Origin of the sequence: Furfurilactobacillus milii (genome assembly GCF_009864005.1) — a bacterium.
Classification (GTDB): domain Bacteria; phylum Bacillota; class Bacilli; order Lactobacillales; family Lactobacillaceae; genus Furfurilactobacillus; species Furfurilactobacillus rossiae_B.
In genome coordinates, this window is record NZ_WEZQ01000001.1 from 57,672 (window position 1) to 115,342 (window position 57,671).

General features: G+C 44.6%; 47 protein-coding genes (2 of these 47 cut by a window edge). 18 read left to right on the forward strand and 29 right to left on the reverse strand.

The annotated features are described in order from the left end of the window. The 5 genes from GB993_RS00325 to GB993_RS00345 all read right to left on the reverse strand — a co-directional run. A protein-coding gene (locus tag GB993_RS00325; RefSeq protein ID WP_161002612.1) for a glycosyltransferase crosses the window boundary here: on the reverse strand, positions 1-1,005 show its 5' portion. The gene continues 576 nt to the left of window position 1, outside the view; 1,005 of the gene's 1,581 nt are visible here — the first part of the coding sequence; it begins with the start codon at positions 1,003-1,005; its stop codon lies beyond the left edge, outside the window. A gap of 140 nt (positions 1,006-1,145) precedes the next feature. After that, a complete protein-coding gene (locus GB993_RS00330; RefSeq protein ID WP_161002814.1) occupies positions 1,146-11,804 on the reverse strand; it encodes a KxYKxGKxW signal peptide domain-containing protein in 10,659 nt (3,552 codons plus the stop codon). 421 nt (positions 11,805-12,225) lie between these two features. Then, positions 12,226-12,879 carry an MIP/aquaporin family protein gene (locus GB993_RS00335; protein WP_017261135.1) on the reverse strand — a complete coding sequence of 218 codons (654 nt, stop codon included), beginning with the start codon at positions 12,877-12,879 and terminating at the stop codon, positions 12,226-12,228. A gap of 232 nt (positions 12,880-13,111) precedes the next feature. Beyond that, positions 13,112-13,447, reverse strand: a complete 336-nt coding sequence (locus GB993_RS00340) for a hypothetical protein (protein WP_017261136.1) — start codon at positions 13,445-13,447, stop codon at positions 13,112-13,114. Between the two features lie 82 nt (positions 13,448-13,529). Next, positions 13,530-13,751, reverse strand: a complete 222-nt coding sequence (locus tag GB993_RS00345) for a hypothetical protein (protein ID WP_161002613.1) — start codon at positions 13,749-13,751, stop codon at positions 13,530-13,532. 223 nt (positions 13,752-13,974) lie between these two features. On the opposite strand from GB993_RS00345, the gene GB993_RS00350 reads away from it, so the two are divergent. Further along, on the forward strand, positions 13,975-15,096 hold the full coding sequence (locus tag GB993_RS00350; RefSeq protein ID WP_161002614.1) for a baeRF6 domain-containing protein: 1,122 nt from the start codon (positions 13,975-13,977) through the stop codon (positions 15,094-15,096). A 138-nt stretch (positions 15,097-15,234) separates the two neighbouring features. Then, positions 15,235-15,903: a YdeI/OmpD-associated family protein gene (locus tag GB993_RS00355; RefSeq protein ID WP_161002615.1), complete on the forward strand. Its 669-nt coding sequence runs from the start codon at positions 15,235-15,237 to the stop codon at positions 15,901-15,903. Between the two features lie 300 nt (positions 15,904-16,203). On the opposite strand, the gene GB993_RS00360 is transcribed toward GB993_RS00355, so the two are convergent. The 3 genes from GB993_RS00360 to purH are packed head-to-tail and all read right to left on the reverse strand — an operon-like array spanning position 16,204 to position 19,406. Then, on the reverse strand, positions 16,204-16,749 hold the full coding sequence (locus tag GB993_RS00360; RefSeq protein WP_161002616.1) for a phosphoribosyltransferase family protein: 546 nt from the start codon (positions 16,747-16,749) through the stop codon (positions 16,204-16,206). Between the two features lie 2 nt (positions 16,750-16,751). Beyond that, positions 16,752-17,828, reverse strand: coding sequence for an NCS2 family permease (locus tag GB993_RS00365; protein ID WP_161002617.1), 1,077 nt, complete (start codon positions 17,826-17,828; stop codon positions 16,752-16,754). A gap of 57 nt (positions 17,829-17,885) precedes the next feature. After that, entirely contained in the window at positions 17,886-19,406 is a 1,521-nt protein-coding gene (gene purH / locus GB993_RS00370; protein WP_161002618.1) for a bifunctional phosphoribosylaminoimidazolecarboxamide formyltransferase/IMP cyclohydrolase, read from the reverse strand. A gap of 312 nt (positions 19,407-19,718) precedes the next feature. Between purH and GB993_RS00375 the strand changes: the two genes are divergently transcribed. The 3 genes from GB993_RS00375 to GB993_RS00385 all read left to right on the forward strand — a co-directional run bounded on the left by GB993_RS00375 (position 19,719) and on the right by GB993_RS00385 (position 21,993). Then, positions 19,719-20,513, forward strand: coding sequence for an SDR family NAD(P)-dependent oxidoreductase (locus tag GB993_RS00375; protein ID WP_161002619.1), 795 nt, complete (start codon positions 19,719-19,721; stop codon positions 20,511-20,513). Positions 20,514-20,593: 80 nt separating this feature from the next. Next, the gene (locus tag GB993_RS00380) at positions 20,594-20,908 is read left to right on the forward strand and encodes a hypothetical protein (RefSeq protein WP_161002620.1); all 315 of its coding nucleotides are present in this window, start codon (positions 20,594-20,596) and stop codon (positions 20,906-20,908) included. Positions 20,909-21,120: 212 nt separating this feature from the next. Continuing rightward, a complete protein-coding gene (locus GB993_RS00385; RefSeq protein WP_161002621.1) occupies positions 21,121-21,993 on the forward strand; it encodes a helix-turn-helix transcriptional regulator in 873 nt (290 codons plus the stop codon). A gap of 109 nt (positions 21,994-22,102) precedes the next feature. Here GB993_RS00385 and GB993_RS00390 read toward each other — a convergent pair whose 3' ends face one another. Continuing rightward, on the reverse strand, positions 22,103-22,258 hold the full coding sequence (locus tag GB993_RS00390) for a hypothetical protein (protein ID WP_161002622.1): 156 nt from the start codon (positions 22,256-22,258) through the stop codon (positions 22,103-22,105). 264 nt (positions 22,259-22,522) lie between these two features. On the opposite strand from GB993_RS00390, the gene GB993_RS00395 reads away from it, so the two are divergent. Continuing rightward, the gene (locus GB993_RS00395; protein ID WP_161002623.1) at positions 22,523-23,299 is read left to right on the forward strand and encodes a zinc-binding dehydrogenase; all 777 of its coding nucleotides are present in this window, start codon (positions 22,523-22,525) and stop codon (positions 23,297-23,299) included. A gap of 53 nt (positions 23,300-23,352) precedes the next feature. Here the strand turns inward: GB993_RS00395 and GB993_RS00400 are convergent, their stop codons facing one another. The 15 genes from GB993_RS00400 to dnaA form a co-directional block, all read right to left on the reverse strand. Beyond that, complete coding sequence (locus tag GB993_RS00400) at positions 23,353-24,732, reverse strand: DHA2 family efflux MFS transporter permease subunit (protein ID WP_161002624.1); 1,380 nt, start codon at positions 24,730-24,732, stop codon at positions 23,353-23,355. A 162-nt stretch (positions 24,733-24,894) separates the two neighbouring features. Further along, positions 24,895-26,088 (reverse strand): MDR family MFS transporter, encoded by a 1,194-nt coding sequence (locus GB993_RS00405; protein WP_161002625.1) that lies wholly within the window; start codon positions 26,086-26,088, stop codon positions 24,895-24,897. 103 nt (positions 26,089-26,191) lie between these two features. Next, a complete protein-coding gene (dnaB, locus tag GB993_RS00410; RefSeq protein WP_161002008.1) occupies positions 26,192-27,574 on the reverse strand; it encodes a replicative DNA helicase in 1,383 nt (460 codons plus the stop codon). Positions 27,575-27,654: 80 nt separating this feature from the next. Further along, positions 27,655-28,107 (reverse strand): 50S ribosomal protein L9, encoded by a 453-nt coding sequence (gene rplI, locus GB993_RS00415; RefSeq protein WP_017262418.1) that lies wholly within the window; start codon positions 28,105-28,107, stop codon positions 27,655-27,657. Positions 28,108-28,112: 5 nt separating this feature from the next. After that, a complete protein-coding gene (locus tag GB993_RS00420; RefSeq protein ID WP_161002626.1) occupies positions 28,113-30,140 on the reverse strand; it encodes a DHH family phosphoesterase in 2,028 nt (675 codons plus the stop codon). A 185-nt stretch (positions 30,141-30,325) separates the two neighbouring features. Continuing rightward, on the reverse strand, positions 30,326-30,568 hold the full coding sequence (gene rpsR / locus GB993_RS00425) for a 30S ribosomal protein S18 (RefSeq protein ID WP_017262420.1): 243 nt from the start codon (positions 30,566-30,568) through the stop codon (positions 30,326-30,328). A 25-nt stretch (positions 30,569-30,593) separates the two neighbouring features. After that, positions 30,594-31,136: a single-stranded DNA-binding protein gene (gene ssb / locus GB993_RS00430; protein WP_161002010.1), complete on the reverse strand. Its 543-nt coding sequence runs from the start codon at positions 31,134-31,136 to the stop codon at positions 30,594-30,596. 36 nt (positions 31,137-31,172) lie between these two features. Then, the gene (rpsF, locus tag GB993_RS00435) at positions 31,173-31,472 is read right to left on the reverse strand and encodes a 30S ribosomal protein S6 (protein WP_017262422.1); all 300 of its coding nucleotides are present in this window, start codon (positions 31,470-31,472) and stop codon (positions 31,173-31,175) included. Positions 31,473-31,779: 307 nt separating this feature from the next. Then, the gene (locus GB993_RS00440; protein WP_161002627.1) at positions 31,780-32,109 is read right to left on the reverse strand and encodes a heavy metal-binding domain-containing protein; all 330 of its coding nucleotides are present in this window, start codon (positions 32,107-32,109) and stop codon (positions 31,780-31,782) included. Positions 32,110-32,246: 137 nt separating this feature from the next. Continuing rightward, complete coding sequence (gene gyrA / locus GB993_RS00445) at positions 32,247-34,889, reverse strand: DNA gyrase subunit A (RefSeq protein WP_161002628.1); 2,643 nt, start codon at positions 34,887-34,889, stop codon at positions 32,247-32,249. Positions 34,890-34,952: 63 nt separating this feature from the next. Beyond that, a complete protein-coding gene (gene gyrB / locus GB993_RS00450) occupies positions 34,953-36,983 on the reverse strand; it encodes a DNA topoisomerase (ATP-hydrolyzing) subunit B (protein ID WP_162853997.1) in 2,031 nt (676 codons plus the stop codon). A gap of 86 nt (positions 36,984-37,069) precedes the next feature. Next, the gene (gene recF, locus GB993_RS00455) at positions 37,070-38,254 is read right to left on the reverse strand and encodes a DNA replication/repair protein RecF (protein WP_161002629.1); all 1,185 of its coding nucleotides are present in this window, start codon (positions 38,252-38,254) and stop codon (positions 37,070-37,072) included. Further along, positions 38,255-38,503 carry a S4 domain-containing protein YaaA gene (gene yaaA, locus GB993_RS00460; protein ID WP_347877332.1) on the reverse strand — a complete coding sequence of 83 codons (249 nt, stop codon included), beginning with the start codon at positions 38,501-38,503 and terminating at the stop codon, positions 38,255-38,257. It lies immediately after the preceding gene. Positions 38,504-38,867: 364 nt separating this feature from the next. Next, positions 38,868-40,007, reverse strand: a complete 1,140-nt coding sequence (gene dnaN, locus GB993_RS00465) for a DNA polymerase III subunit beta (RefSeq protein ID WP_161002631.1) — start codon at positions 40,005-40,007, stop codon at positions 38,868-38,870. Between the two features lie 228 nt (positions 40,008-40,235). Then, positions 40,236-41,570: a chromosomal replication initiator protein DnaA gene (gene dnaA, locus GB993_RS00470; RefSeq protein WP_161002632.1), complete on the reverse strand. Its 1,335-nt coding sequence runs from the start codon at positions 41,568-41,570 to the stop codon at positions 40,236-40,238. A gap of 615 nt (positions 41,571-42,185) precedes the next feature. On the opposite strand from dnaA, the gene rpmH reads away from it, so the two are divergent. From rpmH to yidC, 3 genes are all read left to right on the forward strand, one after another. Further along, on the forward strand, positions 42,186-42,320 hold the full coding sequence (gene rpmH / locus GB993_RS00475; RefSeq protein WP_011668979.1) for a 50S ribosomal protein L34: 135 nt from the start codon (positions 42,186-42,188) through the stop codon (positions 42,318-42,320). A 110-nt stretch (positions 42,321-42,430) separates the two neighbouring features. Beyond that, positions 42,431-42,775, forward strand: coding sequence for a ribonuclease P protein component (rnpA, locus tag GB993_RS00480; protein WP_017262430.1), 345 nt, complete (start codon positions 42,431-42,433; stop codon positions 42,773-42,775). 42 nt (positions 42,776-42,817) lie between these two features. After that, a complete protein-coding gene (gene yidC / locus GB993_RS00485; RefSeq protein WP_431188871.1) occupies positions 42,818-43,699 on the forward strand; it encodes a membrane protein insertase YidC in 882 nt (293 codons plus the stop codon). A gap of 111 nt (positions 43,700-43,810) precedes the next feature. On the opposite strand, the gene GB993_RS00490 is transcribed toward yidC, so the two are convergent. After that, positions 43,811-44,281 carry a helix-turn-helix domain-containing protein gene (locus GB993_RS00490; RefSeq protein ID WP_161002633.1) on the reverse strand — a complete coding sequence of 157 codons (471 nt, stop codon included), beginning with the start codon at positions 44,279-44,281 and terminating at the stop codon, positions 43,811-43,813. Between the two features lie 314 nt (positions 44,282-44,595). Here GB993_RS00490 and GB993_RS00495 point away from each other — a divergent pair, with 314 nt between their 5' ends. The 6 genes from GB993_RS00495 (at position 44,596) to mnmG (ending at position 51,722) form a co-directional block, all read left to right on the forward strand. Beyond that, positions 44,596-45,489 (forward strand): TMEM175 family protein, encoded by an 894-nt coding sequence (locus tag GB993_RS00495; RefSeq protein WP_161002634.1) that lies wholly within the window; start codon positions 44,596-44,598, stop codon positions 45,487-45,489. Between the two features lie 6 nt (positions 45,490-45,495). After that, positions 45,496-45,795, forward strand: coding sequence for a hypothetical protein (locus tag GB993_RS00500; RefSeq protein ID WP_161002635.1), 300 nt, complete (start codon positions 45,496-45,498; stop codon positions 45,793-45,795). Continuing rightward, positions 45,779-46,996 carry a bifunctional phosphopantothenoylcysteine decarboxylase/phosphopantothenate--cysteine ligase CoaBC gene (coaBC, locus tag GB993_RS00505; protein WP_161002636.1) on the forward strand — a complete coding sequence of 406 codons (1,218 nt, stop codon included), beginning with the start codon at positions 45,779-45,781 and terminating at the stop codon, positions 46,994-46,996. The genes GB993_RS00500 and coaBC overlap by 17 nt, the downstream gene beginning before the upstream one ends. 116 nt (positions 46,997-47,112) lie before the next feature. After that, complete coding sequence (jag, locus tag GB993_RS12985) at positions 47,113-48,171, forward strand: RNA-binding cell elongation regulator Jag/EloR (protein ID WP_161002637.1); 1,059 nt, start codon at positions 47,113-47,115, stop codon at positions 48,169-48,171. 165 nt (positions 48,172-48,336) lie between these two features. Then, positions 48,337-49,728: a tRNA uridine-5-carboxymethylaminomethyl(34) synthesis GTPase MnmE gene (gene mnmE / locus GB993_RS00515; RefSeq protein WP_161002638.1), complete on the forward strand. Its 1,392-nt coding sequence runs from the start codon at positions 48,337-48,339 to the stop codon at positions 49,726-49,728. A gap of 77 nt (positions 49,729-49,805) precedes the next feature. Further along, complete coding sequence (gene mnmG, locus GB993_RS00520) at positions 49,806-51,722, forward strand: tRNA uridine-5-carboxymethylaminomethyl(34) synthesis enzyme MnmG (RefSeq protein ID WP_161002639.1); 1,917 nt, start codon at positions 49,806-49,808, stop codon at positions 51,720-51,722. Positions 51,723-51,899: 177 nt separating this feature from the next. Here mnmG and GB993_RS00525 read toward each other — a convergent pair whose 3' ends face one another. The 4 genes from GB993_RS00525 to GB993_RS00540 are packed head-to-tail and all read right to left on the reverse strand — an operon-like array spanning position 51,900 to position 55,352. Next, positions 51,900-52,772, reverse strand: a complete 873-nt coding sequence (locus tag GB993_RS00525) for a 1-acyl-sn-glycerol-3-phosphate acyltransferase (RefSeq protein WP_161002640.1) — start codon at positions 52,770-52,772, stop codon at positions 51,900-51,902. Beyond that, the gene (locus GB993_RS00530) at positions 52,769-53,728 is read right to left on the reverse strand and encodes a glycosyltransferase family 8 protein (RefSeq protein ID WP_161002641.1); all 960 of its coding nucleotides are present in this window, start codon (positions 53,726-53,728) and stop codon (positions 52,769-52,771) included. The genes GB993_RS00525 and GB993_RS00530 overlap by 4 nt, the downstream gene beginning before the upstream one ends. A gap of 17 nt (positions 53,729-53,745) precedes the next feature. After that, positions 53,746-54,570 (reverse strand): glycosyltransferase, encoded by an 825-nt coding sequence (locus GB993_RS00535; protein ID WP_161002817.1) that lies wholly within the window; start codon positions 54,568-54,570, stop codon positions 53,746-53,748. After that, positions 54,570-55,352 carry a lysophospholipid acyltransferase family protein gene (locus GB993_RS00540; RefSeq protein WP_347877333.1) on the reverse strand — a complete coding sequence of 261 codons (783 nt, stop codon included), beginning with the start codon at positions 55,350-55,352 and terminating at the stop codon, positions 54,570-54,572. The genes GB993_RS00535 and GB993_RS00540 overlap by 1 nt, the downstream gene beginning before the upstream one ends. Positions 55,353-55,661: 309 nt before the next feature. On the opposite strand from GB993_RS00540, the gene wecB reads away from it, so the two are divergent. The 3 genes from wecB to GB993_RS13115 all read left to right on the forward strand — a co-directional run. Then, positions 55,662-56,780, forward strand: coding sequence for a non-hydrolyzing UDP-N-acetylglucosamine 2-epimerase (gene wecB, locus GB993_RS00545; protein WP_161002642.1), 1,119 nt, complete (start codon positions 55,662-55,664; stop codon positions 56,778-56,780). Positions 56,781-56,868: 88 nt separating this feature from the next. Then, positions 56,869-57,447, forward strand: a complete 579-nt coding sequence (locus GB993_RS00550; RefSeq protein WP_161002643.1) for a TetR/AcrR family transcriptional regulator — start codon at positions 56,869-56,871, stop codon at positions 57,445-57,447. 121 nt (positions 57,448-57,568) lie between these two features. Then, positions 57,569-57,671, forward strand: the 5' end (the start) of a protein-coding gene (locus GB993_RS13115) for an MMPL family transporter (protein WP_284142819.1). The gene runs 1,052 nt beyond the window's last position; only the first 103 of its 1,155 coding nucleotides appear in the window; it begins with the start codon at positions 57,569-57,571; its stop codon lies off the right edge, out of view.

Genomic DNA, 57,671 nt, shown 5'->3' on the forward strand with positions numbered 1-57,671 from the left:
CACCATGATGATTTGTCCTGGCGTCCGGTCCGACCATTTAACGTGAGGCGCATTTAGAACATCGTTGTCCACAATCCCAACTGGCAACTCGAAGACTGGTGTTTGATCGCCCCAACGATTAATAAAGTCCGTCCGTTGTTGTGGCGTTGGTGCCGCCACACCTTGCCACTGGTCCAAATTCTTAATTGCATACTCGTAGTTATAGTTCAGAGTCGCCGTCATGATCTTTTCAGGATCATTCAAATGATTTGAGTGAAGGTGCATCATCTTAAAGGCCCGTGTCCGCATGTTAAGCACAGACCAAGCCAATTCAAACGTCCGGTCAACAACAAATACGTTATTTTCACCGTTACGTTTGTTTAATTCATCAAGGAAGAAGCGCATCATCGCCTGCTCACCATTAAATGAGTAGTTCGTCCCGTGCCAATTCATGATCCGATACAGCGAGTTATCGTACTTACCTTCCTGATTTTTCATATGGAATGTTTGGTAAACCACTTTACCATCAGGATTAAAGACCTGCTCAGCATTAACCACGCCGTCTGCGTCATGCCACTGTTCTAGCGCCTTGAAACCACGAGAATCCCAGTATTCACTCTTTACCAGTTTGCCGTAACGATCAAACGTCCAAACTGTTTCAACTTCCTTATACTCAGGAGCGCGCATTTTAATTCGCTGAATAATTCGTTCAGAATTACGCACCATAAACCCGTGCTCATCTTGATCATTAACCAGCACTTGTAAATTTGGTTTCACGTGTAAATCGGCCAGTGTAAAAGACGTCTTTTTAAGGTCTTCTGTACCCTCGAAGAAGTCAAACAGATTGACCATGTCGCTATCCGCCAATCCAGCATGAGCCAACGTGTCGTGTAGCGTCAGTGAAAAGAAGCGCGTGACGATTTTTGCTGGTTCGCCGTGATCTTTAAACATCCCCAGCCGTTTCATTTCCGCGTGTTCAATTCCTGATTTTTTTTCGTTAAAACTTGCGTTGATAAAGTAATACATCCCATTACCTCACTTATCTGCACACCTATTTTTTAATCATACCAGAAGCTCACAAAAATAGGGCTCAGCATAATTGCTAAGTCCTATTTTAACGTACCTTGAGCCTGATGAACGACCTTTTCACGAGCTTAATACCTTTTTTAATGCCGTTTTCGCTCGCCAAGTCCTAATAGTGTGACTAAACCAAGTAAAGCAAGACTAATCACCCCTGTTAAACGGAGGTTAGCGTCACCCTGTTCACCCATTTTAGGTAGTTTTTTGTTGTTAGTCGTTGAATTCACCCCGACATCTTTGAACCGCATTGGTTTAATCACGGCAGATGGAATCAGTCGATGTTGTTGAACAGCCTGCTTGGCAAATGCACCGGGGCGCGTTGAAACCATCGTCAGACCGTTGTTTTTCCCAGTCTGTGAAGCCGATGATGCCTGTTGGTCAATGATTGGGGTCGAAACACCGTTCCCGTTGGGGTCATTGTTCGCTTGTAACAATAAATCCGCTTGATGCTGCAACTGTTGAGCTTGCTCTAATGCAACTTGAGCTAGTTGTGCATAATGTTGGGCTAATGCGACATCATTATGCGCGGCTGCCTCAGCAGCTAACTGGGCATCGCGTTGGGCTTCATCCCTAGCTAATTGAGCAGCATTGGCCAGATTTTGACCAGCTGGTGTCAAGCTGCCCGCGTGAGCCGTTTGAGCTGCTTGGCTTGCTGCATTGGCAGCTTCGTTGGCCGCAACGCTGGCATTTTGCGCGTCTGTATTAACCGCCTGTTGAATCGCTGTCGCCATCTGTTGGGCGACTGCCTCAGCTGACTGAACCACTTGGGCGGCAGATGTTGCTACCTGTTCGGCACTAGCAGCTGCACTCGCAAATTGGCTGGCAGCACTAGCATCATTCAACAACGCAGCACTAGCCGCCTCGCTGGCTAATACACTCGCCAAGTTGGCAGCACCACTGGCAACTTTACCGGCTGATTGAGCCGTAGCGACTTGCTGTTGTAAAAGTTTGTCCAAACTTTGAACGGTTGCATTCGTCGGGTCACTTACAGCTTGTTGACCGGCCTGAGCTGCAATTGCACTTGCTGAATTAACGTGACTGGTCGTGTTGTTGGCAGTGCTTTGGGCGGCTTTGTTAGCTGCTGAGGCGACACTTGCCTCACTCGTAGCGTTACTTGAATCGGCTTTGACTGCCGTTTGCAAACTAGCTAATGCCTGGCTGGCAGCACCCTCATCAGAAGTCGCCAACTGTTGCGCTTTAGTAGCGGCTTCTTGAGCGCTTTGTGCCTTCTTGGCCCATTCACTAGCTGCCGATGCATCATTGATATTGGCAGCACTGGCAGCAGATTTGGCAAAGTCGTTGGCTAAAGCGGCAGCGTCACTTGCGGCCGCTTCAGCGCTGGTCGCCTCATTAACTTTCTGCGCCACTTCACTAGCCAGTTGCTGGACACTGGCATTTTGTTTATCTGTTCCGGCTGCGCTGGTCGCAACCGTTGATGTTGAAGCAACCACTGATGCTAGCGAAGCGGTGGACTGGTTGGCGGAAGCAGCGCTGGATGCCTGCTTCGTTGCCTCACTGGCGTAACTGGCGGCCGTGGATGTGTCTGTCGTAACCGTATTATTGACCAACAATTGTAAATCAGTAGCATGACTGGTCAAACCTTGCGCTTGATCCGTGAGTGTCTGCGTGTTGGCATTAGCTGATGCAGCCGCACTGGCATAGTGACTGGCGGCAGAAACATCGTTGTCAGCTGCTGCAGACGCTGCTTGACTGGCTAATGATGCAGCGGTACTTGCGGTTGCGCTAAGAATCTTTGCAATTGACTGAGCGGCGCTCGCCGCAGAAGTTGCCTGGCTCGCCCAACTCTTGACTGCTTTGTTGGCCGTATCTTTATCGGCATCTTGATTAGCCGTTGATGCAGCGAGACTAGTCCCGTTTACAACATGTTGAGCGGTTGCTGTCGCCGAGCTAGCGACACTCGCAGCATTACTTGCACCAGATGCTTGTAAACTAGCGGCATGGCTATCGGCACTTAATGCCTGTGTAATCAGTTGACTATTGGCATTAACTTGATTAGCTAACGAGTTAGCGACGCTCTGTTCAGAATTCAGCAAACTTTGGACATTTGCGGCACTAACATCGTTTAGGGCCGCGGCAGAGGCGGTTTGACTAGCTAACTGCTGCGCGACGTCGTTCAAACTGGCGGCTACGCTGTCTGCCGAGTTTAGCCCCGACTGTGTTGCTACTTGTTGACTGATCAAACTTTGGTAACTGCTGTTTGCCTTATCTGCTCCCGACTGAACAGCTGTTGTCGATGTTGCGGCACTGCCAGCCAATGAGGCTGCCTGCTTGCTGACATCACTGGACTGTTTAGTTGCCGCACTCGCCTTAATGTTAACACCATCAGCAATTTGGCTTACCGCATTCGCATCTGCCTTGACGTCATCTGAAAGAGCCGTCATTAATGACTGAGCCGATGTGTTATCTGCATCAGCGGTACTTTCCAAACTGGCAACGGTGGATGCTGCGGCACTGGCTGACTGAGTCAGTTTAGTGGCTAATGCCGGATCATTAGATGCCGCGGCGGCGCTAGCTAATGACTGTAGCGAACGCGCTACATTGGCAGCAGAATTGGCCGCAGATAATGTCGCACTGGCAGCAGAATCTAACGATGCCAAACTTTGGTTGAGACTCTGTACTGTCTTATTCGCTGAATCTGTGGCAGCCAACTTTTTACCAGCTGATGTATAACCTGCAACACTCGCAACTTGACTACTCGTTGATGCCGCCTCACTGGTTGCAATGTTGGCATGGATAGTCGCCGAGGTTACCTGCTCAGAGGCAGCTGTGTGATCGGCAGTCACTTTGTCGTTCGCGTCGTCAGCCAAACTATGAACTAGCGACTCTAATGAGTTAATCGCAGATTGATCGCTCGTCATATCATCATTTAAAGATGTAGCGGCCGACTGTGCACTCGTAGCGCCACTGACATCGTTTAACGAAGCCGTGGACTGAGCTGCACTGGTCACGGATGCCAATTTGCTGATCGTTGACGTAGCCGAAGCAACCTGACTGTCAGCTGATTTGGCCGCGACTACAGCCTGACTAACAGCAGTTGAGACTGCCTGGTTCTTCGTATCGGCACCAGCCAGCGATTTCAGTTCGTTTACTAAGCTACTGATAACAGCGCGCTGATCTGAAATTGTCTTGTTTGCGCCACTAGCAGTTGTGCTCGTTGTCGTTACCTTTTCGGCAGCCTGACTTGCAGCTTGGTGGTCGTCTGTGACCAATTTTTGCACCTGAGCATAAATTGACGTGGCCGAATCGTTCAATTGATTGATCTTTGCCACATCAGCGGAGGCCACTGCTCCCGCTGACGTTGCCACTTTTTCAGCAGACTGTGCCGTTGATTGATCATTTGTTAACGCAGCTGAGGCCGCAACACTCGCCGCACTAGCAGCGATCGATGCCTGTTGTGACACAACGGTGTTCAGACTAATCGTTTCACTGTCGATACTTGTAGCACTACTATCCAAACTTTGAACTTCTGAATTCATTAAATCCGTCTTAGCCAGTGAGTTGGTGCTCGAAACGGTACTGGTTATTTGACTCTCCACATTTTTACTGGTCGTTACACCAGTTGCCGCACTAGTGGCTGTGTTGCCAGCAGACATAGCAGCATCTTTTGCTGCTGTGCTATCGCTAGCCAGTGCTGATGTGGCCGAGTTCATAATACTCGTCACTTCAGACTGTGCACTTGCCGCTGTCGAGGCCAAATCATTGGCAACCTTGGCGGCACTTAGAGCTAATGACTGATCCTGACTCGCTAAAATTGGTTTATTAAAGCTGGCAACACTGGTTGCACTCTTTGCATAATCCGTTGCTGATACTGCAGCAGCGCTGGCCTCACTAGCAGTTGTCGCAAACTTATTTAGCAAACTTGTTGCTGCTGAAACGGCCGTTTGAATACTTGCATTATGAGGATCTTGATTAGCAACACCGGTCAACGAACTCAAATTAGTCGCTGTTGTTGCGGAGGCCGCTTTAATAATTGGCGCGGCACTATCGGCTGACAACGCCGCACTGGCCGCCTGACTAGCTAAATCACTGGCAACCGTGTGATCGACAGTCGTTGCAACTGAATTAAAATCACTAGTTAATGACTCGGCCTTAGTTTCCAAACTATTAGCAACATCTTGATCTGAATCTGCCTCGCTAGCGAGTTGACTGGCAGTCGCGAAATCATTGTCATTAGCTGCACTAGTGGCTTTGTCCACTAATGTGGCAGCACTTGCTGCGGCTTGTTTGGCCTGATCAACCAGCCCATTAATCGAGTTAGCTAAATCGGCAGCGCTCTTGGAAAGCGTCGTCAATTGCGTATTGCTGGCATCACTGGTCGTCGTTTTAGCAACTGATGCGGCATTAGCACTCGCTGCACTGGCCAAACTATCAACCAGTGAGCTTGCAATACTAGCCACGTTAGCAGCACTACTGGTCGTATCCGCTGCCTGAATGGCACCAATGCTATCGTGAATCAACGTATTTTGCGCATCATTTGTTAAGGACTTAGTCTGTGAGGCAAGCCCATTAGCGACCGTATCGTCAGAATCCGCTAACGATTCAGCAGAAGCCGCCTGGCTGGCAAACGTGCTAGCTGCACTGGCATCATTCAAAGCCGCAGCCGACGCAGCTTGGCTAGCAAACACACTAGCATTACTGGCAGCAACACTTCCAGCAGATGCAGCGGTTGAAGCTTCACTGGTTAATGAATTGACTGCACTGGTTTCGCTTTGAACCGTTTTATTTTTCGGATCACGTGCAGCAATTGACGCTGCTTTACTTGCCAACGAGTTGACCGTTGATACCGTTTGCGTTGTTTGACTGGCAACACTGGTCGTTGTCGAAGCCGCGACACTAGCCGCACTAGCCGCTGTTGATGCGTTGTTACTGTCTAATGCAACTTCGCTGGCAATTTGACTGTGAACACTGTTAACACCTGATTGAAGACTAGCAACCGTCGAAGCGATACTGTTCGCTGTGCTGGCCTGTGTGGATGCCACGGACGCCAACGACTTTGCAGCTGATTGATCATTCAGCAAGGCCGCGTTTGACGCCGCACTCGCCGCACTTTCAGCGATACTAGTTGCCGTCGATAGGCTGACTTTCTGGTCACTGACTTGATTGTTAAGCTGATTGGCAGACGTCAGAATGCCATCCAAATCAGTATTCGCGCTATCCGTGTTCACTAATCGACCCGCGTCACTAACAGCACTGGTCATTTGAGAAGCGGCACTGTTGGTTTGTTCAACATCACTCGTTGCCTGACTAGCTAAACTGTTTGCGACGCTAACCGCTGAATTAGCAACACTACCATCACCAGCAATATCAGTCGTTATCTGACTGTAAACATTGTTTGCCTGAGAAGCCAAACTATCAACTTGATACTCTAAAGAGCTAACAGTCGAAGCGGCAGCAGAACCCTTGGCCGCATACTGGCTAGCTAATGACGCATCATTGTTGGTCGCGGCAGAATCTGCTAACGCTGCGTAAGAATTAGCTTCACTGGTAGCAGATGATGCTTGTTGGTTATCGCTCGCAATCGCGCTTGCCAGAGAGTTAGCACCCTTAATTAGATTGGTAACTTCTGCGTTTTTAGGATCCGTAGCTGCCACAGAATTAGCAGCGCTCAGAATACTATTAACGTTTGTCCCTTCACTAGTGGCAGCAACCGTTGCCTTATTCGCAATGCTGGCAGCCGTTGAAGCAGCTGAGTTTTGAATGGCAGCAGCCGTGCTGTCGGCGATGGCCGTTTGGTTAGCCGCAACGGCCAGTGAATTTGCTTGACTCATTAATCCTTGAAGTGAATCTTGTAAGCCAGGAATTTGATGCTCAGCACTGGCTGCTAATGAGGCATCTTTGGTAGCCTCATTGACATCGTTCAACGCTGCAGCTGATGCGGCCATCGAACTATACGTGCTGGCCTGCTTAGCCAAGCCACTTACTGTCGTTTCAATACTATTCGCATTACTAGCAACCTGTTGCCCTTGTTTGACCAAACTTTGTAACGCACTATCAGCCGTCGTCGCTGACGCAGCACTAGCTACCTCTGAAATTGCTTTATTAACATTGCTATTTTGCTGACTGACTGTTACTGCCTCACCAGAAGCAGTGGATGCTGCTGCTGCCGCATCGGAACCTTGTTCACTAGCAGTAACACTATCAACATGGACTGCGTTGGCAATAATCGGCGCTGTCTGGCTGACAACAGTATTTAATGACGTTAACGATGTCGTTAATTGTGCATCCTGACTGGCAATTGAGGCGGCTGTCAAAGCAGCTTGGGAGGCACCGCTTGCATCATTATTCAACGCGGCCTTAGAGGCTGTGCTTGTCAGCTGGTCAACAGTAGCTCGATCATTAGATAGCTTAGCTGCAATCGAGGCGGCAGAAGCAGCCGCCAGACTGGTAGCAACAGCGGATTTTTGAACTTCGGCATTTGTGCTGTCAGTTGCTGCATCGCTGGCAGCTTTTTGTGCAATGCTATCAGCTTGGGAAGCAACATCAGAGCGGTTAACCATCATCGATACCGTATCAGCATCCGTTGACTTCGTTGCGGAAGCGGCCTGTGAAGCAGCGGTGCTATCTGAAGTAACCTCATTATCAATCTCATTGTCTTCAGCCAAGAAGTCCGTGTAGAAAGCCCGCGCCGCTTTTGCCGCGGAGTCGGCTTTACTTTGCGCAGCTGAAGCCGATGCATATAATGTCTTAGCATTGTCTGCCTGGTTTAGATCAGCGGCTGCCTGAGCGGATTTGTACAGATTATTAGCAATTGCCGTTTGATCAGCCGCAACGGTCTGCAAAGACTGTGTGGAGGCAGCGGCAGATGCAGCCGCTGCTGCCTGCGACTGAACGTGAGTATTTTGCTTGTCCTGTACGGCCTTATTAGCGGCCCTGACACTCAACGAGTTGTTGCTCGTCACAAAGTCTTGAATCGTACCAATATCCGCACTAGCTTGTACCGCATCCACACTGGTGGCCTTCGCCGCCGAACTCGCCGCAATACTATCAGAACTGACAGCACTCTGAACGAAATCATTGGCACTTTGAGCAACCGTGAACAGACTGGTAGCCACCATAGCAGCCGATAAAGCAGCGGTTTGGGCACTCGTCGCCGAAGCAGCGTATTCACTGGCTAAACTCGCATCATTCGAAGCCGCGGCCAGGGATGCCCGCGAAGCAAAGTCACTGGCAGCAGAAGCATAGTTACTCGATTGACTGGCAAATGACGTCGCTTGTTTGGCCTCGTAACTGGCCACAGAAGCAGCAGATGCCGCACCACTAGCAGCTGACTGAGCTAAACTGGCTGCACTGACAACCTTGTTATTTGCAAGGTCGGTTTTCCCGGTTGCTGAGGCCGCATTGGCATTAGTCACGGCCTGAACAGCTGCACCACTGGCGGTTACGGCATTATTAACAGCAGTAGACGCAATGCTTTGTGCCTGACTAGCCAGTTGTGAGGAAACCTGACTATCAACGGTAACCTGACTGGCTACAGTCTTTGTCGAACTAGTGACGACAGCCGCGGCGCTGTGCGTTACCTGTGCTTCCGAGTTCGCTTGAGCAGCTAAACTAGAAGCACTCATTGCGTAATCGTATGCCGCACTGACATCATTATCATCCGCCGCACTGGCGGCCAATGACGCAAATTGTAATGCTTTATTGGCATCATTATTTGCAGAGTGAGCCGCTTTATTCCCAGCATCCGCATTTTGCGAAGTCGTGCCGGCGCCAGTTTGAACATTACCATTAGCCTGGTCCGCAGCTGCTAATGACATTGCCTGACTAGCAGTCATGTTGGCCTGAATAGCTGTCATTGCAGCAGACAACGCGGCTGACTGAACGGAGTGCACGACACTCTGCGCTGTCGAGGCAACGTTGGAGGCGGCAATTGAGGTCGCAGTAGCCGCAGTGCTTTTAGCTTGAGAAGCAGTGGATGTCGTTTGAGAAGCAGTCAAACTAGTTGCGCTCGTCAGCTCGTTAGCTGCCGCAGCTGCACTATTAGCAACAGACGATGCATTTGCAATTGCCGTAGATGCAACTGCCAGTGCTGAATTGTATTGCTTTGTGGCAGACGCCGCTACAGCATTTGCAGAATCAGCTTTTTTCTGATCGTTAGTTGCCATATCCGAATAATAGGAGAGATTTGAATCTTGTTTAAAACTTGAATTTTCCCATTCATATAAGGAATTGGCAGAGTTGGCAGCAACAACTGCCGCAGAAGCGTCCGCCAACTCCTTTAAATAAACTTGTTCAAGACTTGTGGCCAAACTATTAGCTGAGTTAGCCGTTGTAATAACCTCGGCTACCTTGCCGTTAACTGAATCCAGAACACTCTGTGCACTTGTCGCAGCACTGCCCTGACCCAAAATTGCTGTGTAATAAGACTGTGTAGCTGAATATTGATTAATAACATTTTTATCGTTCGGTGAGACAGACGCAGCGTAACTGGCAGCAACCAACGCAGATTTGGCACTAGAAAGCGCGCCACTGGTCATCGCCTGATATGAATTAACCTGTGACTCAGCAGCAGTCACAGTCGGCGTAGGATCTGCCGTAAACGTATAAGTTAGCGAGGTATTTGTGCCAAACGTTTCTTTCAAGTCTGGCGACTTGGTTAAAAGATAGTTCAGCCCATCGGTTCCCTTAACTTCTGAGGTCGGTTCGACTGCAGATAGATCGATTGCAGTGCCATCAACTCCAGAAATAGTCCTGTCCGCCTTAATCTGCTTACCATTAGCATCCACATAGTGAATCGTGGTTGTAACCACGTTACCTGTTTGAATTTCCGGAGTTGTCTGTGTTTGATTATTAGTAACCGTGTACGTAAACGCAGATGTTAATCCGTAACCAACACTATTGTCCCAAACAACCACTGTAGCAGGGTCCATTCCCATATCAATTGCAGCCTGAGCGGATTTCTTGTCAGGATAAACGTGAATTGTATCACCGATATTAGCTGTTACAGTAATGGGAGCAGATGCTCCGCTTGGTGTCTTAACATCTAACGTAACCTTTGCAGTTCCTTTGGTGTAGCTTAAGTTAGTAATTTTCGCTGACTGTGGATTTTTGGCACCACCTGTGGAAGCGGCAAAAGACAATGTGTACGCAGTTGATTGTGATGTATCGATAGAAATAGTTTTAGTAAAAACATGGTTAGTTCCATTGTCTGGAACATCCATGGTCAACGTGCCGGTTCCGGATGTAGCATCGTAATGGTAACTCATCGTAAAATTATGAAAACTGCCATTCAAAATCTGTGAACTCATGTGTTGCCACGTTGTTGAGGACGCAGCAATATTATCATCGGTTTCCCAGTCGCTTTGGGTATAGTTATTAATTAACCCATCCGCATCTGTTGTCCGCCATCCCATATAAGGCGTCGTTGGATCGCCAAATTGATTGTTTTCTTCTCCACCGTCGGACGGGTCACCTGAGTTCCCCCAAGGATCAAACACAAACCCAAAAGCATTCTTAAGACCGGCAATACCAAGACCGCCACCCTTCATACCATTAAAGGTTTCCGTGGGATTTTCAGGAGCTTGAACAAAGACAAGCGAAACACCGTCGGCACCACCAGAGTATCCGACTTGCAGTGCACCAGATAAGGTAAAATCGTGCTGAAAATTAATAGTCGTATTTAAATTGGCGTGCCCAACTTGATCGTTTGCATTGGCTGTTAATTTAACAGTCCCAGCATTATCAAACTGCACACTAGTACCATTACCGGTAAATTGCGTTGATGCGTTCGTGCCAGTAACATTCCCGTTAGCTGTTCCAATTTCCATGTTGTTGCTTAAAGTAGGCAGGCTAACACTGGCATCCTTTTGCGTGATCATCATAGGTTGATTAACAAGCGCCAACGACTTCTTCAGTTCTATCAGCTGAGCCGTTGTCGTTTCATCTGGGACACTAATTACTGTCATGCCATTAATCATCGTTAACGTGCTGCCTGTCGGTAATACAGCTTGTTGAACAGTTGACGTGGGTACATTGGTATTAGTGTCTAATGGTAAAGGTGTTTCACGTGTAACAGTCGTTTTTGCTCGGGACTGAGCTGTTACGATACTCGCTTCAGAGGCCGGAGTTACTGCAGATTGTGACGATGCCACCAATGATGTCTTACCTTGTTGAAGACTATCTACTACGCTTTGGCTAGTAGCAACCGATAAAACAGCATCTGCCTGTGGCGCACGTGAAACCAGCGTGGCCGGATTAATAACATTGCCAGTAACAGCCGCTTGTTTTTCAGCCGGAGCACTTGTAGGCACCTGATTAATATCTTGCTGAGCCAAATACGCACGTGAAGTTAACGCGCTACTGTCAGGACTTTTTTCTGAACTACTGTCAACGCTGCTTTGACTATTAACACCGGTTAAATCTGGATTTTTAGCATCAGTCGGTTGACTAACTGTCAGTTGCGCTGAATTAGCTGCTTGAGTCACATTGGATTCAGCAGTAGCACTAGTCATTGAGATGCTACTGACAACACTGCTGATTGCACTGTTTTTAGTCGTATTTTGGGCAGCCCCGTCGTTGACAAGACCCGAAGAAGCAGTGATTGAAGTCTCAGTTATCTGTGACTGAGCACTAGTTTGATCCGCCGAGACCATCTGATCTGTGCCAATCATTCCCGTACCAAAAAAAAGTAGCACTATGCCTGCAAACAGCCAGCGCTTCCCTGCCTTATACATCTTATAATGCTCTTTGCGTGTCGTTGAGAACCGACCCAACTCACTATCTTTCATAAATCCCCTCAGAAACCCTGTTTCAGAAAAATTAACATCATTAAATATCACGTTTTGTTAATTATATATCGCGCAATTTATTTGTAAACATAGCAAAATGATGCGCTATTAAAACATTTAGTTGGGTTTTTAAATAGTGTTAATTTTATTGAAATTGGTACGGTTCAAAACTCCCTTATCACAAAGTAACAGGCCACTATTGGAACATTAAAGCAAAAAACAAAAGAGGCTCTTTCTGACAAAAAAATTGATTTCTAAGAATTTAATAATTTTTATATTGTTTAACTTTCTAGAGTCGTAATGTTTATTACCAGTACAAATATTGAATGAAAAACAGCGTTCGACATCAAAAAACACCCTGGTTGCCTGACCAAACGGTCAAGTTTCCAGGGTGTTCGTATATAAAGCTTTAAAAATCAGTCTAGTCTTCGCTACCCATCCAACGACCAACAAAGGCCGCGATAGCAGCACCCAATACTGGGGCAATCAAGTAAACCCAGTAGTGAGATAAAGCAGTACCACCAGCAAAGATGGCAGGCCCGAAGCTACGAGCAGGGTTCAAAGAACCACCAGTCAAGTTCAGGGCAACAATGATCAAAAAGGCTAAGGTCAAACCAATTGCTACTGGTGCCATTGTAGCGTTACCAAACTTGTCGCTAGTGACCATCAAGATCACAAATACGAACAAGAAGGTAATAATTGTTTCGAAGCAGAACGCTGCGCCAGCAGAGATCTTAGGAAAATCCGTTTGACCAAAACCAACGCTCTTTGGCAAGCTTAATGCGTGTTCAAAGAAGTCCAAAACGGCCGAAGCAACTGTAGCACCTAAAAATTGCGAAATAATGTAAAAAATGGTGTCACTAGCTGACAAACGACCGTTAATCAACATCGCGATAGAAACAGCGGGGTTGAAGTTACCTCCTGATACACCGCCAACGGCATAAGCCATCATCGTAATGGCCAATCCGAATGCTAAACCAATGGCTAAAGTGCCGCCTTTAGCAACCGTAACTGTACCAGTACCGATGAAAACAAGCATGAAAGTTCCGATAAACTCGGCAAAATACTTTCTCATTTTCATTCCCTCCAGGAATATGTAAATTTAGAAAACTTTTGTTCGAACTAAATGATACCCTATTTAGCCTAAAAATACAGACTAAACACCTGTGATTAACCATTTCGCTACAAAATAATTACGTTTCATGTGCATTTTAAAAATTGCATAGAAAAAGAGTTGAACCATGAGCTTATTTCAAACAATTACAAACTTGATTGTTCAAGATAAAAGCTGATGATTCAACTCTATTTTAGTTTCGATGATTAGCTGCAATAACCTGCAAACGATGACCAGCAATCCACAATAGGATAGCCGCTACCCAAGAAGCAAAGATCACACTAATAATTCCTTGCTGATAAAACGCGCTACCATTGGCCAGCCATCGATCCGTGAGCTGATTCAATTTGGACAACTCCCACACACCTACAATGGCTGGGATCAAGGTCACCGTGTAAACGAAGAACGATGCCCCACCCGTTAACATTGTCAAACTAATGACAACACCAGAAAAGATGTTGATAATGGCTGCCCATAGTAATAACCCGTGAACGGCGGCATTAGCCTGTTCACGCCATTCCTGATTCATTTTAAATCCGTCCTTTTATCCTTAGTTAGTTGATTCATTATGACACACTTTACTAATCTAAGGGACAAAATGACCGACGTTATTACTTTGTCTTACGATCTGCTAATGCCTGCTTGCCTTGATCAGTTAATCCTTCGACGGTATTGCCACTGGCTTCGATGTAACCAGCGTCGATCAAAGGCCGCGGATCGCCGCCAATCGCATTATCACAGTAGTCTACGAAATGAGTAACTGGCGTCCCGGATTCAACACGTCCTGAGGCAATCGCATCTAAGATATCGTAATCTGTATTTGTTAGTTCCATATCAATTCCTCCTTCTTAAACTGAAAGAATTATACCCTGTTCATTCATAAATTGTCTTATTTTTGTGCTCTATGCGGATTCATCCCCATAGGCACATAATTCGCGTCCAACCGTGGTACTTGCTACGCTATCAAGTAGAAAGTTCCGTCTAACGGGTGTTTGAAGCCTTAAAGGACGCATGCCTAAACAACTAAGACGTGTTTAAATTAGGAGGATAACGCATATGCCAAACTCACTGTTAAATACAGCTACATTAACAACTTTATTAACACAACATCCTGATGCGCCAGTTGTATCAATTTACGCAAACATTGATCCTGCTGATCGGCCTCACACACGATTGCGTGTTCAGGATCTTATTCGTCAGGCAAAGCAACACGTCACCCGTCAGTTTGGCACGGACTGGTGGTCCAGCATTGAACCGCGAGTGACAGCGGCACTCAGCGACGACGCACTGTTTGCACAAAATATTAAAGAAAGCATCGCCGTTCTAACCACAGCAGATCAAGTAATCATCGATCATTTGTCCGCCAACGTAACTGACCAAGTGTCTGTAAGCACCGTTCCCGAGTTACGACCACTGCTACGTGAACAACAGCGCGCCTTCGATTTCGATTTACTTGCTCTAAATGGCGATTCGTTTAAGCTTTACCAAATTCGTAATCATCGCGTGATTTTAACTCCTCTGCCAGAGGATGCGCCAACCACCTTGACACAGGCACTCGGCACAGAAATCCGTGGCGGAGACGTTAATGGTGTCAGTCGCGGTGAACACGCCGGCTATCACGGTCATCACACCAAAGACGTCGGCAAAGATATTGACCTGACAAATTACTTCCAAGCCGTTGATAACTTCATGCAAGCTTGGCAAAAAGATACACAACGCCCGCTAATTCTGTTTGCCTTACCAGAAAATCAAGCTTTATTCCGCAAACTCAGCCGCTTAACACATGTTTCCACAGATTATGCGTTGAATGAATCTCCCGCCAACTTAAGTACTGCCCAGATTCAGCAACGCGTTGAACCCTTATTTGAACAGCATGCCGACCAAATTATTCAAACGGGACTCAAAGCTTACCATGATGCTGCTAATGCCAATCATCAGGTCAAATTACCAACCGACATCGCCACGGCTGTTTCTCATGGTCAGCTGGGGACTTTAATCGTCGCCGACACATCCGAGTGGCACGGTCACTTAGACCGTGATCAATTCATTGCCGACCCAACCGCCGCTAATGCTATTCCTTCACTGTGTGCCACTATGCTTCAACGTGGCGGTAATGTGATTGTCGTTAATGAAGATCAGTTGCCAGATGGCCAACCAGTTGGGATCAGTCGCTATTGATTTACACTAAAATGAAATAGATATAAGGGGTTAAATGCGTCTTAAACGGCGTATTTAACCCCTTTTTTCTTGCGCACTATGCTATGCTGTCGATGACAATTAACGCTAAGATTAATGTATATATGAAAGGTGATACTTATGCCTAAAACGTTTGCCGACAAAATCAAACTCTCCACGTACAAACATATTTCGATCCGTCATCAACCAGATACAATTGATCCACTGCCGTTCAACCAAGTAGGCGCCTCAACAAAAACAAACGACCTCATTCTGAGTTTTTGTTTATCAACAGACATGATGGCCGCGGAAATTAAAACGATTGCGGACGAAAAATTGCTTTCATCTAAGGGCTATCTTTACCTAATTTACCCAAAATTGAAAAACAAACTTGGTCTGTCGGGGATTCATCGCGATGTTCTTTTCCCCGCTCTCAACGTTGATGAGGACAGCGGTGCAGTAGCTGATACTGGCCTTAAATTTTCGCGGATGGTGAGTTTTGATGACAACTATACAGCCGTGGGATTAACTTGGCTGGCAAGCAATCCTCGTCGTGCTGACAATCCATCTGGTCGCGTTGCAACTTATGAAGATCGGTTGAGCGAACTCAAACAACTAATCGGCACAGATACTGATGCCCATCAAGCCTTCGATACGTTGACGCCTGGCTATCAGCGTTCTTGGGCACGTTATGTATTCAGTCCCAAAACATCTGCAACTCAACAGGCACACCTTCAACAAATGATTAGCTTGTTGAAGGAAGATTACGCATCAGTTGAATTATGGCACCAGGGAAAAAAGCGTCACTAAAAATTTTTCAAAAAAATATGCGCCACGTTTCAAACTCGTAAACGTTGTCACATCAATCGTTTACAAACGTTAACACCGAAATTTACACGTTTCGCAACTATTTCATTAAGTCTTTTTAAGCTTACTTTTAGGTAACGTCGGTATATTATAAACATCGAAGGAGTTCATACCCCTCACTCCTCCGACGTAATGTATCTCCCCCCAGATATGTTAAGACTCTCTCTAGAATGATGGCTGACCTAGGATTCCCCGATCCTAGGTCAGTTTCTTTTTGTCTATTTTTATTGGGACGCCTTAACCTTAAATTGAAAAGACTGGCAGAGACCCCAGAAAAGTAATGTCATCCCTCGTTGCTGCCGTTCCCTCGGCCAAAATCGCACATTTACAAACAACATTGGCATCAACCTTAGCCATTAAATTTTCTGCTGCAGTCAATGAACCTCCAGTCGAAATCACATCGTCCACTAAGAGTATTCGTTTGTCAGTAAGTCGAAGAACATCATTACCATCTAGCACTAACGTTTGTGACTCTTCTGTCGTAATTGACTTTACAGGAACACTTATTGGATGAGCCATGTACCCCTTTACACTTTTGCGAAGGACGACATAGCTTTTACGATGCGTTATTTTACTTATTTCTTCAGCTAACGGAATACCTTTGCTTTCCATTGTGACGATTTCATCAAACGGTTCAGTTATTCGTTTGACAAGTTCAGCGGCTGCATAACTGGACATTTCTGTATCCCCGAGCAGAACAAACGATGCGATTGCAACAGTCGAACTAATCGGAATAATCGGCAACTTTCTTTTCAAAACTCCTATCGTAACTTCATAACTTTTTTCCATCCTCATAACCCCAATCCGATTATTGGCAAAATAAATTTGAAAATGGCCCCTGTCAATAAGCCTGACATTGGATCAACTAATGCTGTGACAATCAATGTCAACGCGGAAATCGATGCACCAGATCCTTTCAACGCTAATGCAGCGTTCTCTGGAAAAATAATCACGGCTCCCAAAATTAGCAAAAATCCTGCAATTGAAGCAGCTGGTACATATTTACCCAATCGTGGTAACCAACCGGAAAATAATAAAAGTGCCATTAGCAACATCATCAATATTCCAGAAACGACTGGTTCTGGTGCACTTGCGGTCGCCGAAATAATACTTTCTACTGGCGCCCCACCAAGTAAGCTCGTTCCCATATCCGCAAAGGCCTGCGTCCCCGTCAGAATATTCAGGTTCACCGGATTTGGCTTAATGCCTGTTAACTGACCAGTTACCACCCCGTATGAAATGTTCGCGCCAATATTCAAACAGGCTAAGCTTAGTGCTCCCCGAATCACTCGCAGATTAACCATTGGTTTCAAGAAGTGAAAGCGCCGCTCTACAACGTATTGTGGCAGTTCCACCCGATAGTGAGTACCATAAACGGCCACTACGCTTGATGCAATGACGGATAAAACAATTGTCCAAACCAAGTCCTTCGTTAATAAATATGTCAGCACAGCAACGCCGACAGAAGTGCCGCCAGCAATTCGTTCGTTTTTAACCATTGTCAAGCTGATCTTACTAAGCATTAAACCAACGCCTGCCATCATACCCGCGATGATACCATTTCCTAAAACATGTACGATACTCGTTAAAGTACCTGTCAAACCAATAACTAGCATAATGATGGAACCGCCAAAAATGATCGACGACCGTTCTCGGTGTGTTTGACCTAAACGACTCAAAAAGCCTAATGACTCGGCCTGAAATGAAATCGGTGCAACAGATCCAACCGCGCCGTTCACTAATGCGCCAAAAACGAAGGAAAAGGATGTCGGAAAAATGGCGAATCCCAGAGTCATGGCCATAATCCCTTGAGGAATCCCATTCAGAACAACGCCTATTGCCGCCATTAAATCAGCCAACCAATGCATGTAAATACCCCCGGATTATCATTCTGTATGTTTGGCGTAATAACATCAGGTCATAAACTAGTGTCGAAAATGCCGAACACCTGTCGTCACCATTGCAATGCCAGATTCGTTGGCCTTATCAATAGAATCTTGATCACGGATGCTACCACCCGGTTGAATGATTGCATGAATACCATGCTTAGCCGCATATTCAACACAGTCGTCCATCGGGAAAAAGGCATCACTAGCTAACACGGCCTCGTTAAATCGAGGCTGTTTTTTTGCGGCGTTAATAGCTAGTTCCACTGAACCAATACGATTCATTTGGCCGCAACCAATGCCCAACGTCTGATCAGCAGTAGCTACAACAATGGCATTACTCTTAACATGTTTCACAACAGTTTGTGCAAACTGAAGAGCTTTTAGTTCTGCCTCAGTTGGCTGAATTTCTGTTACAACGGTCATATCAGTAATTGCTTCAGTCTGAAGATCTTTATTTTGTAAAAGCAACCCACCTGTTACAGAAATCGCCTCAAGTTCACCTGGTTGTGCTTTTCCTAATCCGATAGTTAGCAATCTGACGTTCTTTTTCTTAGCCAAAACTGCATAAGCATCATCATCAAACGCAGGCGCCATGATAATTTCTAGAAACAAGGCGTGCATCTTTGTCGCTGTGGCAAGGTCGACCGATCTATTCAGCGCAACAATGCCACCAAAAATCGACATTTTATCTGCATTGTATGCTTTGTCCCATGCCTGCTCGATATCATCTCCAAGACCAATGCCACACGGATTCATATGTTTGACTGCCACCACTGCTGGTTGATCAAATTCACTAAGTGCGGATAAAGCTGCATCAGCGTCTTTAATATTGTTGTAGGAGAGTTCTTTACCGTGAAGCTGGTTAGCAGATGCAAGACTTATTTTCGAAGGATATTCCTTTGTATAAAAAGCAGCTTGTTGATGTGCATTTTCACCATAACGAAGAGCTTGGCGCTTCTGATATGTCATCGTTAATTTTTCTGGGAAGGGTTCAGGATTTAGATAATGTGCAATAGCTGCATCGTAGGCGGCAGTAATGGAAAAAACTTTTGCCGCCAGCTGACTGCGTAACGTCGCATCTTCAGACTTAATGCCATTCAGTACAGCTGAATAATCGCTCGGATCTGCAACAGCCCAAACATCTTTAGCGTTCTTCGCAGCCGCCCTCAGTGCCGTCGGACCACCGATATCAATTTGCTCAATTGCTTCAGTACGTGATACGTCCGGTCGATTTATCGTTTCAGAAAATGGATATAGATTTACGCACACAACGTCAATCGGTTCAATATCGTTTTCAGACAACGTTTGCATGTGTTCAGTTTTATCGCGTTGCGCAAGTATTCCTGCATGAATGCGGGGATGGAGCGTTTTAACCCTTCCATCGAGCATTTCAGGAAACTGTGTCACTGACTCTACGCTAATAACTGGCACCCCAGCGGAGCTTAAATGGCGTGCAGTCCCGCCTGTTGAAACAATTTCAAAACCCAAGTCAACCAAACCAAGTGCAAAATCCACAACTCCTGTTTTATTGAATACGCTAATCAATGCACGTTTCACCTTAATATCTCCTTACCCTCAAATGAGTGACTGACTTTTCTAATTAGTTTCGAACATTTAAATAAAGTTCGTGTTTATAAAAGCATCCGCTAACTCGTTTCCAAGTTAATAAAGGAATTCTATCATTGCACATTTCTTAAATCAACGATAAATATTAACTATTATATTCAATATAAATTAGATAGTTCGTGTTTTACAAATATATTAATTGTTATGATTCTCTTTTCCAGCGGTTACCAAAAAGTGCCTACTTGTTCTTTAACTGAGAACCAACTAACCTGATGATTGAAAAAAGACAGGAGACTATGACATATGGATTTACAATTAACGCACAAAATTGCCCTCGTAACAGGTTCAACCAAAGGAATTGGAAAAGCTATTGCTACTGAACTAGCTCGGGAAGGAGCCACGGTTATTATCAATGGCCGCAGTCAGAATAGTGTTTCAACGGCAATCAGCGACATTACAGAAGCTGTCCCAGATGCATCTTTGCAACCGGCACCGTTTGATCTAACAACATCTGCTGGTCGCACAGCACTGGAAGAAAAGTTTCCAACACTAGACATCCTTATCAACAACCTAGGTATTTTTGGTGCCATGGATTATTTCGACATCGACGATGAAACTTGGAATAGCTACTTTAACACCAACGTTTTAAGTGCTAATAACCTCGTGAAATTTTATTTACCAGGGCTGATGAAAGCTGATTTCGGTCGGGTTATCTTCATCGCTAGTGAGGCCGCCATCATGCCGTCCCCAGAAATGCCGCAATATAGCATGACTAAGGCCATGCAACTGAATCTATCCAAGAGCTTAGCCAACGTCACTCGTGGTACTAACGTTACGGTAAACACCGTTATGCCAGGGTCCACACTGACTGAAGGTGTGGTCGATTTCATTAACGATTTGTATCCTGACCCGAAGCAAACGTTTGAAGAAAAAGAACGTGAATACATGGCCAAGAATCGACCAACGTCAACGCTTGGCCGACTCATTCGTCCAGAAGAAATTGGCAAGCTTGTCACCCTTGTCGCTAGTCCTGCCGTTGGTGGTTTTAGTGGTAACGCTATTCGTATGGACGGCGGGATTGTACCAACGATGTTCTAATCACAGTGGGCGAGGTGCACGTTTTGCGGTACAATTAACCGAACGTTTTAATGAAACCGTGAAGAAAGTGAGTGCTGCTCGTGTATTATTTTCCTGCTCAGTTACTGGCCGTTGGCTATGTCGCCGCTTGTCTGGTAACCACTGTCAAAGCATATTCTGACCCCAAGATGTCTACTCACATTGCGATGTGGTGGTCCGCCGTAACTATCGTAATGGCACTCACACTTGCCAGTTGGGTCTTTCTTGTCGTCGGCAGTCTCGCCTCACTTGAATTGGCTTATCAAACGGACCGGTCCAAGGGTCTCATTCGTTGGTGGCCATTGATTGGGCGGACAGCCTACGTTGTCATTATGATTGCGTTGTACATGCGCTTTGGTGTACCAAACTTTAAATAGTCTAAAAAGCCTGATTTCTCACAGTATTGGTTGAGAAATCAGGCTTTTGAATTTAACTCATATTGAACACTATTTAAAACACACATTTTTAACAATGTTGACAGACCAACTTTATCAACACTTTTCCTGCCCATTTTTATGAAAAGGATGTTAAACTGCACACATTAATTAATTGGATTGCTTAGACAGATACGTTTTAAGAGGAAATTATCATGTCTGAATATGAAACATCGTTTGCTACCATGGCACAAACATTGGGCGAAAATTTAGCCATGCAACGCCGTCGTTTAGGTATGACGCAAAAACAATTAGCACGTGATATTTGTTCACAGGGACTCATCAGCAACATTGAACGTGGTAATTATGTACCCAATGCGATTCTACTTGGTCAAATCTGTAACCGTTTGAAAATGTCCATCGATCACGCTTTATTGAATCATTACTACAAAATCGGTCACCACGAGGACTTTAACGAAACTGTTGAACAATTATGTAATCAGCATTTATATCAACAAATGCGGGACTATTTAGAAAAATCCGAACTTGCGGACCACTTGCGACGAGATGACGACTTGCAGATTTATTATTACTACCATGCCTGCAGCGTTTACCAATTAACAAAAGATGCACAAGTAGCACTGAGAGAATTGAACCTAGCCTTATCCTTCACCTACTCTCCACATCAGACACACCTCACCAGCTTAGAAATGATCATCATGTCCTGCATTGATTTTGTCGAAAGTGAATCCAACATCAATCATGAATTTAAGCGATTCAAACGGCTCGAAAACATTATCTTAAACGATGATAATCTAACTCTTGATCCAAACTATAGTTTAATATTCTATCAATACGCGCTAACTCTGTTTCACCATGGCGAAAAATCAGAATCCATCGCTATTCTACAGACAGGGATCAAATGGGCTACCGACCATAACGTAACGTTCATGTTAGCCGACTTCTTCTTTCTGTTATCAAAAGAATATATCACGATCAAAGACGATGACAAGGCACAAGCAGCAACGCAAAAGTATCAAGTTCTTGAGTCATTATTTCATCAGCCCGTCAATCAAACAATCGGCTAAAGTAGCTAACTGTTTGGTGAAGAAACTTTTTTACCAAAAATAACGCACATTTCTGCCTTTTTAAAACTGATCCTGCTTTACTCAATCTTAGTGTGATTATGCCTTGTTTCTAATACAACCTTCTCTTAAAGAATAAAACCGCACAAATTTTCACCGCCAAGAAAATTGCCAAGGCAACGCTAGCCCAGCCTAAAACAACCACAAAACTCACCGAGAAAATTTTTGACAAACCTAGCAAAACTAATAACCATAAAACAACTGGCATGTAACCACCTCCATGAGAAAAGTATGCTCGCAAGCAGGAAACCAACAAAATCAGAATACTGATTTTTATCAAAACGAAATGCGTTTTATACTGCGTGCATCAAAACAAATGGAGGTCCATATCATGAAAGCAGTTATGTAAACCAGTTACGACGGCATTGATGCACTACGGATTATTGAGACACCATCCCCGCATGGTCAATTAATGAGCACACTGGTAAATGTCCATTTTGTCCCAGTATTACCCTGGGATATAAAAAGTGAAATGGGATTACTACCTGATGGTCACGCAGACCATTTGCCCAAAATACCGGGTTATGGCTTTTCAGGAATTGTTAACGCGAGTCATCTACTTGGACCAGCTGTCGGAACACGTGTCGCTGGGGCAACACCAACGGGTAGTTACGCAGAAATCGTCAACGCACCAATTCCACTTTATTTATTCACCCTACCAGAGGAGGTTTCACTCGCTGATGCCGCAACCATTTTTGGCGGTGCTGATACAGCAATGATGATTTTAAACAGCGTCCGTTTGAAAATAACAGATCACGTCTTACTCATTGGTGCCTCTGGTGGCGTTGGCGATTATCTCGCCCAGCTTTTAACTGCACGTGGAATAACCTTCACAATCCTTTCTTCTCAAAGGAGCTTAACGTACACACGGCAAACTTTTGTAGATGCCGACATCCGCTCAACGGTTGAAGATCTCGCTAATGAAACATTCGATTACGTCCTCGACACATCCGGCGATGTCACAACACTAGGCAAGATTGAGCGCACGTTAAAAACGAATGGTGTTCTATTTACCTCAGCATTGCCAAATTATCAGCCGCATAGACAAGATATCCGTAGTCAGTTCAACAACAGCCCAATTCCTCCAAAACAATATCAAACAATCATTCATATGCTCGCTACTGGTCAGCTCGTCGCACACATCGACCGCATTTTTCCAATGCAAGATGTTAAAACCGCGCAACAACGACTATTACAGTCGCCATCACGCGGTCGAGTGCTATTAAGTATTAATGAATCAACCTCTTGATTAGAAGAAACGGAAAACCATATTGTTACACGTGAAACTAAAATTTTTTCTGCCTAGTCATTATCTTGAATTTCCTTCGCATTTTGTAAACGAAAAGCCTGCGTCACGGCAACCAGTAATAGACACAAACAAATGCCAAAACCGACTTGAATCCCGACCCGCGAGTTTGGTACATGTAAACGGGCATCAGTAATCGTAATAGCCGCCACAATTAATGCCGTTCCCATCGTTGCGGCTACCTGACGTAATGTATTAAAAATTGCGACACCATCGGGAAGTTGCGCCCGTTTAAGATAAACTAACGAGTGTGTTTGTAACGGAATCAGCATCAGTACCAAACCTGATTGACGAACCGCCTGTCCTAAGGTCACCATCCAAATCGATGACTGTGCACCAATCAACATTTGTAACAGCGTTCCACAAAGGTCAATTGTGAGTCCAATGAGCACTAAATGTTTGATTTTAAAACGATCATAAAATTTACCGCTAGTCGACGACATAAAGCCGGTAATTAATGCCCCAGGTAAAATAACCAGTCCAGACACAAGCGGGCTCTTATGCATGCTATTTTGGACAAGCAACGGTAATAGGATCGTATTGCCATACATTGTCGCGATTATCAGTGAATTAATCACCAGTGCAAACGTAAACTGACGTGTTTTAAAAACGTTAAGGTTCACCAGCGGCTGCTTCGTTCGCAATTGTAACCAAACGAATAATAGCCAGAAAACTATCGCTGCTACTAAGGATAAGCTAATCAGTAACCCTTCTCCCGACAGCAACTGGCTGACGTTTGATAATGCCCACAATAAGAACCATAGACCTAAACTAATCAGCATTAACCCTCGGTAGTCAAAGGACAACGCCAAGCTATGCGACTCTGCTGGTAACGCCTTAAAAGCCACAACCAACACGCCTGCCAAAAATGGAATTAGTAAGATAAATAAATACCGCCAAGAGAAGTAGGTCAAAATGACGCCTGACAGTGTCGGACCAATAATGGGCGAAAAATTGAATGCCAATCCGATAAAGCCCATCACTGACCCCTGTTTACCTTTGGGCGCATAACGGATCGCCATGACATTTACCAGCGGCACCATAACACCTGCTCCAACGGCCTGAATCATGCGTGCAAACACGACTAGCCAAAAAGATGGTGCCATTGAACCCAGAATCGTCCCCACCAAAAAAACACTGGTAAAACCAAGAAATAGCCGTCTAAATGAAAACCGTTTAATTAAATAGGCACTAACTGGAATCATCAGTGCGTTAATTAGCATATAACCATTGCTAACCCATTGGACTTGTTCGGCTGTAACGTGAAACGTCCGCATTAAAATTGGCAATGCAATGTTCATCAGTGTAGAGCATAGTAAGCTCCAAAAAGCGCCAAAGGTTAAAATCGTCAGTGAAATTTTTTCTTGTCGTCGCAACTACATAATCTCCCCGAATATAAGCATAATTATATTTATTGTACGTGGTTCTGACCTCAAATTCACTGACAATTCTTGAAATAACACTATAAACAAAATCGGCAGCGACCCTAATCAGAGTTGCTGCCGATTTTATGAGTATTTATTTTTTAGCCAAATACATTAATACTGTGTCGTTTTATGATACATCAATCGGCGAATAACAATCACCATGATCCACGTCAACGCAATGGCAACTGCTGCAAAGCCAAACAAAAATTTGTATGAAGTTGCATCAATCAGAACACCACCCAGAAGTGGACCAATCGCCCGACCAGCAGCGGCAGATGCATTAACAGCGCCTTGGTATTTTCCCTTCACGTCTAATGGGGTCAACTGATTGACGATCGCCGGAATCGCTGGAAAGGCCGTCGCTTCGCCAAGTGTTAATACGGCAATGGCAAGGACAAACCCAATATACTGTTTAACAAAGAGCAGAATGACAAATGATATTGCAACTGCGGCAATTCCTGGGATGATTTGATAGTATGGATTGCGAATACGATCACCAAGAAAATTGACACCCATTTGAAAGACAAGAATAAGCCCGGCGTTGATCGTCCATAACAAACTATATTTTGTCAGTGGAATCCCTTGATCAGTCATATAAACGGCCATGTTTGATGTCCATTGCTCATACATGATCCAAATGACAATCAGTGTAGCGAAGAACGTCCAGATGATAATCAAATTAGGCTTAGGCAACTTGATTTTGCTCTTAGTCTGCTTGGCATGGGCTGCATGGGCTCGCACACTATCTACGTTAAATTGCGTCATCGCAATGAAGAAGTACGCCACATACATTGCCGCTGTGATAATGAATAGATATTGGACGCCGTGTTCATAAACAAAACCAACCATCATGGTCCCAAAGACAACCCCAAGGTTTTGCATAAAGTAGATCATGTTGAACACATATCGACCGTCACGACTTTTAATGGTCGTTCCTAAAGAATTAATCAGCGTGATCAAAAGTCCACTACCAAAGCCCATAAATACAAGACCTATTGGAAAGGCCGGCCACCCATGCCAAAAAATCAAGAAGGCCGTGGCAATAAACTCATAAACTGTCGCAATCAACGTCAGCTTATAAGCATCGACACGATCAAACAGCCAGCCACCTAAATAAGCACCAATGATATTTGCAGTTGAGTTAAACAACAATACGAGTCCAACAACTGTCAACGATTCATGAAGTGCATCATGAATATAGATGGTTGTCAGTGGCCAAATAAAACTTTGACCCATATTATTGAGGAGCCCGGCAACTAATAACCACGGCAGCTTAATTTCTTTCCCAGTAACTTGTTGTTGCATCGGTCTTCCCTCCAAATTTATTTCCCCGGAAATAATAATTGATTAGTACTGATAAACGGGTGTACATCGTCATCGATGCACGCCCGTTTTATTGGTTGTCACTCTAGTTTTGCGCGTTATACGCAATGTTTGAGAACTTGTTATACGATTTAACAAATAGTAATTTGACAGTTCCCCGGGCACCAGAACGGTTCTTTTCAATAATGACTTCAACTTCCCCAACGTTTTGATCCTCATCATCACGTGGATCGTTGTCATTATCCTCATCATCGTTGTCACGTTCATAGTAGTCATCACGGTACAGGAAGGCAACAATATCGGCATCCTGTTCGATTGAACCAGATTCACGAATATCAGATAACACTGGTCGTTTATCCTGACGTTGTTCCAAACCACGAGATAGCTGTGACAAAGCAATAACTGGCACACGTAATTCCTTAGCCAATTTTTTTAACTGACGGGAAATATCAGAAACTTCTTGTTGCCGGTTTTCTTTGTTCCCACCTTCAATCAACTGAAGGTAATCGACAATAATAATCCCTAGATCATGTTCTTTGGCCAAGCGACGGCACTTTGCACTGATTTCAGCCATCCGGTTACCGGGTGTGTCATCAATGTAAACACTGGTCTTAGATAGCGCGCCCATGGCCACAACGAGGTTCTGCCATTCCTCATCAGTCAGCTGACCTGTTCTCAAATGGTTTGCATCGATACTGCCCTCAGCACAAAGCATCCGGTTGACTAATGATTCAGCGCCCATTTCAAGACTGAACAAGGCCACCGTCTTATTCGTCTTTGTTGCCACATTTTCAGCGATATTCAGAACAAACGCTGTTTTACCAACACCAGGACGAGCAGCAAGAATAATCAATTCATCATCATGAAATCCAGTCGTCATCTTGTCTAGTTCATGGAAGCCCGTAGCCAAACCAGTAATTTCGTCGCCATTCTTTGATAACTCATTAACGGTGTTCATAGCCTGATTTAATACGTCCGCAATCGGTTTAAACCCACCACTATTACGATCGTCGGCCACCTTCATGATTTCTGTCTCAGCATTTTCAAGCAGTGTCGAAACATCATCCTCTTCGTTGTACGAACGGGTAACAATGTCCGTCGCCGTCTTTATCAAGCGACGTAGCAAAGCCTTCTCTTGAACAATCTTGGCATAGTAAACGACATTAGCCGCAGTTGGCACTGCCTGTGCCAACTCGGCAATGTAAGTCACCCCACCAACGTCATCAATTTGTGCGTTGGCAGTCAGGGCATCGTTAACTGTCACAGCATCAACGACTGTACCATTATTATTCAAATCAATCATCGTTTGAAAAATAATCTGATGCGCTCGACGGTAAAAGTCCTCAGCTTGGAGATATTCCATCGCTTCAGGCATGGCGTCATTACTTAAAAAAATGGCCCCCAATACGGCCTGCTCTGCTTCAATGTTTTGTGGCGGGGTTTGTTCCCGCAAATCTACATTATCCATGCTATCTCCACTTGATTCTGAACCAAAATAACAAAACGCACCATTTCCCGGGAAATAGTGCGGTCAAAATACCTTAATAACTATTGTTCAACCACGTGCACACGAATCTTCGCGGTCACTTGGCTGTGTAGTTTAACTGGTACATTTGTATAACCGAGCACCCGAATTGGATCCGGCAATTCGATCTTGTGCTTATCTAACTTAATATTGAATTGTTGATTTAACGCCTGAGCAATCTGCTTTGAAGGAATTGAACCAAATAAACGACTATCTGAACCAGCTTTGGCCTTAATTTCAACAACTGTTTCATCAGCCTCTAATTTCTGTTTCAATTCCTGAGCCGTTGCTAATTCAGCTGCTTCTTCGCGAGCTTCAGCACGTTGCTGGCCTTTTAGTTGGCTCATGGCAGTTGCGGTTGCCGCTTTTGCCTTACCTGTCTTAATCAAGAAATTTTGAGCAAACCCATCTGGTACTTCTTTGACTTCACCGCGTTTGCCACGGCCACGAACATCCTGCGTAAAAATAACTTTCATCGTTGTTACTCCTTTGCATCCTGTGTCGCTTCTGCCGCCTGATTATTGAGAATGTTCAATAATTCTTGACGAACTTCGGTAACACTTTGATTTTCAATCTGTGTGGCTGCGTTTTGTAAATGACCGCCACCGCCCATTTGTTCCATAATGACCTGCACGTTAACCTCACCAGTAGAACGAGCAGAGATACCAACCCGGTTGTCAGCACGTTGGGTAATAACAAACGAGGCTTCAACACCTGCCATATTTAGCAATGAATCAGCAGCTTGGGCCGCCGTTACCGAATCGTATGTGGTACCGTCTTCTCCAGCAATCAATGCCACATTCTCATTAATCAGTTCAACTCGACTAATGAGGTGATTACGTTGCATGTAACTGTCCGGATTTTCCTTATTAAATTGAACAATCAGCTCTGCATCAGCACCAGCTGACCGCAAGTAGCTAGCTGCGTCAAACGTTCGCGTACCAGTATGGTTCGTGAAGTTTTTAGTATCAATTTCAATCCCGGATAGCATTGCTGTCGCTTCAATTTTGTTCATTGCGTTTGCTTCCTGTGGTTGATACTCTAACATCTCTGTAATCAACTCACAAGTTGAACTTGCATAAGGCTCAATGTAAACCAAAATTGGGTTTTCAGGAAATTCTTCACCCCGTCGATGATGATCAATAATCACAGTTCGATTCTGAAGCTTGTCATACACACTCTCAGCCATCGACATGGATGGCTTGGAATGATCCACCATAATCAATAAACTTTGATCAGTGGCCCGATTAGCAGCATCTGCCGGCGTGATGATTGCATCTTTTACTTCTGAATAATTATCAATGGACTGTAACAAACGTTGAATATCAGAATGGGACTGTTGTGCCTCATCCAGAATAATCCAACATTTCTTACCGTTCATCTGTGCAATCCGTCTAATCCCCAGGCATGCCCCTAATGAGTCCATATCAGGCGTTCGGTGACCAGCAACAAATATCTGGTCCGATTGACTGAATAATTCCTGTAACGCCTGAGAAATCATTCTGGCACGCACACGCGTCCGTTTTTCCATTGGGTTCGTCTTACCGCCGTAAAAACGGGCTTCCTCATTTTCAGCTTTAACAACGACCTGGTCACCACCACGACCAAGGGCTAAATCCAAATTACTCTGAGCTAGGCTAGCCAGACGATTGATATCTTTCTGTCCATAAGCTAATCCCATGGACAAAGTGAGCGGATAGTTCTGTTTAGAAGTGGTTTCACGAATCGTGTCGAGAATCTTAAACTTATCAGCTTCCAAATTTTCCAAGTCACTCAAATGGCCAACTAATAGATAATGATCTGAATTCAAACGGCGCAGGTACGTATTGAAATCTTTAGTCCAGTCTGTCAGTGTGCTTGTCACATAATTACGAAGTGTTGAAATATCTGAATCACTCATGCTTTGAGTCACTTCATCATAGTTATCCAATGAAATAATTCCAAGAACAAGTTGTTCATTATGGTAGTCACGTTCAATCTGCGCGTAATGACTGACATCCATCAGGTACACAACGTTTAATTCTGGTTGAACCAGCAAGTAAAATTGCTTATCAGCCCACGTAATCGTACTGTATGTTTCATCTTTTGCGTGTGTTTCAATCGCATCAGCCAACGTTTGATCCACGCTGGCAATGCTCTTCCCTAACACTTCTGTATCGCCAAAATAGGCCTGTAAATATGGATTAATCCAGGCGACGCGTTGATGATCATTGAAAATCAGCACGCCCATTGGCATTTCAATCAGTGCTTCCTGTTCACCACGTTTAATGCGATAGGATAAATCGGCGATGAACTCTTGCGTATCGATACTGATCTCCTGCAGAGTATTGAAAATCACGACCAACACGACAACGGCCGCAATCAGCACAATGAGCCCAAATATCCAATTCAACATAAACGCTGTAATAACGCCCAACAGGCCTAACGCCAACCCATAAAATGCAATCCACCGCAAACGCGTGTTTTGCATGAAAACGGGCAAACGAAATCTTGCGAGTAATTGTCTCATGTTGTTCGTTCCTTTCTATAAAGTATTGCTACCAGTAAAGTACTTCGGTACCGTTACACTGTTACCAGTTTATCACATCTAATGTGACCAATACACAGCACACGACAGTCTGTGGATAATGAAATTGTCAAACCTAAAGACTAAAAAAAACAGCCCCCTAAAAGGGCTGTTTGATAAAACATTGATTAGTCTTCGGCTACGAATGGAAGCAATCCCATGATCCGTGAACGCTTGATTGCCACCGTCAAACGACGTTGGTTCTTAGCGGACGTACCAGTCACCCGACGAGGTAAAATCTTGCCTCGTTCTGAGATGAACCGTTGCAACAATTCAGTGTCTTTGTAATCGATGTATTCGATGTGGTTTGCGGCGATGAAGTCTACCTTACGGCGACGACGGTTACCACCACGACGACGTTGATCTGCCATGATATGATCCTCCTATCTTCTGAGACTAGAATGGAAGGTCGTCATCCGAAATGTCAATGCTTTCACCGTTACCAGCGAAAGGATCGGCAGGAGCCTGGCTTGTTTGACTGGAAGGTGCAGCATTACCCGCATTGTTCCCGCCATTATTACCAGTGCCGCCAAACGGATTGGCGCTTCCTGATTGAGGAGCATTATTATTGTAGCCGCCGTTGTCGTTTGTGTTACCGGAAGTCCGTTGATCAGATTGAGAACGGGATTCTAGTAAGGCAAAGTTTTCGACGACCACTTCAGTGACGTAAACGCGCTGGCCCTGTTGGTTCTCGTAGTTCCGGGTTTGAATCCGGCCCTCGATACCAACTAGTGAACCCTTATGCGTGAAGTTAGCGAAGTTTTCCGCTGACTTACGCCAGATTACACAGTTGATGAAATCAGCCTCTCGTTGGCCCTGTTGGTTAGTGAACTGACGGTCCACTGCCAACGTAAATGAACCAACAGCTGCTCCTGATTGTGTGTAACGAACTTCAGGGTCACGGGTTAAGCGTCCGGTAAGAACTGCGCGATTAATCATAGTTGTAGTGCTCCTCTCTTAAAATTTTTGTTTTGTTTACTTGTCGTCACGTTTAACGATCATGTGACGCAAGATGCCATCGCTGATTTTAGCCAAACGATCAAATTCGTTTAAAGCTTCAGCCTGGTCAGTGGTTAGGTTTACAACGTGGTAAGTACCTTCGTTGAAGCCTCCAATTTCGTACGCAAAGCGACGAGTTGACCAGTCTTTTGAATCAGCAATTTGTGCACCATTGTCTGTCAAGATCTTGTCGAAACGTTCAACTAAGGCTTGCTTAGCTTCACTGTCAAGATCTGGGCGAACAATATAAGTAATTTCATACTTAGTTGCTAACATTGACTGTCTACCTCCTTATGGACTTTTGACCCGCTATTTTTCAAACGGGTAAGGAGTCATTCACCAGAATGGCGAACGCTCACGAACTAAAAGTATAGCATGGCAAAGCTTAAATAACAAGGGATAGCTTATGGCGTTTGACGTAACTGATCGATGTATACAGGCCACGTTACAAACACTGAAAGGTTATTTTGTCTTACCACAGAACTCCTAATCCGCAACGCCTGTTGTTCGTTCACACACCTATAACATACGCAAAACGACAACAAATGTTTGTTGTCGTTGATTTTTTTATCTTAATTACTCGCTACTTAAATTTAACAGCCGTTCCATAAGCTGCGACAGTCTCCATGTCTTGGCTAATTGAATCCGAGTCATAGCGCATCATGACTACAGCATCAGCACCCATCGCCGCAGCATTTTCTCTCAATCGATCCACTGCAATATCCCGTGCCTCACTGAGCAACTCAGTATAGGCTTTAATTTCACCACCAACGATGTTTTTCAAACCAGCACCAATATTACGCACAACATTTTTGGATTGTGTTGTTAACCCAAACACTTCACCAATAACTTCATACTCTTGACCAGGGATCCGTTCTGTCGTCACAACGAGAATCTTTTTTGAATCACTCATGCAGTATCACATCCTTAGCTAGAATTTATAATTCGCTTTTATTGTCTAGGATTAGCATCGCAAAAGCAATCGACAGCTACTGAGTAAATAAAAAAGCACCGCGATTTTATTCGCGATGCTTTTATTAATTGTGCTTTTTAGTCGTTGTCGTCATCAGCATCATCAGATGTATCATCCTGATCAGCTTCAGCACGTTTCAACAATTCGTTGACCTGTGCATCAGCGTCACCGGCTGGTTCATCGCCTGCTACTGGTGTCGTCGAATCAACATTCTCGCTTGAAGATGATGGCACTGTGTTATCACCATCAGTTGGTGTCGCACTAGCTGAATCATCTTCGTCCTCGATTTCAGGTTCTACTTTGGCCATCGTCGCTACTGAGGCATCTTCATCGATTCGAATCAAATGAACCCCAAGCGCTGCACGGCCTGTTTCAGAAACAGAATCGATGCTAAAGCGGATCATAACACCCTTGTTAGTCACTAGCATGATATCTTCTGTGCCATTAACCGTCGTTAATCCAGTCAATGGCCCATTCTTAGCTGTCACGTTAACAGTCTTAATCCCTTTACCACCGCGACCCTTAATTGGGTATTCGCTGGCCTTAGTTTGTTTACCGTAACCCTTCTCGCTAATAACAAGCACATGACTGTCCGGCTTCAACACGTCAGCACCAACAACAAAGTCGTCATCACGCAAACGAATTCCGCGAACTCCGGCTGCAGAACGACCCATGTCACGAACAGCATCTTCTGCAAACGATACCGCGTAACCAAGGTGTGTTCCGATAATCATGTTTTGATGACCATCCGTGATGGAAACATTCATCAATTCATCACCATCGTGCAAATTAATGGCCTTCAGTCCGTTACTCCGGATATTACTGAACTCACTAACAGCCGTGCGTTTAACCACACCATGAACCGTCGTGAAGAACAAATAATTATTGCTCTCATCCGGACCACCCTTGACGTTGATCACCGCTTGAATACGTTCACCGGCATCCACGCCAAGTAAGTTGATCACTGGAATTCCCTTAGCTGTTCGGCCGTATTCAGGAATTTCGTAGCCCTTCATGGCATAGACTTTCCCCGTGTTGGTAAACATCATCAACCGGTCATGAGTCGACGTAGAAATCAGGTGTTCAATGAAGTCGTCATCATGAACGTTCATACCTTGAACTCCACGGCCACCACGATGTTGAGCCTTAAACTCGGTTGTTGGTAGACGTTTGATATAACCATTGTGGGTCAACGTCACAATGACGTCTTCTTCTTCGATTAAATCTTCGTCTTCAATATTCGAAATGTCACCGACCTGTAACTCAGTCCGGCGTTTGTCACCAAACTTAGTCTGAATTTCAAGTAGTTCTTGGTAGATGATTTCGTTGATCCGTGAATCATGGGCCAAGATATCCTTGTAGTCAGCGATATCTTTCATCAACCCAGTGTATTCATCTTCAATTTTGCCACGTTCCAAACCAGTTAACCGAACAAGCCGCATGTCCAAAATGGCTTGCGCCTGTTTATCAGACAACGAATAGTTGTTCATTAACTGAGCTTTGGCAACATCAGCCGTTTGTGAATTACGAATAATCGAAATAATGGCATCAATGTGGTCTAAAGCGATCCGCAAACCTTCAAGAATGTGCGCCCGCGCCTGAGCACGCTTTAAATCAAACTCAGTCCGACGACGGATAACACTTTCTTGATGCCGCAAGTAGTCAATCAAAATTTGCTTAAGACTAAGAACTTTCGGCGTGCCATCTTCAATAGCCAACATGTTGAAGCTGAATGAGGTTTGCAACATCGTCATCTTGTACAAATTATTCAAAATAACGGACGCAGAAAAGTCTCGACGCGCGTCAATCACAATCCGCATACCTTCACGATCAGATTCATCGTTGATATCCGTGATACCTTCGATGCGTTTGTCACGTGCTAATTCAGCGATATGCTCAATCAATCGGGCCTTGTTGACCATGTATGGCAATTCGGTCACGATGATGCGTTCCTTGCCGTTTTTTTGCGTTTCGATGTCAACTTTTGAACGCACGGTAATGGATCCCTTACCCGTTTCGTAAGCCTTCCGAATACCAGCCTTACCCATAACGATCGCACCAGTTGGGAAGTCTGGTCCCGGAATGGCTTCCATCAGATCAGCCGTTGTGGCATCAGGGTTGTCCATCAAAATGTGGATTCCCTTGATAACTTCAGCCAAGTTATGCGGTGGAATACTCGTCGCCATCCCCACGGCAATCCCTGAAGCACCGTTAACTAACAGGTTAGGGAACCGCGCTGGCAATACTGTTGGTTCACGTTCTGTACCGTCATAGTTGTCTTGGAAATCAATCGTATTTTTATTGATATCACGTAACATTTCCAGTGCAATCTTACTCATCCGCACTTCCGTGTAACGCATAGCAGCCGCACCGTCACCATCGACAGAACCGAAGTTCCCGTGACCGTCAACTAACATATACCGGTAACTAAAATCTTGTGCCATTCGCACCATGGATTCGTACACGGCGCTGTCACCATGTGGGTGATACTTACCTAAAACGTCACCAACAATTCTGGCGGACTTTTTATAGGGCTTATCCGGTGTATTGCCAAGCTCATGCATATCGTACAAAATCCGGCGGTGAACCGGCTTCATTCCGTCACGAACATCTGGCAGCGCCCGGGCGACAATAACGGACATCGCATAATCCAAAAATGATGTCCGCATCGTTTGCGACAAATTGACGTCGGTGATGCGACTTGGTAAATCTTCGCTCATTTCGCTACTCCTTTGTCTTCGTTCTTACGTCGGCGCTCTAGTACTTTAATTCACACAAACAAATTAAGCATCAAGGTTTTCAACGAACTTAGCGTTATCCTCGATAAACTTCCGACGTGGCTCAACTTTATCACCCATCAACATGGTGAAAATCTGATCTGCTTCAATAGCATCTTGTGGATCAACTCGTAACAAACGGCGTTTTTCAGGATCCATTGTTGTTTCCCAAAGTTGTTCAGCATCCATTTCACCAAGCCCTTTATACCGCTGAATCATTGGCTTTGGAGACGGTGGCAACTGACCTAAAATCGTGTTTAGTTCATCATCTGAGTCGATATAGCGCATCATCTTACCTTGAGCAACTCGGTACAACGGTGGCTGCGCAATGTAAACATAACCAGCGTCGATCATTGGCCGCATAAACCGGTAGAACAATGTCAGCAACAGTGTCCGAATGTGGGCACCATCGACATCGGCATCGGTCATGATGATTAGCTTATGGTAATTAGCCTTTGAAATATCGAAATCTTCACCAAAACCAGTTCCTAATGCGGTAAATAATGACCGAATTTCTTCATTGGCTAAGACACGATCCAAACTAGCCTTTTCAACGTTCAAAATCTTCCCACGAATTGGCAGAATTGCCTGCGTTAACCGTGACCGACCTTGCTTAGCTGAACCACCGGCCGAATCACCTTCGACGATGAATAATTCTGAAATTGTTGGATCCTTAGAGGTGTTATCCGCTAACTTACCAGGCAGGTTTGAAATTTCCAGACCTGACTTTTTCCGTGTAACTTCACGTGCCCGTTTGGCAGCAACCCGCGCTTTCGAGGCCAAAATACCCTTGTCCACGATTTTACGAGCCGTGTCCGGATTTTCCATCATGAACCGACTGAATGTGTCACTAAACAAATGATCAGTGGCGGTCCGGGCATCTGAATTACCCAACTTAGTCTTCGTTTGACCCTCAAACTGTGGATCTGGGTGTTTGATTGAAACAACGGCCGTCAGACCTTCACGAACATCATCCCCAGACAACGGATCGTCGTTATCCTTCAACTGACCACTCTTATGTGCGTAGTCATTAATTACTCGTGTCAGCGCTGATTTAAACCCAGTTTCATGAGTTCCACCTTCATAGGTGTGAATGTTGTTGGTGAACGTTAGTAAATTGCTGTGGAAATCGTCAGTGTATTGCAGGCTGACTTCGACCACGATGTTGTTTTGAGTTCCTTCAACGTAAACAGGATCCTCGAACAAAACATCTTTGCCATCATCCAAGAACTTAACGTATTCCTTAATTCCACCTTCATAGTGGAAATCTTGTTTGGTCGGCGTTTCTGGGCGATTATCGGCAATCGTAATTCGTAAGCCCTTGTTCAAAAAGGCCAGTTCACGAATCCGAGTCGTCAAGACTTTAATGTCATAAACCGTTGTTTCACGGAAAATATCCGGATCCGGCTTAAAGTGGACAATGGTTCCATGAGCATGCGGTTCTGAATCGCCGATGATCTTCATTGGTGTCTTAACGTGACCAGTATCAAAATCCATGTAATAGATTTTGCCATTTCGCATAACCTTAACGTCCAATTCAGTGGACAAGGCGTTAACAACGGACGCACCAACCCCGTGCAGACCACCAGAAACCTTATAACCGCCACCGCCAAACTTACCACCGGCGTGCAAAATTGTATAAACGGTTTCCAGCGCTGGTTTACCCGTTTTCTTTTGGATATCGACTGGAATCCCACGACCGTTATCCGTCACAGTAATGGAATTGTCCTTTTCGACAACCACATTAATTTCATTAGCGAAACCGGCTAACGCTTCATCAATCCCGTTATCGACAATTTCCCACACAAGGTGGTGCAGTCCTTGAGAACTGGTCGTCCCAATGTACATTCCGGGACGTTTACGAACGGCTTCAAGGCCTTCCAAAACCTGAATTTGATCAGCATTATACTGACCAGCTTCAGCTTCACGTTGGTTGGCATCGCCAGAAGCAACCTTTGATGCTTGGTCAGCCTCTGCCTGTTCCACACGTTCGCGTTCCGCTTGCGTTAACTTTTGCTCGTCGTCTTGTTCAGCCAAAGTAATTCCTCCTCAAACGTGGTCCAGCATCTAAAAACGGACCGTTAACCACGTTGCTCAAAAACTGCTGCTTACTAACTTGTTACTTACTCCTGTTTTGGTTCCTGTCCATCGTTACCGTTTTGACTATCACTACCATCGCTTGATGATAATGATTCATCCTGACTTAAATGACCGCTAGCGATATTAAATATCGTCGGGTCATTGATCAGTTTACGGGCAATACCGCTTAACGATGTGGTGGTTAGAAAGGTTTGCACCTTGTCTTGAATAGACCGTAACAGGTGTGTCTGTCTTGCATCATCCAGTTCACTCAGGACGTCATCTAGTAACAACACTGGATATTCACCTGTGATTGCCTTCATCAAATCAATTTCAGCTAGTTTCACAGATAATGCCGTCGTTCGTTGCTGACCTTGTGAGCCAAATGTCTGGACATTTTTACCGTTAACCATGAAGTGAAGGTCATCGCGGTGAGGGCCAATTAATGTCGTCCCTTGCTCGATTTCCTTCGCTTGTTGTCGCTCAAACTGTTCCTGATACGCCTTGTACAACGTATCGACACTTTGTTCGCGCGTTGCTTTAATCTGGTTAACGTATTCAAACGCGAGTTCTTCGCGCTCTTGTGAAATCACTTTATGCACTTGTTGCGCCCAAACGGCTAGTTGATCAAGAAAATTCAACCGTGCGGCAACAATTTCAGCACCAAACGCCGCTAGTTGGTCACTCAACACACCGAGATAAACCAAATCCTTAGCCTGTTTACGTTGCAATTGCCGCAAGTAATTATTCCGCTGTCGCAAAATTGAACGATACTGACCAGCGTTATACAGATACTTAGGACTCATTTGCCCAAATTCTTGGTCAATGAAATGCCTTCGCACTGATGGCGATCCTTTAACCAGCTCTAAATCCTCTGGAGCAAACAAAATCACATTAAGATTGCCCACATAAGCCGATAAACGAGCCTGCTCAAGGTGGTTCACCTTGGCTTTTTTGCCTTTCTTGCTAAATGTCAGCTCCAATGGCGTAACCGTATTCGTTTTATGAACACGACCAGCAACTAAGGCCTCATTAGCCTGCCAGCCAATTAAGTCACGATCATTTGCCGTTCTGTGCGAACGCGTCAAGGCTAAAACGTAAATTGCTTCCAGCAGGTTTGTCTTTCCCTGTGCATTTTCGCCCAGTAACACATTCACACCTTGATTAAATTTGACGTCAAGGTCAGCGTAATTACGAAAATTCTTGAGGTGTAAACCTTCCAGGTACATTTACGCATCCTTTTCCGTTGAGTCTGCTGACTGATTTTGCCGTATAAAAAATAGCCCTACATCTGGGACATCCACTGAATCACCAGGATAAAGTTTACGACCACGACGATCATCCGGTTCGTTATTAACGGACACTGAATGTTCGCGTAAGTACCACTTAGCCTGGCCGCCTGAATCAACAACTGATTCTTCTTTCAACAGTTGGCCCAAAGTAATGAAGGCTGTCTTGATTAAAACTTCTTTTTTCACAATCAACACCATCCCTTACTTACAGTAACTATTATACCGTTTTCAGAACCGAAAAACAATTAATTAACCGGTTTTTACGCCCTATAATCGATTTTATATCTTTTTAAATACCCGATACTAACGAACCCTCAAAATGGCTAAGAGACGCTTTAAACGCAAAATACGACAAAATCGCCTTAAAAAACGACTTTTATTTCGAATCTTGCCGTTGTTTTCCAATTTCCACGTTCTGTCGTTTGGAATTACCGGAAACACGTTAGCCACAGAAAGTGACTTTCACAAGCTTGGCGCAAAAAAGGAGCACTCCGAGACCAGTAGCATTTTGGTCTCGGAGTGCTCCTTTTTGAATTACTTATGCATTCAACTAAAACGTCCGCACAGGTGTAATTAGTTGAATAAAGTTTTGTTCATCCTCACTTGGTACCAAGGTGAATGGCCGTAGTGCCGAAGTGAAGCTTAATTTAATCTGTGATTGACCAAAAGAACGCAACGCATCCTTCAGGTAATCTGGGTTAAACGAAATCTCTAAGTCTGACCCTTCTAGGCTGATGGCCGATAGATTTTCTTCAACAGCACCAACATCTGGTGAGTTGCCGAAAATTGTGGCCGATTTTTCTTCGCCCTTCAACGTGATTTTAACCACGTTGTTACGACTTTCATGTGATAACAACGAAGCACGTTCAATAGCAGATAGTAACGTTGGTGCTGAAATTTCCATGGTCGTGTCAGATTCACTAGGAATTAGGCGTGACGTATCTGGATAATTTCCTTCTAACAAACGTGAATAGAAAGATGTGTCACCGAGTAAGAAGAGCACCTGGTTTTCAGCGAGGCGCATTTTAACATCAGTGCTGTCTTCACCAATCATCCGTGATAGTTCAACTAAGGACTTCCCGGGGATGATTACGTCATGAGTTTCCGTAGCTGGTGTCGGCAGCGTGATCTTGCGCTGACTTAAACGATGTGAATCAGTAGCAACAGCTGTAAATTGATCACCGGCCAAAGTAAAGTGAACCCCAGTCAAAATTGGGCGACTTTCTTGGTTTGAAACGGCAATAACTGTGGTGTTGATGATGTCACGGAAGACATCCCCAGCCAGTGTTACTTCATCATCGCTTTCAATTTCAGGTAAGTGCGGGTAGCTATTGGCATCCAACCCGTTGATCGTAAAGGCAGCTGCTCCAGATGTAATGTTTGCCTGAAAACCTTCTTTAACTGCGATGGTCATCGTAGCTTCTGGTAACCGTTTGACGATCTCACCAAAGAAACGTGCTGGTAAAACAATGTTACCTGCTTCTTCAACATTTAGTTCTGCGTTTTCATCATCAGCACGGAGTGTGGTTTCAATCGAAATGTCGGTATCGGATCCAGTAAAGGTAATTTCATTATTGGTAACTTCTAGCTTTAATCCGGTTAATATCGGAATTGTTGTTTTTGTAGAAATGGCACGCGAAACATCATTGAGCTTTTTAATAAAACTTTGTCGATTGACCGTAAATTTCATTCTTAGTCCCCCAAAGTGGTTTATGTAATTTGGGGCAAAGCCCCATTACTTATTTAAGATATAAAGATAGTCGTAGTAGTAGGCAGTGTGGATACTGTGGAAAACCAAGAATTTCAAGAACTGGTAAAGTTTTCCACCTGTGGATAACTCAAGTAAAACTCAGATGGTTTCGATTTACTTATCCACAGGTCCTAACGACGTCCTGCCCCCATGATACGCCAGTTTTCACTAGCGTTGTATCTCAATTTTAAGCTGCTGAATGTTTTCAGCAAGTTTTGCGTCGTTTGAAATACTCTCTGCAATTTTGTCGCAAGAATGCAAAACGGTTGTGTGGTCTTTGCCACCAAAGGCTTTACCGATTTTTGGCAAGGATGAATTCGTTAATTCACGGGCTAGATACATCGCAATTTGCCGTGGGACAACGATTTCCTTCATCCGCTTTTTACCTTTAAGATCGACGAGATTAACGTCAAAGTAGCTTGCAACCTTCTGTTGAATGAGTTCGATCGTAAGTGTTGGTTTGCTTTCGAGGTTAAGGCTCTTCAATGCATTGTGAACTAAGTCTTCATCAATCGGCTTCTTTTGGAGGCGCGAATAGGCCTGTACACGTGCGAGAGCGCCTTCCAATTCACGGACGTTACTATTGACCTGACTGGCAATGATTTCGAGTGCGTCATCAGGAATTTCAATTTGTTCACGCTCAGCTTTATTACGTAAAATGGCAATTCGTGTTTCTAAGTCAGGCGCCGTAATGTCAACGGATAGGCCCCATTTGAAGCGGCTCACTAAGCGGTCTTGTAACTTAGGAATTTCGTTGGGCAAGCGATCAGACGTCAACACGATTTGTTTACTATTGTTGTAAAGTTGCTCAAACGTATGGAAGAACTCTTCCTGAGTCCCTTCCTTGTCTGCAAAGAATTGAATATCGTCCACAAGGAGTAAATCAACGTACCGATACTTCAACCTGAATTGTTCCTGAGTCTTGTCACGGATCGACATAACCATATCATTGGTGAACTCTTCACTGGTGACGTACATGACGTTGGTATTAGGGTTACGAGCAATCATGGCATGGCCGATGGCGTGCATTAAATGCGTTTTACCCAGGCCAACACCACCATAAAGAAACAAGGGGTTGTACAAGGTCCCAGGTTCCTCAGAAACCGCCATAGCAGCAGCATTCGCCATCTGGTTCCCCTTACCAATAACGAATGTATCAAATGTGTATTTGTCATTTAGAGAGTTTGCGTGATTAACAACTTCAGTTGTGGCAGTGTCAGTAACAGGTTCCTTTACTGTTGGCTGAGCCGGTTGTTCTCCCTCAATGACGTACTCGGGTTCCAACTCAGCTTGAAAATCGGAGAAAGCAAATTCGACCAGTTTTGGGGTTAGAGTCCGCTCCCAGTAGTCTTTATGAAGCTGGGAAGGAACTTGTAAAACGAAGCGTGGCGGCTGGTAAGAAAGAGGCAGTGCTGATTCGACCCACGTATTAAAGGTAACGGGTGACAAATTAGCGCGAAAACTTTCTTTTAAACCATCCCAGAGTGTGTTTTTATCGACCACCGATGAAGCCTCCTAGAATGAATTATGCATAAATAGTAATAATTTATGGCGAAAAATGGAAATAACAAAATCTGCAAAGACAACTTTAGCATGAACAAACTGAGTTTTCCACAGGTTCCACAGAACAAGTTACGAATGTTCCACAGGATTGTGTGAAGGTTATCCACAGGAGCGTTGAAAAATCAGGATTTGGCTTCTGTGAAACAAGTTTTCCACCGGCGAGTGTGATTAAATAACGTTGAGAACAATAGCTTTCGAAAAGTTATCCACAGAAAAAATCAGAGGTGTGGATAACTTTTCAAACGGCTGTGGATTTGTGTATTTTGCTGTTAAAATCCTGTGGAAATAGCGTTTTTTAAAATCTAAAATCCACTGAACCTGTGGATTAGTTTTTCCAATCTGTGGATAACTTTTGACTCACAAATTACCAGAATCGACAATTTGTTGTTTGCAAGTAACTCTGTCTATGATATTATATTTAGGAACTGCATGAGTTTTCTCGTGCGCTAGCTTTTAGCTAATCAAACATATATGTAACGCTGGATATCCAAGTGTGTCGTCACGTCACCACTAAGGTATCTGTGTCGTAACGATCCAAAGGAGGTGCAATCCAACATGAAAAGAACTTACCAACCAAAGAAGCGTCATCGATCACGTGTCCATGGTTTCCGGAAACGGATGAGCACAAGTAACGGCCGTCAGGTGTTAGCACGTCGGCGCCAAAAGGGCAGAAAAGTATTATCTGCATAAAAACAGGCCACTGATATTTTTCAGTGACCTTTTTTATTTTTTTAGTCCACGATGACCATTAGTGTTGGTTTTGTGGCGTTGAATCATTTTAGTTGAGGAGATTCGGACCATTGAGAAAGTCATACCGCATCAAAAAAGAAAGCGAATTTCAAACGGTCTTTGAAACCAGAAACTCGATTGCCAACCGTCAGTTTGTTATCTATACAATGGATAAACCAGAGCAGCCACATTTTCGTGTCGGAATTTCTGTCGGTAAAAAGATTGGCAACGCTGTCCATCGTAACTGGGTTAAGCGGCGAATTCGGCAGTCATTGTTGGAGTTAAAGCCAATGCTTCGTCAGGACGTCGACTTCTTAGTTATCGCGCGACCTTCAGCTGATGGGCTATCAATGGCCGAAATCAAAGAAAACCTGACGCATGCGTTACGTTTGGCAAAGCTGCTGGATGCAGAGTAGCGTTACAGCAAAATATAAGTGGGCAACATAGGCAGTATCAAAATGAATGAAGTAAATGAGGAAAAAATCGTGAAGTCAAACGGAAAACGCTCCGGCCGTAAAAGCCGACGACGATTAGCGCTGACCATGATTGCTGCAGCCAGTTTATTCTTGGCAGCGTGTGGTAAAAAGCCAATCACCAGCAGTAGTACAGGATTTTGGGATCACACGATTCTGTATAATTTAAGTCAATTCATCATTTGGCTGAGTCATGTATTCGGCGGTTATGGGATGGGGATCATTATGATTACCCTGATCATCCGGATTATTATTCTGCCATTGATGATTTATCAAACGCGGTCAATGCGGCGAATGCAAGAAATTCAGCCACAATTGTCAGCGTTGCAGAAGAAATATAAGTCGCGTGATACAGCTACGCAACAAAAGCTTCAGGAGGAAACACGAAAATTATATGCCGAAGTTGGCTATAACCCGGTTTCCGGATGTTTACCACTGATTGTTCAGATGCCAATTATTTGGGCACTGTATCAAGCAATCTATCGGACAGCAGCATTGAAGACGGGGTCGTTCTTATGGATGCAGCTTGGGGATCGTGATCCTTACTTCATTTTGCCAATCCTTGCGGCCGTCTTCACTTTCATTAGTTCTTGGCTGAGTGTTAAGAGTCAGCCGGAAAGTAACTCAATGAATGCTGTGATGGTTTGGGGGATGCCAGTGATCATCTTCTTCACTGCCGTATCCGTGCCAACAGCGTTGTCATTGTACTGGGTAATTTCAAACGCCTTCCAGGCTGGTCAAACATTGTTGATTCAGAATCCTTGGAAGATTAACCGTGAGCGTAAGGAACGTGAAACGGCTAAACGCGACCAAGCGAAGGCCAAGCAACGAGCAATCAAAAAGGCTCGTCGGTCACGACGTCGTTAATTTAATAAATGATTGAAAAATCTGCACGCCTCATCAATTGATGAAGCGTGCAGATTTTTTAAAATCGTGTAAAAATTATGCCTATTGTAAACAGCAAAGATTATATAATAACTAATTTATGAGGCCGGACTGAACACTTTCTAGAATGAACTCAATGCGCTCTTCCATTTGATTCATATCTTCAAGTGGATGAGTCATCAGGATATTGATAGCCAGTGCTTCAATTCGTTTGTACCAAAACTGATAAACTTTTTTTCCTGAAGCTAATAGCTTTAAATTGTGCACCCGTCGATCTTTTGTATCCTCGACTTGCTGGACCAAATTGAGTTTCATAAGAGCAGTAATCCGCGTTGAAAGCAGCGGACTCGACATGCGGAAAAGGTGGCTAAGCTTCGAAGATGTGATTCCTGGTTCTAAACCAATCTGAGTAACCAGTAAAATATCGCGTAGACCCAGTTTTGGAAGATTGCCAACGTCCATGTTGACCTTCTGTAATGCATAGATATCGGCGAGGTGGCCATGAATTAACAAGGTCGTCATTCGGGCGATGTCAGCCTGCGAAGGTTGAGCTTGCTGTGTCACTTTAATGACTCCAATCTGTATAGCTTTTAATGTGGTTTTTAGCGCAAGTGCGCCGAGTGCGCTATGTATAGAATAGACGGGTGGTGTAAACAGTTCAAGCCGTCAATGATTACAATAACGTTACAAATGAAACTATTGCGGTCATTCATTATTTATTGACTATAAGTTTTGCGATGAATATTGGCTACGATTCGAATTAATTTACCGATGACAACTATTTTGGCTCAGATTGCTGTTCGGCACACTTTATAGTGGTGTCTATGCTTAAAGAACCTTAAACTGATAGTAGTTTCGATTTGGAGATGGCATGAGCGATGAATAAAGAGCGGTTCACCGGATTTTCTGACGCGATTATTGCGATTGAGGTTACGATTCTGATCCTTGAAATTGAACCACCTGAGCAGGCAACGCTGGCGGCAGTTCTAAAGCAAGCAGGTTCGTTTGCCGCATTTACCGCTAGTTTTCTATTAATTATGGCAACATGGTACTTTCATCACAATATTATTAACGCTGCCCAGCGTGTGACGTTTCCCGTGTATTTGGCTAATACTCTGTGGATTTTTGTGATGTCATTATTTCCTCTAGCCACTGCTTGGGTTGGTCGATATCCGTTAGCTTTTTGGCCTGAATGTCTATTCATTTTAGTAACGTTAGTGTGGATGGGTGCCTATTCGTTGTTAGTATATAGCTTAGGTGCGGCCAATCCGGAACAACGTCATGAGTTTTATGCACTGGGAAATTCTCGCCCAAACGTACTGTGGCGTTTTGGCATCGTTATTGTCGTGCTATTGATTTTACCATGGTGGCCAATTGCAGGAATCCTAGGGCAGATTCTGTTAGGTGTGGCCTCTGCTGTGTCAACACTGCGAAATAATAATCGTCATCAAAATATTAATAAATCGCGATTAATTGCCTTTACGGATGGCATCATCGCTATTATCGTGACCTTGTTGGTTTTACAGCTAGCGGTGCCAGCAGGGATTCACATCCATGATTTATTGACCCAAAGTGTTAAATTTGCCGCCTATGCGATTAGTTTCTTGTTCATTATGATTGTGTGGTATAACCATCATGATTTATTTAATGGTTCTGGTAAGATAACGACTATCGTTTACTGGGATAATGTTCTATGGCTTCTCTTTTTGAGCTTTTTCCCGTATGTGACAGCCTTTGTAGGGGAGTCTCCAGACAAACGGTTGGCAGAGTGATTATACGTGGGTGTTCAATTGCTATGGTCGTTATCTTATACAAAAATGGCGCGTGACTTACAACGGGTCAATCCAGCTGATGGCGATCATATCCGGTTTGTTGGCAAACTAAATGGGTACAGTGCGACTGCATTGTATGGTGGTCTCTTTGTCGCCGTTGTGCTGGTCTACTTTGTGCCAATCAGCGGCTTACTTGTTACGATATTGTTGGCAGTTTTTAACGTTATTCGGGCTTGGCAGGATGCACAACATCAAGAACATCATTCAGTGGAAAAACGGGAGGAAAAGCATGGGACTCGAGAATAAGCACATTGCTGTTTATGTCACCGGAGGCATTGCAATCTACAAGGCGGCTGAAGTCGTTCGCGGTTTGATGAAGCAAGGAGCTGTTGTTCGTGTAGCAATGACAACAGACGCGACAAAGTTTGTGACGCCGTTGACATTTGGTGCACTGACCAAGCAGCCGGTATTAACGGATTTATTTGGCCACAATGGTAGTGACGGTCACTATGTGCCACACATTGAGATGGCTGATTGGACAGATATTGCTGTTGTTGTCCCAGCAACGGCGAACATTATTGCTAAAATGGCGATGGGAATGGCTGATGATGCTGTCTCCACAACATTGTTGGCCACCACCGCGTTAAAAATCGTGGTGCCAGCAATGAATAATCATATGTGGGAAGCGCCAGCGACTGCTCGTAATGTATCAACTTTGACCACCGATGGCGTGATCGTGATGCAACCGGACACAGGGCTATTAGCTGAAGGGTACGCAGGACGTGGCCGATTACCTGAACCGACAACGATTGTAGATTTTGTGCAACGAAAGTGGGCTAAACAAACGGGGCGTTTGCGCCATCGCCATGTACTTGTCACTGCTGGGGGGACGCGTGAACGCATTGATCCAGTTCGTTTTATCAGTAATGATTCCTCAGGGAAAATGGGCTACGCAATTGCAACCGCGGCGGCTAATGAAGGGGCTGACGTCACTTTAGTTAGTAGCACAACCACTTTGACTGCATCGACCGGTGTTGAAATTGTCCACGTTACTGGTGCCAAAGAAATGCTAGACCAGATGCAACACCGTTTTGCCCAACAGGATGCTGTCATCATGGCAGCGGCGGTCGCTGATTTTCGACCAGTTGAAGAAGCTACCCAGAAGATTAAAAAAACGGCCGATAATGATACGATGACAATCAAACTCACAAAAAATCCCGACATCTTAAAAACGTTGGCAACGCAGAAGACTAAACAAGTCATGGTAGGATTCGCTGCAGAGACCGAACATTTACTGGCAAACGCCCAACAAAAATTAACCGATAAGAAATTGGATATGCTGGTTGCTAACGATGTGAGCCGAAAAGATATTGGCTTCAACGCCGACAACAACCAAGTCATTATTCTGCGTCCCAATCAGGAGCCCGAAAAATTACCAATCATGGCTAAGTCTGAGCTTGCGGCAGAACTTGTTGATAGGGTTGTAACGTTATTACCCGGGAAATGATTTCAGTTACTGACATTTTGGCGACAAATGGTCGGTAACTAGAATGTGAATGTTCAATAAAAAGTTAGTCAATCCATGCTAAAATGTAGGTACGTGATTTATTTGGAGGAATAGCTGTGACGCAATATCAGGGGAAAACCGTGGATGAAGCAATTCAAAACGGACTCAAAAAAATTCAAATTGATCGTGACAAAGTAGCGATTACGGTTGTATCTGAACCGGTCCATGGCTGGTTTGGACGCTTGAAAAAAGAGGCTATCGTTGATATTACGATTAAGCCAGTTTCCGTCACAAAAACGCCGCAATCGGCTAAGGTATCGGCTGGTGCCTCCACGGGAGCAACTTCATCACGGACAACGCAAAGTAAACCACTTAAAAATGCTAAAACTAGTCCGACGTTTGATCATCCAAGTGGTCAACGGGTGGCTGCTAAGCGTGATGAGGATATTGAACGAAATGTTGATGCAACCGCCGATGTTCGACAACGTGAGGGAGACCATCCCCACGCTAAAAGTTCATTAACCTCGGCTGAGGTCGCCGACAGTGTTGCTGCGTCTACTGAGACCACTTCGACTGTCTCGACAACTGCTACGATGAGCAGTGCTGTTGATCAATCGCAGTCTGCTGGTTTGACTGATTCGACTGATTCGATTACTTCAATATCAGCAACCACTCAATTGACACCAGAAGAGTTGAAGGCTCGCCAACGGGCTAATCAAGCGCGCTTGGATGATAATTTGGAGGCAGTTGCCAATTACTTGCTTGATGTGCTGGAGCAACTTGGTATTAGTGCTGACGCCGAGGCCGATACATATCATCATGGCGCAACAATAACCTTTATGACCGAACAAGAGGGGTTATTGATTGGTCGGCATGGTCGCACATTGAACGCACTACAAGTTCTTGGCAATACATTTATGTTGCGGCAGGGTATGCAACATTTCGAATTAATGCTTGATGTGGCTGGCTATCGTGAGCGACGCGCCAGCACTTTAAAGCGTTTGGCTGATAATACTGCGCGTGATGTAATTGCGGGTGGTGAAACAGAGCTGCTCGACCCCATGCCTGCTTATGAGCGGAAGGTTATTCACACACAACTGGCTAAAAACACGCATGTGACGACTTTCTCACAAGGTAGGGAACCACGGCGCGGTGTAGTTGTTGCCCCACGCTAATGCTTGACAAAAAGAGCCGACGCTTTTAGTATTGGGTACATTAATTAAACATTTGATATGAATATTACTGGTTAAAGTAGTCAAGGTGCTTTGCCCACGTGTTTTTTACGCGTGGGGTGGCACTTTTTTTATGCAATTTATTAATCAGCGGAGAAGGGAGTTTATATGTCACAAACGATTACCGAGTTTGATACCATCGCTGCAATTTCAACGCCACCTGGTGAGGGGGCAATTTCAATTGTGCGGTTGAGTGGTGAAGAGGCACTAGCAACTGCTGAAAAGGTCTTTAAAGGTCGTGATTTAAGTAAAGTAGCTAGTCACACCATTAACTACGGACACATCATTGATCCTGACACCAATGAAGAAGTTGATGAAGTGATGGTTTCTGTCATGTTAGCGCCAAAGACATTTACGCGTGAAGATGTTATTGAAATTAACTGTCATGGCGGGATTGTTGCCACCAACCGAATTTTACAGTTGTTGTTAAGTCACGGGGCGCGGTTAGCTGAACCTGGTGAGTTTACCAAACGTGCTTTCCTTAATGGTCGAATTGACTTGTCACAAGCTGAAGCTGTAATGGATTTAATCCGTGCCAAAACTGACAAATCGATGAAGGTCGCGTTAAATCAATTGGACGGCGATTTGGCTCACTTGATTCGCAATTTGCGTCAGGACATCTTGGATGTTTTAGCTCAAGTCGAAGTGAACATTGATTACCCTGAGTATGATGATGTAGAAACCATGACGACACGGTTATTGTTGGAAAAGGCCAAGGATGTAAAGGCTAGAATTGCAGATCTTCTCAGTACCGCTCAACAGGGTAAGGTACTGCGCGAAGGTTTGGCCACAGCCATTGTTGGGCGACCTAATGTCGGAAAATCTAGTCTCTTAAACCACCTCCTTCACGAGGATAAGGCAATTGTGACGGATGTTGCCGGGACAACTCGCGATGTCATTGAAGAATATGTGAACGTGAAGGGTGTCCCGTTAAAACTGGTTGATACCGCTGGCATTCACGACACGACGGATAAAGTTGAAAAGATCGGGGTTGAACGTTCTAAACAGGCGTTGGCAGCTGCTGATTTAGTTTTGTTGGTCATTAATGGCAGTGAACCATTAACGGACGAGGACCGCACGTTAATCAAAACAACGGCAGATAGCAAACGAATCGTCATTTTGAACAAAACTGACCTGCCGCAACGAGTCGACTTGGCCGATTTGCAAAAGTTAGTTGGCGATGACGCAGTGATTGCAACATCCGTGCTGACGAATGCTGGGATGGATCAGTTAGAGGATAAGATTGCTAACCTGTTCTTTGGCGGTATTGAAAACAGTCAGACGACGGTAATGGTCACTAATGCTCGACATATTGGGTTATTAAACCAGGCTTCACAAGCCCTGGATGACGTTATGAGTGGTATTGCTGCGGGGATGCCGGTCGATTTGGTTCAAATCGATATGACTCGTGCATGGGATCTGCTGGGTGAAATAACCGGTGATTCTGTTCAGGATGAACTGTTGACACAATTATTTTCTCAGTTTTGTTTGGGCAAATAGTTACCGAGTATGTTTCATGTGAAACATACTGCCAGAACTACAGTTGTAAATAAGTTGGCAATTGAAAGGAAAATGAAATGATTTCAGAGGGAAAGCCATACCAGGCAAAAGCGTATGACGTAATCGTGGTCGGCGCTGGTCATGCAGGCTCTGAGGCCGCGTTAGCTGCAGCCAGAATGGGCAACAAAACACTGTTGATGACTATTTCATTGGAAATGGTTGCCTTTATGCCATGTAATCCATCTGTTGGTGGTCCGGCTAAAGGGATTGTGGTACGTGAAATTGATGCTCTCGGTGGTGAAATGGGCCACAACATTGATAAGACATACGTTCAAATGCGGATGTTAAATACCGGGAAGGGCCCTGCTGTCCGTGCCTTACGGGCTCAGGCCGACAAACATGCCTATCATGAGGAAATGAAGCACACGATGGAGCGGGAACCTAATTTAACGTTGCGTCAGGGTGTTGTTACTTCCTTATTGGTAGACGATGGTGTTTGTCACGGTGTTGTGACGGCAACAGGGGCACACTACGAAGCTAAGTCTGTGGTATTAACCGCTGGTACCGCTTCACGCGGAAAGATTATCATTGGGGAACTGATGTATTCATCTGGCCCCAACAACTCGCAACCATCCATTGAGCTGTCAGAAGATTTAGAGAAACTTGGTTTTGACCTGGAACGGTTCAAGACTGGGACACCGCCACGTGTTGATGGTGGAACAATTCATTATGATGAAACAGAAGAACAACCTGGTGATAAGGAACCTAATCACTTCAGTTTTGATACGCCAGACAGCCAATACATTGACGTAAAAAATCAACTTAGTTGCTGGTTAACATACACCAATGAACACACACATGAAATTATTCGTGAAAACTTGGATCGAGCACCAATGTTCTCAGGTGTTATCGAAGGAGTCGGACCGCGTTACTGCCCTTCCATCGAAGACAAGATCGTTCGTTTTGCTGATAAGAGTCGGCACCAATTGTTCTTGGAACCTGAGGGTCGGCGGACTGATGAATGGTATGTACAAGGGCTTTCTACATCAATGCCAGAAGAAATTCAGCAGCATATTTTACATTCCATCAAGGGTTTGGAAGATGCAAAAATGATGCGGCCTGGTTATGCAATTGAGTATGACGTTGTGTCACCTTACCAGTTGCGTAACACGCTAGAAACGAAGCTGATTAAAAACCTGTATACTGCTGGTCAAATGAACGGAACGTCTGGTTATGAAGAGGCTGCTGGGCAGGGTCTGATTGCGGGCATCAATGCAGGTCGTCGTGCTTTAGGCGAGGATGATTTCACATTAAAGCGGTCTGACGCATACATCGGCGTCATGATTGACGACTTAGTGACCAAGGGCACGAAAGAGCCTTACCGGTTGTTAACGAGCCGTGCTGAATATCGGCTGATTTTGCGGCACGATAATGCAGATCTGCGTTTAACGGCTATGGGGCACGATCTTGGTCTGATTAATGATGAAAAATTTGCTAAGTTTGAAAGCAAAAAAGCGGCTATTACCGCTGAGTTAAATCGTTTGAAGTCTGTTCGCGTTAAGCCCAACGCGCAGGTTAACGAGTGGTTGGCAGCACATAATGATGCGCCGTTGAAGGATGGCGTGCTGGCAGCCGATTTCCTACGGCGCCCAGAAGTGACCTATGCTGATTTGATGCAATTTATTGATGGACCAGCTGAGCCACTCGATCACCGTGTGGTGGAACAGGTTGAAATTGAGCTAAAGTATGCTGGTTATATCCAAAAGGCTGAGGAGAAAATTGCCAAGCTGAAGCGGATGGAAGCAAAAGCCATTCCAGCAAATATCGACTACGAAGCCATTGAGGGCCTGGCGACAGAGGGTCGGCAAAAGCTTGCTAAAATTCAACCAGAAACGCTTGCTCAGGCAAGTCGAATTTCTGGTGTTAACCCTGCTGATATTGCGATTTTGTCCGTTTATATTGAACAGGGACGCATCGCTAAGGTATCGCAATAGCTAAACAAATTGAATATTTGTTTTAACGGATACCTGTCAGGGATAACGATTTAAACTATAAAAAGAGTGGTCGTCGCAAAAAATGCGATGGCCACTCTTTGGTATTGCTGTTAATTAACATCTACGTCTGGATCGTACTATTGTTGATTGTGCGCTAATGATAGTGAAATAATGGCTTTATTGCTGAGCACGGTCCGGAATCCATCCTACAATATCTTGTGGTTCAAACTGATAAGATAGTGGTTCATGATAGGCTGCCTCGTAGGCGGCCTTTTTTTGTGCATAATCCTGGTTCATCATGCGCGTGGCATTTGCATTAGCTGATAGTTTAGGATCGGGGTAAATGAGCGGCAAAATGTGTAAATGATAACTCGTTTCATGAAATTCTGGCGTTGCTAATTTCTTTTCAGACCGGATTTCGGTAAAACAGGAAATGATGGGTACGTTTGCTTTGGCGGCGTAATAATACGTGCCACGTTTGGGCGGCCTAGGTTTGCGGTAATTAAACCACATTTCCTGTTCGGGATAAATCAACACGAAGTGACCAGCGGCAGTTGCTTGTTGAATCAATGCTGGTAGTTCGCGACCGAGATAGTCCAACCGTTTGGACAAGGGAATGATATCTAAGTTATTCATTAAATAACCCAGTCCGCCAGTCATCGCCAGATTTGTATCCTGGCTAACGATGAATAAGCGCCGGTGTTCATGACGAGCTAGTAGCCGCGGTACCGTATTTTCAAGGGGATTGAAATGATTGGTGGTGATGATGGCACCTTGGTGTTTAGCTAGACTAGACAGATTTTCCCAACCGGAAACGGTGGTCGTTCGGTTAGTCAGCCAGGTTGCGATGGCCATAAACGTTCGCGCAATCCAGTTTGCAATTTTAAAGTGAAGCGTGTGACTGCGTTTGAGGTAGTTATCGACAGCCTGCGTTTTGGCCTCCGTTGATAAGATAGGATCACCCACCTCCACCTTATCGTTAAAGCGTTCCTCAGCAACGGCCTGTCGAATGTTATTAATGACTTGGTCGCGATGATCTGCAACTATCATACGCGAATGGGCACACCGGTGGCGGCCACTTTTTTAAACGTCGTGGGTGTATCGGGTAACTGGCCAGCTTTAGTCATTAAAGTGGTCAGTTTGGCTCGATCGGCGTTTCGTTGTGCAGTTGTATAATCGTTTAATTGTTGATGGAGCATATCTTTGTATGAGGTCTGATCAGCATACTGCCAGAAATAATGACCGTACATAATGTGGTCAAAATACCACGGCTTATAAAATAGATTGTAATGAATCAATTGCGGATTTTTCACTGGCGCATACTGTGGGTCTTTTGGCATGGCGTCCCAAGCCTCGTCTAAGTACCGGATGCGACCATGACACATTGTATTGAGATAATCTTGATCTGGCGCAATACAGTCAAACTGGTACGTTTGCAGCAATCTCAAGAAACGTTGACTGAAATGTTCCTCTCGTAATTTTGTTAGGTTGAGGAGCAATACGCCGGAATTGATGTATTCGTTAGCAGGTAGACCAAGTGCATTAGTGATGTAATCGACCATTGGCGGCACGTGTTCAATTGAATGGTCTGGGGCGGCGCCGATCAAATTATTAGCCAATGGCAGCTCGTATAAATTAGCTAAATTCCCGGGGATGACCGTATCGCTGTCAATGTAAATAGCTTTTTCAAACTGCGGAAACATGTCGGCGATAAATAAGCGGTAGAAAATGGTTAAGGTAAAGAAATCGGCTCTGAGAAAATTTTGATGCTGATTTTGAATAGCAGATAACGACTGTGTTAAAGCTTTAAAGCTAACCTCTACATTAGGCGTACTAAGAGCGGATAGGCTGGCCTTTGTTTGATTAGACAACCCTTGATGCAAAATAATGACTTGGTAATGATTATTTGAATCAGCATTTGAGGTTAATGATTTGATCGAGACAGCGGCATAGGGTGCAAAATCGTCACTGATGGCGTAAAAGATAGGAATAATTGCTGAAGGCATCGTGTGTCGCTCCTTTCTTACTGATGTTGTTTGAGTTCAAGGTACTTATTGAGGACATCATCGTAATCGTGAAGACCTAACTCACTGTGGACCCGCTGAACTTCCCATGGTTTCACAGTGAACGTGTGCACCCACGGGAAGAACTTAAAACTCGTCGTAAAGTGTTGAAAAACAGTGTCAGATTGAATGTGATGCTGCTCGTTAAATCGTTCCGGTGCAATCCGTTTGGTGCGGCTCAGCTTGTTCAATGCAGTCTGATCTGGCATGAAACGTTGTTGCGTCTCACACATATAGCGGGCTTTGGCAAAAAGCTGCGTTTGTCGAATGTAGGCTAAGTTAAGCAGGAGAACACCAGAATTGACGTAATCATAGACTTTCAGTTCATGATGGAAGAACCATTTTCCGTAATGATCCAGCACACCGACAAATTCAACGCCGTGAAGATCTTGGTGATAGAATGACTCAAATGACTGACGGCAAATAATGTCCGCATCGAGGTAAAGCAAACGGTTAGGCAGTTGTGGAATCTGGTCTGCATATAAACGGAGCATGGAATATGGCGTGAACCGTGACGTCATGTTCGCACTAGGTGGTGTTTGGTTGAATAATGTGGTGCAATCAATTGCTTCAATACTACTGAGTGGGTTGGCAGTGTGTAATTCATCGCGAGCACAAGTGAGTAATCGCTCACTAACGGGTCTGCGTTGTGCCCCGTTTGATGACGATAACGTCATCGTCATCACGTAAATATGCAGAGGCTCTCGCACATGCTTGATGAGTGATAACGTTGCGATAAGGATGCCATCCTCTACGCTATGATCGCCACAGAATAAAATATTCATCATGAATCATCTCTTTTGTAGTGAATGTATTCGTAAGTGCTGGCGGCGCTTCGCCGTTTTAAGGTTAGGGTCACATCTTGCCAAAGCTCATGCTGCTGAGCTTTTTTTGACTGGTCCGCTGTTGGTTGAAATGGACCGTCAATATAAACAGTTAGCCGTGGTCGTTTGCCAAATTTACGCTTTTGATAAGTCGTCGTCATGCAGAAGACGGGCTTCTGCGTTTTTACGGGGAAGCTAAACGACGTTTCCGGAAATGGTCTAACCTTGGTGTAATAGGGCCATACATGTGCTTCAGGATAAATGACAACATAGTTATTATGATCCATTACCCGATCGACCGCTTTAATGAGCTGAATGGGCTGACTCGTTGTGGTTGCAGTTGGCAAGGCACCACCATAAGGTAGGTTAGGCCCGAGGATCGGAAGCGTGAAATTTGCGGGGCTGACAACGGCGTGAAAACGTTGCGCGCCACCGATAACTAACGGCATAAACGCATCATTGACCGGCTGGGTGTGGTTTGCATACATAAAGTAGCCTTGATGGCGAAACGGTTTCAAGACACCGCGGTTAACCACCGTTAAATGCCAATTGGCGTAGCAATAAACGTAAGCAAATGCCTTAGCCAAACCACGAAAGATAAGGGACCATAATCGTTCCCACCAGCGGTCGCGATGCCATCGATAATCTTTGGGCAGAATATTCGTTTGGTGATTAGTCGTCACCACATCATCTGTCACGTCATGATAGGTTTGAACTCGTTTAATGTGCCTCACCTCCTTCACGTCGGTTTTGGTTCATTTCTAATGTAACGTTAATCTTATCATAGATGCCAACATTTAGTATTTATTGGTTTGAAAATGAGCGGTTACTCACTTTTATGATTTCAGTATATGGTTAATCGACTGAAAGTCAATAACGTTTAAAGACAAATGGTTTAAAGAGGATTAGATAAGGGGTCGATTATGCCGGTAAATCTTTTGGAAATAATCGTAAACCCCAAAATTTTCGTTGCTTAAACGCTAAATGAAGCTTACTTTAAGCCAGTCATGTTATGGTGGGCTTATTCAGTTTGTTAGGGGAGGATGTCTAATATGGCACAACAGCCAATTAAGGTAATGTTGATTTTTGGAACTCGGCCAGAAGCGATTAAAATGGCGCCGGTAGTGCAACGCCTGCGAGAGGACGAACGATTTCAACCCATTGTGGTTGTCACAGCGCAGCATCGGGAAATGTTGGATCAGGTATTAACGATTTTTCATATCAAACCGGATTATGACTTAAATATTATGCGTGCTGGGCAAACGTTAACCGGAATTACCGTTCATGTCATCAGTCAGCTAGATGACATTATTCAACAGGAGCAACCGCGCTTGATTTTGGTTCACGGCGATACCACAACCACATTTGCTGCATCTGTGAGCGCCTTCTATCACCAGGTTGCCATTGGGCACGTTGAGGCCGGTTTGCGGACATGGGACAAGTATTCGCCGTATCCTGAAGAAATGAATCGTCAGTTGACTGATGTGATGAGTGATCTTTATTTTGCACCAACCACAACAAGTCGTGACAACTTATTGAAAGAAAACCATCCCGCTAGTCAGATTTTTGTCACGGGAAACACCGCTATTGATGCGCTTGGCGAAACTGTTACACAGAATTATCATCATGAAGTTTTGGACAAAATCCCTGCAGGACACAAGTTTATATTATTGACGATGCACCGACGTGAGAATCAGGGCGAACCAATGCGTGCAACCTTCCGCGCAATCAAACGTGTTGTGGATGAGCGCCAGAATTTAGACGTGGTCTATCCTGTCCATCTCAGTCCTAACGTTCAAGAAGCCGCACATGAGGTGTTTGCTGATGACGAACGCATTCACTTGATTGAGCCGCTAGATGTGGTTGATTTTCATAATTTGGCCGCCAAGGCCTTATTCATTATGACAGATTCTGGCGGTGTCCAAGAAGAAGCGCCATCGTTAGGAAAGCCTGTTTTGGTGTTGCGTGAAACCACTGAACGGCCAGAAGGAGTTACGGCTGGTACCCTGAAATTAGTAGGCACAAACGAAGAAAATGTTTACACCGCGATGACCAATTTATTAACTAATCAAGCCGAATACGAAGCAATGGCTAGCGCCAAAAATCCGTACGGAGATGGGCATGCAAGTGAACGGATTGCCGATGCGATTGCAACATACTTTAAAGCCTAGTTTGATCACGAGGGTTGCAATGTTAGCCAAAAGGGCGTTTCATGTGAAACATAATCTTTAGCTGGCTAATGCAAGGAGGTCGAAACGCATGACTATCAAACCAGAAAGTTTTCGTCAGGAAAAGACGCGCCAAGAGTTAATTAACGCAATGCGAACACTGTTGATGCACAAACCGTTTGAACAAATTAGCGTAAACGATATTTGTGAACAGTCGCATAACCACCGCAGCACCTTTTATCGGTATTATCATGACAAGTATGATTTGTTACAGGATGAGTTTCGGGTGGTTCGTGAAACGATGGATGCCGATAACCAAATTCCCAGTCGCCAATTTGTTGAACAGATTGTCGATTTTGCTCAGGAAAATCAGCGGGTATTTCGGAACTTAACGACAGCCAATTCGCACGAAAATATGTACTATGTGTTGACTGCGGCCACAGAGCAAACGCTTAAAGAAAAACTGGTGGAACAGAAAAAAACAGATGATCCACTCATTCAGCAAGTTGAGGATTCTCCTCGTCCAGATTTGGTGATTAGCTTAATTGCTGGGGCCATTGTTAACTTAATGATTCGTTGGGTGACAACAGAACAAAGCACACCAAAGGATGAAATTGTGACTTTTCTGACGGACGGTTTAAATCGAATTTGTGTTGTCCCAGAAACGTAATTAGAACAAAAAGAACCAAGTGTCTCATTTTGAGATACTCGGTTCTTTTTGTTTCTGTTCGCGATTAATTTATCTGGTTATACTGAGGTCACTTTTTTGAGAGAAAGGGATCTCACGACGTATGGAAAGAAAATTTGAGCAGCTAGGACAATTCATTCAAAAGCACACGGTATCCTTGCTTGTCGGCATGTTGGCCATCACGGTTTTCCTTGGCTTTGGTTTGC

Bases quoted from the DNA above. Each gene is read 5' to 3' on its own strand.
- GB993_RS00355 (WP_161002615.1), top strand. From the start codon at position 15,235: ATGCCTAAAACGTTTGCCGACAAAATCAAACTCTCCACGTACAAACAT.
- GB993_RS00330 (WP_161002814.1), bottom strand. From the start codon at position 11,804: ATGAAAGATAGTGAGTTGGGTCGGTTCTCAACGACACGCAAAGAGCAT.
- GB993_RS00335 (WP_017261135.1), bottom strand. From the start codon at position 12,879: ATGAGAAAGTATTTTGCCGAGTTTATCGGAACTTTCATGCTTGTTTTC.
- GB993_RS00550 (WP_161002643.1), top strand. From the start codon at position 56,869: ATGACTATCAAACCAGAAAGTTTTCGTCAGGAAAAGACGCGCCAAGAG.
- GB993_RS00440 (WP_161002627.1), bottom strand. From the start codon at position 32,109: ATGAGTGATTCAAAAAAGATTCTCGTTGTGACGACAGAACGGATCCCT.
- ssb (WP_161002010.1), bottom strand. From the start codon at position 31,136: ATGATTAATCGCGCAGTTCTTACCGGACGCTTAACCCGTGACCCTGAA.
- GB993_RS00390 (WP_161002622.1), bottom strand. From the start codon at position 22,258: ATGCCAGTTGTTTTATGGTTATTAGTTTTGCTAGGTTTGTCAAAAATT.
- coaBC (WP_161002636.1), top strand. From the start codon at position 45,779: ATGGGACTCGAGAATAAGCACATTGCTGTTTATGTCACCGGAGGCATT.
- GB993_RS00405 (WP_161002625.1), bottom strand. From the start codon at position 26,088: ATGCAACAACAAGTTACTGGGAAAGAAATTAAGCTGCCGTGGTTATTA.
- wecB (WP_161002642.1), top strand. From the start codon at position 55,662: ATGGCACAACAGCCAATTAAGGTAATGTTGATTTTTGGAACTCGGCCA.
- GB993_RS00495 (WP_161002634.1), top strand. From the start codon at position 44,596: ATGAATAAAGAGCGGTTCACCGGATTTTCTGACGCGATTATTGCGATT.
- recF (WP_161002629.1), bottom strand. From the start codon at position 38,254: ATGTACCTGGAAGGTTTACACCTCAAGAATTTTCGTAATTACGCTGAC.
- GB993_RS00365 (WP_161002617.1), bottom strand. From the start codon at position 17,828: ATGCATTGGTTGGCTGATTTAATGGCGGCAATAGGCGTTGTTCTGAAT.
- dnaN (WP_161002631.1), bottom strand. From the start codon at position 40,007: ATGAAATTTACGGTCAATCGACAAAGTTTTATTAAAAAGCTCAATGAT.
- rplI (WP_017262418.1), bottom strand. From the start codon at position 28,107: ATGAAAGTTATTTTTACGCAGGATGTTCGTGGCCGTGGCAAACGCGGT.
- yidC (WP_431188871.1), top strand. From the start codon at position 42,818: ATGAATGAAGTAAATGAGGAAAAAATCGTGAAGTCAAACGGAAAACGC.
- dnaB (WP_161002008.1), bottom strand. From the start codon at position 27,574: ATGGATAATGTAGATTTGCGGGAACAAACCCCGCCACAAAACATTGAA.
- GB993_RS00420 (WP_161002626.1), bottom strand. From the start codon at position 30,140: ATGAGACAATTACTCGCAAGATTTCGTTTGCCCGTTTTCATGCAAAAC.
- gyrA (WP_161002628.1), bottom strand. From the start codon at position 34,889: ATGAGCGAAGATTTACCAAGTCGCATCACCGACGTCAATTTGTCGCAA.
- rpsR (WP_017262420.1), bottom strand. From the start codon at position 30,568: ATGGCAGATCAACGTCGTCGTGGTGGTAACCGTCGTCGCCGTAAGGTA.
- GB993_RS00340 (WP_017261136.1), bottom strand. From the start codon at position 13,447: ATGAATCAGGAATGGCGTGAACAGGCTAATGCCGCCGTTCACGGGTTA.
- rpsF (WP_017262422.1), bottom strand. From the start codon at position 31,472: ATGTTAGCAACTAAGTATGAAATTACTTATATTGTTCGCCCAGATCTT.
- GB993_RS00530 (WP_161002641.1), bottom strand. From the start codon at position 53,728: ATGCCTTCAGCAATTATTCCTATCTTTTACGCCATCAGTGACGATTTT.
- GB993_RS00525 (WP_161002640.1), bottom strand. From the start codon at position 52,772: ATGATAGTTGCAGATCATCGCGACCAAGTCATTAATAACATTCGACAG.
- mnmE (WP_161002638.1), top strand. From the start codon at position 48,337: ATGTCACAAACGATTACCGAGTTTGATACCATCGCTGCAATTTCAACG.
- GB993_RS00345 (WP_161002613.1), bottom strand. From the start codon at position 13,751: ATGGAACTAACAAATACAGATTACGATATCTTAGATGCGATTGCCTCA.
- rpmH (WP_011668979.1), top strand. From the start codon at position 42,186: ATGAAAAGAACTTACCAACCAAAGAAGCGTCATCGATCACGTGTCCAT.
- GB993_RS00385 (WP_161002621.1), top strand. From the start codon at position 21,121: ATGTCTGAATATGAAACATCGTTTGCTACCATGGCACAAACATTGGGC.
- GB993_RS00360 (WP_161002616.1), bottom strand. From the start codon at position 16,749: ATGGAAAAAAGTTATGAAGTTACGATAGGAGTTTTGAAAAGAAAGTTG.
- GB993_RS00395 (WP_161002623.1), top strand. From the start codon at position 22,523: ATGGGATTACTACCTGATGGTCACGCAGACCATTTGCCCAAAATACCG.
- GB993_RS00350 (WP_161002614.1), top strand. From the start codon at position 13,975: ATGCCAAACTCACTGTTAAATACAGCTACATTAACAACTTTATTAACA.
- GB993_RS00375 (WP_161002619.1), top strand. From the start codon at position 19,719: ATGGATTTACAATTAACGCACAAAATTGCCCTCGTAACAGGTTCAACC.
- mnmG (WP_161002639.1), top strand. From the start codon at position 49,806: ATGATTTCAGAGGGAAAGCCATACCAGGCAAAAGCGTATGACGTAATC.
- GB993_RS00535 (WP_161002817.1), bottom strand. From the start codon at position 54,570: ATGAATATTTTATTCTGTGGCGATCATAGCGTAGAGGATGGCATCCTT.